At 50.9% G+C, this 46,398-nt stretch carries 36 protein-coding genes (1 of these 36 only partly in view); 21 read left to right on the forward strand and 15 right to left on the reverse strand.

The genetic code is table 11. From position 1 onward, the window contains the following. The 7 genes from ACI1P1_RS21810 to ACI1P1_RS21840 all read left to right on the forward strand — a co-directional run. Positions 1-1,312, forward strand: the 3' portion of a protein-coding gene (locus ACI1P1_RS21810) for an L-fucose/L-arabinose isomerase family protein (protein WP_416218557.1). The gene continues 122 nt to the left of window position 1, outside the view; 1,312 of the gene's 1,434 nt are visible here — the last part of the coding sequence; its start codon lies beyond the left edge, outside the window; it ends in the stop codon at positions 1,310-1,312. A 15-nt stretch (positions 1,313-1,327) separates the two neighbouring features. Further along, positions 1,328-2,173, forward strand: a complete 846-nt coding sequence (locus tag ACI1P1_RS21815; protein ID WP_416218558.1) for a transketolase — start codon at positions 1,328-1,330, stop codon at positions 2,171-2,173. Positions 2,174-2,178: 5 nt separating this feature from the next. After that, positions 2,179-3,132 (forward strand): transketolase family protein, encoded by a 954-nt coding sequence (locus ACI1P1_RS21820; RefSeq protein WP_416218559.1) that lies wholly within the window; start codon positions 2,179-2,181, stop codon positions 3,130-3,132. Beyond that, positions 3,129-4,646 carry a glycerol kinase GlpK gene (gene glpK, locus ACI1P1_RS21825; protein WP_416218560.1) on the forward strand — a complete coding sequence of 506 codons (1,518 nt, stop codon included), beginning with the start codon at positions 3,129-3,131 and terminating at the stop codon, positions 4,644-4,646. The genes ACI1P1_RS21820 and glpK overlap by 4 nt, the downstream gene beginning before the upstream one ends. A 3-nt stretch (positions 4,647-4,649) precedes the next feature. Further along, positions 4,650-6,179: an extracellular solute-binding protein gene (locus ACI1P1_RS21830; RefSeq protein ID WP_416218561.1), complete on the forward strand. Its 1,530-nt coding sequence runs from the start codon at positions 4,650-4,652 to the stop codon at positions 6,177-6,179. A gap of 61 nt (positions 6,180-6,240) precedes the next feature. Further along, complete coding sequence (locus tag ACI1P1_RS21835) at positions 6,241-7,746, forward strand: extracellular solute-binding protein (RefSeq protein WP_416218562.1); 1,506 nt, start codon at positions 6,241-6,243, stop codon at positions 7,744-7,746. 79 nt (positions 7,747-7,825) lie between these two features. Further along, positions 7,826-9,157, forward strand: a complete 1,332-nt coding sequence (locus ACI1P1_RS21840) for a glycoside hydrolase family 140 protein (protein ID WP_416218563.1) — start codon at positions 7,826-7,828, stop codon at positions 9,155-9,157. A 43-nt stretch (positions 9,158-9,200) separates the two neighbouring features. Here the strand turns inward: ACI1P1_RS21840 and ACI1P1_RS21845 are convergent, their stop codons facing one another. Then, positions 9,201-9,659 carry a hypothetical protein gene (locus ACI1P1_RS21845; protein ID WP_416218564.1) on the reverse strand — a complete coding sequence of 153 codons (459 nt, stop codon included), beginning with the start codon at positions 9,657-9,659 and terminating at the stop codon, positions 9,201-9,203. A 3-nt stretch (positions 9,660-9,662) separates the two neighbouring features. Next, positions 9,663-10,451: a hypothetical protein gene (locus ACI1P1_RS21850; protein ID WP_416218565.1), complete on the reverse strand. Its 789-nt coding sequence runs from the start codon at positions 10,449-10,451 to the stop codon at positions 9,663-9,665. 142 nt (positions 10,452-10,593) lie between these two features. Between ACI1P1_RS21850 and ACI1P1_RS21855 the strand changes: the two genes are divergently transcribed. The 8 genes from ACI1P1_RS21855 (at position 10,594) to ACI1P1_RS21890 (ending at position 20,373) form a co-directional block, all read left to right on the forward strand. Further along, on the forward strand, positions 10,594-11,172 hold the full coding sequence (locus ACI1P1_RS21855) for a GNAT family N-acetyltransferase (protein WP_416218566.1): 579 nt from the start codon (positions 10,594-10,596) through the stop codon (positions 11,170-11,172). Further along, positions 11,169-12,203, forward strand: coding sequence for a threonine aldolase family protein (locus ACI1P1_RS21860; protein ID WP_416218567.1), 1,035 nt, complete (start codon positions 11,169-11,171; stop codon positions 12,201-12,203). Before ACI1P1_RS21855 ends, ACI1P1_RS21860 begins: the two co-directional genes overlap by 4 nt. A gap of 264 nt (positions 12,204-12,467) precedes the next feature. Next, a complete protein-coding gene (locus ACI1P1_RS21865; RefSeq protein ID WP_416218568.1) occupies positions 12,468-13,853 on the forward strand; it encodes a radical SAM protein in 1,386 nt (461 codons plus the stop codon). Positions 13,854-13,871: 18 nt separating this feature from the next. Beyond that, positions 13,872-14,267 (forward strand): PqqD family protein, encoded by a 396-nt coding sequence (locus ACI1P1_RS21870; RefSeq protein WP_416218569.1) that lies wholly within the window; start codon positions 13,872-13,874, stop codon positions 14,265-14,267. Positions 14,268-14,598: 331 nt separating this feature from the next. Further along, the gene (locus ACI1P1_RS21875; RefSeq protein WP_416218597.1) at positions 14,599-15,438 is read left to right on the forward strand and encodes an ABC transporter permease; all 840 of its coding nucleotides are present in this window, start codon (positions 14,599-14,601) and stop codon (positions 15,436-15,438) included. A gap of 13 nt (positions 15,439-15,451) precedes the next feature. Next, positions 15,452-16,330 (forward strand): carbohydrate ABC transporter permease, encoded by an 879-nt coding sequence (locus ACI1P1_RS21880; RefSeq protein ID WP_416218570.1) that lies wholly within the window; start codon positions 15,452-15,454, stop codon positions 16,328-16,330. A gap of 40 nt (positions 16,331-16,370) precedes the next feature. Continuing rightward, a complete protein-coding gene (locus ACI1P1_RS21885; RefSeq protein ID WP_416218571.1) occupies positions 16,371-18,665 on the forward strand; it encodes a helix-turn-helix domain-containing protein in 2,295 nt (764 codons plus the stop codon). 163 nt (positions 18,666-18,828) lie between these two features. Then, positions 18,829-20,373 (forward strand): extracellular solute-binding protein, encoded by a 1,545-nt coding sequence (locus tag ACI1P1_RS21890; RefSeq protein WP_416218572.1) that lies wholly within the window; start codon positions 18,829-18,831, stop codon positions 20,371-20,373. Between the two features lie 552 nt (positions 20,374-20,925). On the opposite strand, the gene ACI1P1_RS21895 is transcribed toward ACI1P1_RS21890, so the two are convergent. Further along, complete coding sequence (locus tag ACI1P1_RS21895) at positions 20,926-23,490, reverse strand: choice-of-anchor A family protein (RefSeq protein ID WP_416218573.1); 2,565 nt, start codon at positions 23,488-23,490, stop codon at positions 20,926-20,928. 134 nt (positions 23,491-23,624) lie between these two features. Between ACI1P1_RS21895 and ACI1P1_RS21900 the strand changes: the two genes are divergently transcribed. Beyond that, positions 23,625-24,923: a glycosyltransferase family protein gene (locus ACI1P1_RS21900; protein WP_416218574.1), complete on the forward strand. Its 1,299-nt coding sequence runs from the start codon at positions 23,625-23,627 to the stop codon at positions 24,921-24,923. 52 nt (positions 24,924-24,975) lie between these two features. On the opposite strand, the gene ACI1P1_RS21905 is transcribed toward ACI1P1_RS21900, so the two are convergent. After that, positions 24,976-25,998 carry an NADH:flavin oxidoreductase/NADH oxidase gene (locus tag ACI1P1_RS21905; RefSeq protein WP_416218575.1) on the reverse strand — a complete coding sequence of 341 codons (1,023 nt, stop codon included), beginning with the start codon at positions 25,996-25,998 and terminating at the stop codon, positions 24,976-24,978. A 280-nt stretch (positions 25,999-26,278) separates the two neighbouring features. Here ACI1P1_RS21905 and ACI1P1_RS21910 point away from each other — a divergent pair, with 280 nt between their 5' ends. Beyond that, positions 26,279-27,505, forward strand: a complete 1,227-nt coding sequence (locus ACI1P1_RS21910) for a collagen-like domain-containing protein (RefSeq protein WP_416218576.1) — start codon at positions 26,279-26,281, stop codon at positions 27,503-27,505. 120 nt (positions 27,506-27,625) lie between these two features. Here ACI1P1_RS21910 and ACI1P1_RS21915 read toward each other — a convergent pair whose 3' ends face one another. Further along, positions 27,626-28,762 carry a PA2928 family protein gene (locus ACI1P1_RS21915; RefSeq protein ID WP_416218577.1) on the reverse strand — a complete coding sequence of 379 codons (1,137 nt, stop codon included), beginning with the start codon at positions 28,760-28,762 and terminating at the stop codon, positions 27,626-27,628. A gap of 409 nt (positions 28,763-29,171) precedes the next feature. On the opposite strand from ACI1P1_RS21915, the gene ACI1P1_RS21920 reads away from it, so the two are divergent. Continuing rightward, entirely contained in the window at positions 29,172-30,800 is a 1,629-nt protein-coding gene (locus tag ACI1P1_RS21920) for an S-layer homology domain-containing protein (protein ID WP_416218578.1), read from the forward strand. Between the two features lie 72 nt (positions 30,801-30,872). Here ACI1P1_RS21920 and ACI1P1_RS21925 read toward each other — a convergent pair whose 3' ends face one another. Further along, a complete protein-coding gene (locus tag ACI1P1_RS21925; RefSeq protein ID WP_416218579.1) occupies positions 30,873-32,459 on the reverse strand; it encodes a stalk domain-containing protein in 1,587 nt (528 codons plus the stop codon). Positions 32,460-32,775: 316 nt separating this feature from the next. Between ACI1P1_RS21925 and ACI1P1_RS21930 the strand changes: the two genes are divergently transcribed. After that, positions 32,776-35,073 carry a helix-turn-helix domain-containing protein gene (locus ACI1P1_RS21930; RefSeq protein ID WP_416218580.1) on the forward strand — a complete coding sequence of 766 codons (2,298 nt, stop codon included), beginning with the start codon at positions 32,776-32,778 and terminating at the stop codon, positions 35,071-35,073. 72 nt (positions 35,074-35,145) lie between these two features. Here ACI1P1_RS21930 and ACI1P1_RS21935 read toward each other — a convergent pair whose 3' ends face one another. From ACI1P1_RS21935 to ACI1P1_RS21955, 5 genes are all read right to left on the reverse strand, one after another. After that, positions 35,146-36,750 carry an extracellular solute-binding protein gene (locus ACI1P1_RS21935; RefSeq protein WP_416218581.1) on the reverse strand — a complete coding sequence of 535 codons (1,605 nt, stop codon included), beginning with the start codon at positions 36,748-36,750 and terminating at the stop codon, positions 35,146-35,148. 110 nt (positions 36,751-36,860) lie between these two features. After that, positions 36,861-37,742, reverse strand: coding sequence for a carbohydrate ABC transporter permease (locus ACI1P1_RS21940; protein ID WP_416218582.1), 882 nt, complete (start codon positions 37,740-37,742; stop codon positions 36,861-36,863). Positions 37,743-37,757: 15 nt separating this feature from the next. Next, entirely contained in the window at positions 37,758-38,696 is a 939-nt protein-coding gene (locus ACI1P1_RS21945; RefSeq protein WP_416218598.1) for an ABC transporter permease, read from the reverse strand. Between the two features lie 267 nt (positions 38,697-38,963). Then, a complete protein-coding gene (locus tag ACI1P1_RS21950; protein WP_416218583.1) occupies positions 38,964-39,446 on the reverse strand; it encodes a CBO0543 family protein in 483 nt (160 codons plus the stop codon). Between the two features lie 87 nt (positions 39,447-39,533). Continuing rightward, positions 39,534-40,703, reverse strand: coding sequence for a cation:proton antiporter (locus ACI1P1_RS21955; protein ID WP_416218584.1), 1,170 nt, complete (start codon positions 40,701-40,703; stop codon positions 39,534-39,536). A 185-nt stretch (positions 40,704-40,888) separates the two neighbouring features. Here ACI1P1_RS21955 and ACI1P1_RS21960 point away from each other — a divergent pair, with 185 nt between their 5' ends. Beyond that, positions 40,889-41,119, forward strand: a complete 231-nt coding sequence (locus ACI1P1_RS21960) for a hypothetical protein (protein ID WP_416218585.1) — start codon at positions 40,889-40,891, stop codon at positions 41,117-41,119. Positions 41,120-41,125: 6 nt separating this feature from the next. Here the strand turns inward: ACI1P1_RS21960 and ACI1P1_RS21965 are convergent, their stop codons facing one another. The 4 genes from ACI1P1_RS21965 to ACI1P1_RS21980 form a co-directional block, all read right to left on the reverse strand. Continuing rightward, on the reverse strand, positions 41,126-42,016 hold the full coding sequence (locus ACI1P1_RS21965; RefSeq protein ID WP_416218586.1) for a LysR family transcriptional regulator: 891 nt from the start codon (positions 42,014-42,016) through the stop codon (positions 41,126-41,128). After that, positions 41,997-42,893: an alpha/beta hydrolase gene (locus ACI1P1_RS21970; RefSeq protein ID WP_416218587.1), complete on the reverse strand. Its 897-nt coding sequence runs from the start codon at positions 42,891-42,893 to the stop codon at positions 41,997-41,999. The genes ACI1P1_RS21965 and ACI1P1_RS21970 overlap by 20 nt, the downstream gene beginning before the upstream one ends. A gap of 63 nt (positions 42,894-42,956) precedes the next feature. Next, positions 42,957-44,138 (reverse strand): MFS transporter, encoded by a 1,182-nt coding sequence (locus tag ACI1P1_RS21975; RefSeq protein WP_416218588.1) that lies wholly within the window; start codon positions 44,136-44,138, stop codon positions 42,957-42,959. A gap of 147 nt (positions 44,139-44,285) precedes the next feature. Beyond that, positions 44,286-44,768, reverse strand: coding sequence for a MarR family transcriptional regulator (locus ACI1P1_RS21980; RefSeq protein ID WP_416218589.1), 483 nt, complete (start codon positions 44,766-44,768; stop codon positions 44,286-44,288). Positions 44,769-44,978: 210 nt separating this feature from the next. Between ACI1P1_RS21980 and ACI1P1_RS21985 the strand changes: the two genes are divergently transcribed. After that, a complete protein-coding gene (locus ACI1P1_RS21985; RefSeq protein ID WP_416218590.1) occupies positions 44,979-45,932 on the forward strand; it encodes a DMT family transporter in 954 nt (317 codons plus the stop codon). The last annotated feature ends 466 nt before the right edge of the window (positions 45,933-46,398 follow it).

Raw genomic sequence — 46,398 nt, forward strand, 5'->3', positions numbered from 1 at the left:
TGTGGACCTGGAGGGAATGAATGAGGAAGGCCTGCTGTATGACGATCATATTCAGGCCGACCAGATTGCCGAACGCTTCAAACGGGAAAATGTGGATGCGGTATTTTTCCCGCACTGCAACTTCGGGACGGAGGATACGGTAGCCAGAGTAGGCAAAGCGCTGGGCAAGCCGGTGCTGCTGTGGGGGCCCCGGGACGAGGCTCCTTTGGAGGACGGCATGCGGCTCAGGGATACCCAATGCGGGTTATTCGCCACCGGGAAGGTGCTGCGCCGCTTTAATGTCCCTTTCACGTATATTACCAACAGCCGGGTGAATGATCCGGTATTCGAGCGGGGCTTCACCAATTTTATCTCCGCTGCCAATGTGGTTCGGCAGTTTAACAAGCTGCGCATTCTGCAAATCGGCCCGCGGCCTGCCTCCTTCTGGACGATGATCTGCAATGAAGGCGAGCTTCTGGAACGGTTCGGCATTGAGATCCATCCCATCACCCTGGTGGATATTCAACTGGCCACCAAAAAGATCGAGAAGGGGAACAGCTCCGAGCTGGCGGCGGCTATCGATTACATCAAAGCTCATTTGGATTACTCCGAGGTAACGGAGGAGGACATCCGCCGGATCGCCGCGCTGAAGGTGGCTATGAAGCAATACGCCGTTTCCACTGGCTGCACGGCCATTGCCATTCAATGCTGGTCCTCCCTGCAGGATGCCATGGGCATTATGCCTTGTCTGGCCAATGCCATCCTGACCGATGAGCAGATTCCGGTAACCTGCGAAACGGATATTCACGGCGCCATTACCTCTGTGATGGTCCAGGCTGCGGCTCTCAATCAGGTGCCGACCTTCTTCGCCGATCTGACCATCCGCCATCCTGAGAATCCCAACGGAGAGCTGCTTTTCCACTGCGGAAACTTCCCGGTTTCCCTGTCCGTCGAGGATAAGCCGAAGCTGAAAAAGCATTTCCTGTTCGACTCCCATGCACCCGGCACCCATGAGAGCCAGATTAGGGGCGGGAACATGACGCTGGCCCGGTTTGACGGGGATCATGGGGAATACCAGATGTTCCTTGGTAAGGCTAAGGGTATCGAAGGCCCGTACACCCGGGGCTCGTGGGTATGGGTGGAAGTCAACGACTGGCCGCTGTGGGAGGAAAAGCTGGTGAAGGGACCCTATGTCCATCACGCTGTCGGCATCCATGCCAATGTGATTCCGTCGCTGTATGAGGCCTGCCAATACATTCCCGGCCTGAAGGCGGACCCGGTTGATCCCACGGAGCAGGAGATTCAAGCCTGGCTGCGCGGTTCCAAGCTGTAGAAGGAGGCGATTCGTATGAATATGACGGAACTAAAAGCCAAGGCTGCCCAGATCCGGATGGACCTTTTGAACATGATCCATACAGCGAAAACCGGCCATACAGGCGGCTCCTTAAGCAATACGGATATTCTCACGGCGCTGTATTACCGGGTGATGAAGCTTGACCCCGCCAATCCCAAGTGGGAGGAGCGGGACCGGTTTATCGCCAGCAAGGGCCATTCCGTAGAGTCCTTGTGGAGCATTCTCGCCGATCTGGGGTTTTTCCCCAAGGAGGAGCTGCTCACTTACAGCCAATTCGGCACCCGGCTCATCGGGCATCCCAATAACAAGGTGCCGGGAATCGAGATGAATACAGGCGCCTTGGGCCATGGCCTGCCGATAGCGGTGGGTATGGCGCTGGCGGCCAAGCGGGACCAGAAGAGCTACCGGGTTTTCTGTCTCATGGGTGACGGGGAGCAGGCGGAGGGCTCCAACTGGGAGGCGGCTATGGCCGGAGCCCATTACAAGCTGGATAATCTGGTGGGCATCATTGACCGGAACCGGCTGCAGATCAGCGGCACCACGGAAGAGGTGATGGGCCTTGAGCCGTTGGAGGACAAGTGGGCCGCCTTCGGCTGGAACGTGGTTTCCATCGACGGAAACGATATGGAGGCTTTGGTGGAGGCGCTGGAGGCGGTGCCGTCGGTGCCGGGCAAACCTACGCTTCTTATGGCGAACACGGTGAAGGGCAAGGGTGTTTCCTTCGCCGAGAATGTCCCCCATTGGCATCATCATGTACCGAATGAAGCGGAGCTGGAGCTGGCCTTATCCGAGCTGGCGGCAACGTTGGAAGGTCTGAAGCAGGAAGGGCAGGTGCGATAAACAACATGAATACCATTGCTAACCGGCAGGTCATCTGCGAAACCCTGATGGAGCTGGCCCGGGAGGATAAGGACATCATGGTCCTGGCCAGCGATTCCAGAGGCTCCGCCTCCATGGGACCGTTCGCCAAGCAGTATGCGGACCAGTTCGTGGAAGTGGGCATCGCGGAGCAGAATATTGTGGGGATTGCGGCAGGTTTGGCCCACAGCGGCAAGAAACCCTTTGTCACCTCCCCCGCATGTTTCCTGAGCATGAGGAGCATTGAGCAGATCAAGGTGGATGTGGCGTATTCCGCCACCAACGTTAAGCTGGTGGGCATCAGCGGCGGCGTCAGCTACGGCGCCTTGGGAATGTCCCATCATTCCCTGCAGGATATTGCGGTGGCCAGGGCCATTCCCGGGCTTGCCGTGGTGCTTCCGGCAGACCGGCACGAAACCAAGCGGATGGTGGAAGCCTTGGTGGAGCATAAAGGCGGCGTCTACATCCGCATCGGACGCAATCCTGTGGAGGACGTATACCCGTCGGCGGAAAGCTGTCCGTTTGTGCTGGGCAAGGCCGTCACCATGAAGGAGGGTGGGGATATCACCATCATCGCCGCAGGGGAAACCGTCAAGGTTGCCCTGGATACGGCTGAGCTGCTGAAGGGCTCCGGCATCTCCTGCCGGGTGCTGAACATGCATACCATCAAACCCTTGGATGAGGAAGCCATTATCCGGGCAGCCCGGGAGACCGGATGTATTCTCACGGTGGAGGAGCATAGCATCCACGGAGGCTTGGGAGCGGCCGTATCGGAGGTTGTGGTACAGCATCAGCCTGTGCCCATGCGGATTATCGGGATTCCCGACGAACCGGCCATTGCCGGCAAAACCGCCGAGGTCTTCAAGCATTACGGCATTCATGCGGAGCATCTGCAGCAGGTTGCGCTGGAGCTGCTGAAAGGCAAGGCCGGATCCAAATGAGCATAACCAAGGACATGATTGCCGTAATCGATCAAAGCACCTCCGGCACCAAAGCGCTGGTGGTGGACCGCAATGGCTGTGTTATCGCCCGCAGCACGGCGGAGCATACCCAGTTTTACCCCAAACCGGGGTGGGTGGAGCATGACCCTCTGGAAATTTACAGTCAGGTCAAAAGCACCCTCCGGGATGTGCTCCGCAAGGCTGGGATCGGGCCAGGGCGTCTGGCGGCCCTGACCGTAACCAACCAGCGGGAAACCGCCGTGATGTGGGACCGGCATACAGGCCTGCCCGTGTATCCGGCTATCGTCTGGCAATGCCAACGAACGGCCGAAGCCTGTCAAACCTTGAAGAAGGCCAACCATGAGAAGGCTGTCCGGGCCAAAACCGGGCTCGTCCTGGATCCCTATTTTACGGCAACCAAGTGGAGCTGGATGCTGGAGCATGTGGAGGGGATTCAGGAAAAACTCCACAACGGCGACCTTCTGGCGGGGACCATGGATAGCTGGCTCCTGTGGAAGCTGACAGGCGGTAAGGTTCATGCCACCGATTACACCAATGCCAGCCGGACCTCCCTGTTCAATATCCACACCCTACAATGGGATGAGGAGCTGTGCGCCATGTTCGGAGTGCCGGCTGACCTGCTGCCGGCCGTCCGCTGCTCCGATGAGATATTCGGCGTAACGGCGGACCCGGATTTGTTCGGGGAAGAAGTGGAGGTGCCGATCTCCGGCATCATCGGGGACTCCCAGGCTGCCTTGTTCGGCAACGGCTGCTTCCAGCCCGGCATGGCCAAGGCTACCTACGGAACCGGCACCTCTGTCCTGATGAATACCGGGGATAAGCTGCAAGAGGCCGGGAACGGACTGGTAACGGCGGTGGCATGGGGAAAAGGAGGGAAGGTCACCTACGCTCTGGAGGCGGTGATCCGCACCTCGGGTGACTGCATCAAGTGGGTACGGGACAGCCTGGGATTATTCCGCAGCTTCGAGGAAATGGAGGAGCTGCTCAACCAGGTGTCCGATAACGAAGGGGTTTATCTGGTTCCGGCCTTCGTCGGGCTGGGCGCCCCCTATTGGTCGGCAGATGCCAGGGCGGCCATTGTGGGGATGAACCGCGGAACCACCAAGGCCCACATTATCCGGGCGGCCTTGGAGAGCATCGCGTATCAGGTGTATGAAGCCGTTGAGCTGATGCAATCCGAATCCGGCGTCCGGCTGAAGGAGCTGCGTACGGATGGCGGCGCGTCGGATAACCGGAGGCTTATGGAGCTCCAGGCCGGCTTGCTGGACCGGTGTGTGGTGAAGTCCGGAGTTGCGGAATTGTCCGCCATGGGCTCTGCCTTTATGGGAGGGCTGGGAACCGGATTATGGTCTTCGCCGGAGGAGCTGCCCGGTACGGCGGCAGCAGCGGGCATCCGGTATGAGCCGAAGATGGGAGAAGTCTCACGCAAGCGCTTTATTGACGGTTGGAAGCATGCAGTAGCCTGTGTGCTTTATGGAGTAAAGGAGGCATAACAGATGAAGAAAAATTGGGTTTGGGCAGCTCCCCTTACAGTGGTTCTGGCGGGGAGCGTGCTGGCAGGCTGTGGCAATGAGGAGAATGAAGGCGCTGTCAAGGAACCGTCGTCCTCAGCCGGACCGGCTGCACCTGCAGCACCTGTGAAGTTCACCATCATGGCCAATCTTCAGACCACGGAGGTTCCCTCCGACAAGCTGGAGAAGTTTATCGAGGAAAAAACCAACTCCCAAATCGAGATCCAATGGGTGCCGGATGGTTCGTATGACGAGAAATTCCAGGCGGCCTTCTCTACCGGAACCCTGCCCCAAGCCGCTTTTATCAAGAACGCCGCTTCTTTTGTCCTGATGAGGTCGGCCATTAAGAACGGGCAGTTCTGGGAGATCGGGCCTTACCTGAAGGATTATCCGAACCTGAGCAAATTGGATCCGAAGGTTCTGGAGAATACGAAGGTGAACGGTAAGATTTATTCCCTCTATCAGGAAAGGCAGCCGGCCCGCGCCGGTCTGGTCTACCGGAAGGACTGGCTGGACAAGGTGGGGATGAAGGTTCCCACAACCACGGACGAAATCTACCAGATGCTGAAGAAATTCAAGGAAGCCGACCTGGCCGGCGGGGGCCGGACCATTCCGCTGACGGACCGCAATGATCTGGTGTACGGCTCCTTCAAAACCATCGCCACCATGTTCGGCACCCCCAATAACTGGGGACTGGTCAACGGAAAGCTGACACCGGATTTTATGACCAAGGGCTATATGGATACCATGAAGTTCTACAAGAAGCTGCATGAGGAGGGCCTGATTAATAAGGACTTCCCCGTCACCAGCAAAACTGATCAGGAGAATCTGCTGTTCACCGGCCGTTCCGGCCTGCTGGTGGGAACGATGAGCGGAACCAAAACGCTGCAGGATAAGACGGTTACCAACTTTCCCGAAGCGGTATACGATGTGGCCAACGATCTGAAGGGACCGGACGGCAAGCCTGTAGCCTGGGGCTCCAGCGGTTACGGTACCATTCTGTTGTTCCCCAAATCCGCTGTAAAGTCGGAAGCGGAGCTGAAGGCCATTCTTGGAGTATTCGACAAGTTCTATGACAAGGAATTGGCAGATACCTTGAAATACGGCTTGAAGGACCAGAATCACCACACCGTCAATGCGGACAACAAAATTGTCCCCGGCACCGACACCAAGCTGATCGATAAGGATGTCCGCCCTTACCTCAGCATTGCGTTAGCGGAAACCACTAATGTTACGCCGCAGAAATTTCCGTCGGAGGTTCAGGATAAAGCCAACCGGCTGTCCAATGAGGCTGCAAAGTTCATGATTACCGATCCCACGGCTTCCTTGGATTCCCCGACATATGCCGAGTTGGGTGCGAGACTTCAGGATTTGATCAAGGATGCCACCTATCAGTTCATTTTGGGCAAGATAGATGAAAACGGTTTTAAAGCAGCAACAGATAAATGGCTGAAGGACGGCGGCCAAAAGATTGTGGATGAGTACAACCAGGAGTATACCAGGCTGAGCAAGTAAGCGCTTTAGATAAAAAAGTGGAGAGAAGCGCAGATAAAACAGGTAAAGGGGTCATGAAAAAATGGGTACATGGACAACGGGTAAAAAAAGCGGATTGGCTGTGTTGGCGGTATGTATGGTAGCCGCCGGCTGCAGCAGCAAAGAAACACCGGCTGCAGATGGAGCAGGCGCAAAAGAGGATACGGGTCCTACTAAAATTACGATTATGACCAGCCTCCAGACACCAGAGGTTCCGTCGGATACCCTTAAGAAGCTGCTGGAGGAGAAAACCAACACCCAACTGACCATTAATTTCTCACCCGGTGGCTCCTATGATGAAAAATTCCAGGCTGGCTTAGCAACAGAAACCCTCGCTCCCATCACCTATGTGGGAAACCAAGCCGCATTCATCAATACCCGCAATGCGATTAAGAACAATCAATTCTGGGAAATTGGACCGTACCTTAAGGATTATCCGAACTTAAGCAAGCTGGATCCGGAAATCCTCAATAATATGAAGGTGGACGGGAAAATCTACGCCTTGTATCAGGAGGTGCAAAGAGCCCGGTCAGGTATTATTTACCGGAAGGACTGGGCGGATAAGCTTGGTTTAGCCGCTCCCCAATCCATCGACGATATTTACAACATGCTCAAAAAGTTTAAGGAATCCGGCTTGGCGGCCATTCCTCTGGCAGACCGCAACGATTTTCTTTATGGGGCCTTCAAAACACTCAGCTCCTACTTCGGCACACCCAACAGTTGGGGGATGGTGGACGGCAGCTTAGTCCCGGATTTCACCACCCAAGGCTATATGGAGACCATGAAATTTATCAAAAAGCTCCGGGATGAGGGTTTGATCAATAAGGACTTCCCCGTCACCAGCAAAACAGATCAGCAGAACCTGATGTATTCCGGTAAAGCCGGCATGTATATCGGCTCCATATCCGATGTGAACACCATGGCTGACAAAACCGGCGCCAATTTCAAGGAAGCTCAATTTGACGTGGAAAACCGGATCGTCGGAACAAACGGCAAACTTGGTGTTTGGGCGGTTCACGGTTACGCCAATGCGATGCTCTTCCCCAAGTCCGCCGTTAAGAACGAAGCGGAGCTGAAGAAGCTGCTTGCCTTCTGCGATAAGCTCTTCGATCCGGAGATTGCCAATCTGCTGGTGCACGGCGTTGAAGGTACACACTACACCCTGAAGGACGGCAAGGTGCTTCCGGTATCGGACGCCAAGCTGCTGGAGAAGGAAGTATCCGGTTATAATGGTATTGGTTTGTCCCGGATTACCAATATTAAACCTAAGGTGTACAGCCGTCCTGTTGCAGAAAAAGCGGAGCAGTTGATCAATGAGGCCGTTAAATTCTCCATCAGTGATCCTACTGCAGCTTTGGATTCCGCTGCCTACACCGAGAAGGGAGCCCGTCTCCAGGATATCATCAAGGATGCCACCTACAAATTTATGATGGGAGACATTGATGAAAAGGGATTCCAGGATGCGGTGAAGAAGTGGAAGGATCAGGGTGGAAGCAGCATTATCGAGGAGTATAATGCTTCCTATAAGGCTTCCAATAAAAAAAAATGAACTACCGTTACGGCTGGAGAGGCACCCATGGGTGCTTCTCTGTGTGCTTTTATAAGAATAGACAGGGAGGAAAACAAAGATGTTAAAGCCTTGGGACCATGGGCGTTTACAGGTAAGCCCTAATCAGAAAAATCTGGTGAATGGAGAGGCTCCTTTTTTCTGGTTAGGCGATACAGCGTGGAATTTATTTCAGCGTTTGGATCTGAACGAAGCCTACGTTTATTTGAGGAACAGGAAGGAAAAGGGCTTCAATGTTATTCAGGCTGTCTTGATTAATTATGCCTATGAGGGGAACAAAAGAAGCCTTCAGCATGTGGAGAATGAGGATGTTTTGCAGGTGATCTGGGCGGAGAATAAGCCGTACTGGGATCATGTGGAGACGATCGTGGATATGGCGGCGGAGATGGGCATCTATTTCGCGCTGCTGCCTGTTTGGGGCAGAGTGGTGAAAGAAGGTTATTTGAATACGGATAATGTGGCGCCCTATGCGGATTATCTAACCCGGGTATTTGGAGGAAAGAAGAATATTATCTGGCTCTTGGGCGGGGATATCCGTGGTGATCTGCATGGAGGTTTATGGAATAGGCTGGGCACGGCTCTGAAATCGGCCATGCCGGATACCCTGGTTGGATACCATCCCTTCGGCAGAACCTCTTCGTCGTATTGGTTTTCGGACTGTGATTGGCTCGACTTTCATATGTTCCAATCCGGGCACCGCAGATATGACCAGAATTGGCTGAAGTCTTGGGATGACGCCACTGCCCAGGAGCCTTGGTTTGGGGAGGACAACTGGCGCTATGTAGTGCAGGATCGAATGAAGACACCGCGGAAGCCGGTTGTGGATGGCGAACCCTCCTATGAACAAATTCCCCAAGGGCTTCATAACCCGTCCGAGCCTTATTGGCAGGCTCATCATGTGAGGCGGTATGCCTACTGGTCCGTCTTATCCGGTTCTATGGGCCATACGTATGGGCATAATGCCATTTTTCAATTTAACAAAGACGGATATCAGCCTGAATTCGGATCCAATGTTACCTGGGAAGAGGCGCTTCATGCCAGCGGGGGCAGTCAGATGCAGATTCTTAAATCTCTGATGCTGGAAATTGATTTTGTGCATGGGGATGGGATGCAGGAGATTCTGCATACCAAGGAATCAGGCGGGGAAAAGGAGAATAAAGTCCTTGTATTCGGAAACAGCCGCAATATCGTATGTTATACCTATAGTGGACGTCCGTTTACGATCCGGATACCGGATGCCGGGAACAGGATGTATCAGGCATATTGGATCGACCCGGTAAACGGCAGCAGGAGCTACCTGGGCCAAGTAAATTCATCTGAAGCAGTGGAATTTGTGCCGCCTCCCAAGGATACCGACTTTACCGATTGGCTGCTGCATTTGAAGGAAGAGTAACGGAACGAACCCGATTTGCCCACCGGCGAATCGGGCTTTTTGTTTATTTTATCTTAGCCACCCCCAACGCGAAGTGCTGGAACAAAATATTCTCCACCATTTCTCCCTGGGCCTCCTCACAATCCACAATGACAATAATCTCGGAATGCAGTCCCTTCAGCAGCCGTTTCTTTTTCTTCAGAACAGTTTCTGTGAACAGACGGATGGCCAGCCCAAGGATAAACCCGCCGGCTGCCCCAATCAGCCCCCAATAGATGGGGCCCCAAGCCAGCCGAAATCCAATGCTGGCTCCAATGACTGAGAACGCTGTAGCCAGTGCAGCCCCGATATCGATCAGGGAGGTCCCGTCCGAGCGGTGAAGGGTATCGAATACTTTACGCTCCTCCAGTCGGTTATCCAGCGGAACGATAAAGATGCTCCCTTGAGGTATCCCCTTTTTTTCCAGAGTGGCAATAGCCAATTCAATAAATGAGCTATGCTCGAATGTGGAAAACAGCTGCATGGATCAGTTCACCTTTCGGCCCTTCAGAATTTTGAAGGACGAGGATTGATAATTCATACGGAAGAAGGCGCGCTGCTCCTTATCATATAATTTATTGTTTTCCACGGTGTTGATATAGGAATCAAAGGAGGAAAAACCATATATAGAAGGAAAAAATAAAAGCCACTCGGGTTGGACAACGGAGGTAGCCTCCTTTATTTTTCCCAAAAACAGAAGTGAAACCGCTTCAAGGGCATGGGAATAATAGCAAAAAATAACTGTCCAGACAATGACGAAAAAAGCTGTTACAATCCGGTGGATATAAAGCTGCCCTAATCCCGGCACCATGAATGACCATAATATAGCCATGGCGGGACTCCGTTTATCCAAGTAATTGATTTCCATTGCCCCGATGCTGAACGAGTTGAAACGGCGCTCCTCCCGGTCGGCCATGATATAGATTTTGTTCAAATCTACCGTGGTGCGGTAGCTGTCCCAAATACCGAAGATATAAACCGGTATATAAATTAATAACCAGCGTGTATCCAAAACCTCTTTTGCTTTCTCAATTTCACCTTGGAAGGAATAGATCATCGCGTAATTGACATGTGACTCCAGATTAACGATAACCTCCCACATAAATAAAACCAGACCCCGCAAGTATTTGGATAGCAGAAGATGCCCAAAGCCAGGGAAAGCCGCACTCCACCAAGCAATGATGTACGGATTCCGGAGATGGATCTGGGTGGTTCCCAGGATGCTCACATGAGCACGGTATCTTCTGGCTGAATTGTCATTCGTAAAGTTGTCCATTCAAGACCACCTCTTGGAATATCCTAATCATTAATAGGTTTGACGGATGAACCTTGTTCTATACGAACTGCTGGTTCCGGCTTCTGTTTTGTAATAAAATGCATAAAGAAGAATAACAATTTGTTTTTCAATGGGGGAAAAAATGAATTACATTCACACCGGAACCCAAACCATAGAAGCCGAAAGATTATATTTAAGGAGATTTGTTCCGGAGGATGCGGAGGACATGTTCATCCACTGGATCAATGACAAGGAAATCCAATCTAATTATGGGGAGCCTGTTTATGAGACGGTAGAGGCCGTAAAAGGGGTTTTGAACCGGTGGATTTCCTCCTATTCACGCAATGATTTTTACAGGTGGGCCATTATTCTGAAGGAAAACCAGACTAACATTGGACAAATCGCGTTTTGCAGCATGGATTTGAAGCATCACCATGCTGACATTGAGTATTGCATCAGCAAACAATATCAAGGGAAAGGTTATGCAACAGAAGCTTTGAATGCGGTTATCACGTTTACTTTTGAACATACCGGATTACATAGATTACAAGCCTTTCATCGAGGCAAAAATATGTCCTCAGGCAAAGTGTTGGAGAAATCAAGGATGCTTTATGAAGGGACACTAAGAAAATCATATTATTATCCGGATGTAAATGAGTACGATGACAAAATTTATTATGGGATTATTAAAAGCGATTATATGGAGGGGCAACAAACATGATCCGTTTCGAAAATGATTACGCAGAAGGCGCCCATAGGCGGATTCTGGAACGTCTGCTGGAAACTAATGAGGAGCAAACTCCGGGCTACGGGACGGATAAGCACTGTGAGAAGGCCCGGACATATATCCGGAAAGCCTGTGATGCCGCGGATGCCGATGTCCATTTTTTAGTAGGAGGCACCCAAACCAATACAACGATTATTGCTTCCATCCTGCGCCCGCATCAAGGGGCCTTATCGGCAACAACCGGCCATATTGCCGTGCACGAGACAGGAGCCATCGAGGCCATCGGACACAAGGTGCTGACCTTGCCCAGTGAGGATGGCAAAATTCAAGCGGAGCAGGTAAAAGCATTGGTTGAAGCTCACTGGAGCGATGCCGCACATGAGCATACGGTACAGCCGGGTTTGGTGTACATTTCCCATCCTACGGAGAACGGGACAACCTACAGCAAAGCCGAATTGGAGGCATTAAGCCTAGTTTGCCGGGAGTGCGGCTTGCCCCTGTTTATGGACGGCGCCAGATTGGGATATGGGCTGGCCTCGCAGGGCAGTGATTTGTCCTTAGCAGATATCGCCCGGCTTTGTGATGTGTTCTATATCGGCGGAACCAAGGTAGGTGCGTTGTTTGGCGAGGCTGTAGTCATTGTCAATGATGCTCTGAAGAAGGACTTCCGGTATTTCATCAAACAAAGGGGCGGAATGCTGGCGAAGGGGCGACTGCTGGGCATCCAGTTCGAAACCTTGTTTGAGGACGGTTTGTACGAGGAAATCTCCGCATATGCAGTGGAGCTGGCCATGGAAATCCGGGCGGCCTTTACGGCAAAAGGGTACTCCCTGCGCTATGATTCCACAACCAATCAGCAGTTTCCCATCCTGCCGGACGCCGTATTGGCTAAACTGGGCAAAACCTACTCGTATTCCTTCTGGGAGAAGTACGATGACACTCATAGTGTCGTCAGATTCTGTACAAGCTGGGCCACCAAAAAGGAAAATGTGGATAGGCTGATTGGGGATATTAAGAGGCTGTAGCGGAGCGCAATTTGATATTGAAGTTAAAGATCCCGACTTTCTTTTTAAGAAGGGGATCTTTTTTTCATTTATTATAATCCTGCTTCAATGTGAGATGTGAGTACTCCCTTCCTTATAATGGACGTAGATGGGGCCTCTCTCAGATCGAAAGCATTGTGCATTTATTTATGACTCAAGAATAAGTGTTGTTTTATTTGTGAATAAAAAAAATAAAAATGGGAAACTTTTACATATGGAGTTTATTTTTGATTGGAGGTAACCAGAATGTCAAACCTCAAAATGAAGGCTAATTGGGAAAAACCCAATTTTAAAATGCCAAAGGTATTATTGTGGGATGTCACTACAAAGTGCAATTTGGAGTGCTTGCATTGTTATAACGCTGATAAATACAATCATGCAGTACACATCAAAGAGATGTCACTTCAAGAAATTAAAGATATGATAAACGGTCTTAAGGAGGCTGGAATAACACAAATTCATTTTCTTGGGGGCGAACCATTTTGTCGTAAGGACCTTTTTGAAATAATTACGCATGCTAAGGAAAAGGATATTTTAATTAGCATTAATACGAATGGGACCTTAATAAATGATTTTGTATCGAATCAAATATTGAAAAGTGGAGTTGATCAATTAGTTTTTAGTTTAGATGGGCCAAATGAGTTTGTTAATGATTTAATACGAGGGAAAAATGTTTTTAATAAATGCACGGAATCAATACAATTACTTTCAAATCTTCGAGTTAACGGATATCCTAAAATTGCCATCTCATGGACCATTACAAAACTTTCATTCCAAAATACACAGATAGTTAAAATGATGTTCGATTTATGTGAAAAATTGAAAGTAGATGCTTTACTCGTTAATTTATTGTTTGAGTGTGGTGCTGCCCAAAAGAACGGAGAAACTTTGGATTATGAGTTTAATGATGCTTTATTTCTTCTTGAAGAGGTTGCATTTTATTCAACTCAATACAAAAATTTTAAAGTACAAATAGATGCGAGGCCTTTAGTTTTAGATTACTTAAATTTAAAATATGGTAGTAATTTTTTAATCACAAATAAAGGAACTCAATGTAAAGGAAGCAAGAGCCATTTTATGCTTAGGGCTGATGGAAAGTTATTTCCTTGTGCTCCACTTGATAGTAATGTTTCCCTTAATTTCAACAAACAGTTTTTAAATAACTTTAATCCCCCTAATGTAACGGAGAGTTCATTTTCAGAATCGATCCAAAGTTCATTCTTTAGAAAATGGAGTGAGTTAACTTCATCCATTGTATTACAAAAACGATTGCCTGGATGTGCTGAGTGTTATTATGGAGACATTTGCGAACCTTGTCCCATAACTTATGAAAATATAGAACCGGAAGAATGTACAACAGTAAAACCAAAATTCGATAATTGGTTAAGTTCTCAATTTAATAACATTCCTCGAATAAATGAAACTTTGTCGTTAGATGACAATGGTCTTACAGAACAACTATCTGATTATTCATTAAGTTTGCTTCCCCTAATGAATGGAAAAAATTCTGTAGGAGATATTATTGAGTGCATAATGCACAAGAATGAGAGGCATTCACGTTACAACATCTTACACAGCACTCTCACTTTAATATCTCACTTGAAAAGTAAAGGGTTTATTACAATTAACTAAATTGAAAGGGTGAAAAGAATGAAGTTGAACCAAATTGATGAATTAATTATGAACAGTGCTCCTGTGTTAAAGGAAAGTTTAGAATTTAAACAAAACAAAAAAACTCTAGGAGACAAGAATCTAAATGATACCGGAATTTGGATATTGGAGCATCTTGATGGTGTGAAAAAGGTAAACGAAGTTTGTAAAAAAGCAATAGAAAAATATTCCGATGTAGATGAAGAAATAATAAAAAGGGATACAGTTGATTTTGTTTACAATCTATACCAATGGGGCTATTTAGATAGTGTAAACTTACCGGTGGTATCAAATTATTCTGAACCCAAAATATTTTTGAAAGAAAACTTAGAAACTGAAAATGAAACACCTGCTCGAAGTGGTTGCGGTCAATGTAAAATAAACTACATTGCGTAGAAAATGTTGGTTTCATTCAAGCATTGTTTTGCTTAAAGCCAATTTTGCATAAGTAAAATAGGTCAAACATAAAAAGCAGACAAAGAAGCAGATCAGCTGCTTCTTTTTTTTTCGTGAGATAACGGGGATTTCCCGTCCTGCAAGAACTTATTATTGCCGGAAATGAACGGCCCTCCTAAAGTAAGAGCTACAACAAACATGAACGGAGGAACCATCCATGCCGGTTAAAGCTGCCGCATCAATATCCGCTGTCACATATTCAAGGAAGAACAGAGTATGGGCCGGTATCAAAAGAGACAAATTCTTGTATCTCCTTGCGCTTCCGGGGATCATGTATTTTGTGCTCTTCAAATATGTGCCCATGTGGGGAATTCTGATTTCCTTTCAGGATTATTCCCCTTACCAGGGTCTGATAGCGAGCAAGTGGGTGGGGCTGGAGCATTTTCAACGGTTTTTTGCCAACCCGGATTTTCTCCAGCTGTTCCGCAATACCATGGCGATTAATCTGTTGAATCTGATTTTTTTCTTTCCTTTGCCGATTGTCCTCTCTTTGATGCTTAATGAGGTACGGTCCGCCGCGTACAAAAAGCTGCTCCAATCCGTGGTGTATCTTCCCCATTTTCTGTCGTGGGTGATTATCGTCGGCATCTCCTTCCTGTTCCTCTCCCAAGGGGAAGGGATTCTGAATAAAATCCTGGTGGAATTGGGCTTTGGCAAAATCGATTTCCTGACCAACAAAAACTATTTCTGGGCGATCCTAACGATTCAGTCCATATGGAAGGAGGCAGGCTGGGGAACGGTGATTTTCCTGGCCGCCATTGCAGGGATTGATCCCCAGCTGTATGAAGCCTCCACCATGGATGGTGCGGGCAAGCTGCGCCAGATGTGGCATATTACGCTCCCGGGCATCCGTTCCGTCGTAGTTGTTTTGTTGATTCTCCGGATCGGCCATATGATGGATGTTGGTTTCGAGCAGGTGTTCCTGATGATGAACGGGGCGGTATCCGAAGTGGCCGATGTGTTCGATACCTATGTGTACCGGCTGGGTGTGAAGCAGGGGCAATTCAGCTTCAGTACGGCGGTGGGGCTGTTCAAATCGGTGATTGGCCTTTTGCTTGTGATCGGTGCCAATCAATTGGCCAAAAAATTCGGGGAAGACGGAGTTTATTAAGGGGGAACGGGACATGCGGCTATCCAAAAATGACAGACTGTTTGCCAGTGTGAATTCGCTGCTGTTGGGAATTGTCGGAATGGTCACCTTTTTCCCGTTGTACTATGTGTTTGTTGTCTCGTTTACGGATCCCATGGAGTATACCACTAAGGGGCTGGTGCTGTTTCCCGAAAAGTGGACTCTGGCCTCTTATCAATATCTTCTCTCCACGGATTCTTTCATCCGGGCTACAGGCAACAGCGCTTTCCTGGCGATTGTAGGAACCGCGCTTAGCCTGCTGGTAACCTCCGGATTGTCCTATGCGGTCTCCAGAAGAAGACTTCAGGGCAGAAGGATCATGATGCTGGCGATTCTGTTAACCACCCTGTTCAATCCTGGCTTGATTCCGCCTTATCTGCTTGTCCGTGATTTGCATCTGATTAACAGCACCTGGTCATTGATACTGCCTGTGTTGTCCAGCGGATGGTATGTCATTCTGATGAAGGGTTTCTTCGATAATATTCCTGCCAGCCTGGAGGAGTCGGCACGGATTGACGGCTGCAATGATCTGTCCGTTTGGGTAAGAATCATCCTGCCTCTGTCCCTTCCATCCTTGGCGGCCTTCGGATTATTTTACGCCGTTGCCTATTGGAATACGTTTTTTACGGCCTTGCTGTATATCAATCAGTTTGAGAAGCAGCCCCTTCAGGTCCTCCTGCAGAATATGCTCATCGACGCTTCTACAGCGGCGGGCGGTTCAGCTGCCCAAGAGATGATGTCTGAGCAGAGAATTCCTCCGGAGACGCTGAAAATGGCCGCCGTGGTCATTGCCACGACTCCCATTGTGTTGGTGTATCCGTTCCTGCAGAAGCATTTTGCCAAAGGAGTTATGGTGGGCTCTGTCAAAGAATAAGGGGATGAGAACCTGCTATCCGACGGGGAGGGGTTTATGGTTGATCCGACAAAAGGTTTTCCGCAAAAGCCTGATTATTGTGCTGCTTATAACCAGCATTCCTACGGCATTGGTGGGCTCGGCCACTTATTCCATCGGGAGGAGCCAGATCGAAGCGGAGGTTAAATGTACACACACCATTCTACTGGAGAAATCCGCGGCTAGAATCGAGGAACAGCTGGCCCGGATTGAGCTTACCGCCACCCAATGGACAATGGACCCTCTATTCGAATCTGCCCGGATGCTGAATCTGAACCTGAAAAGGGATTATACGGAGATCAACGGTCTATACCAGTCTCTGATGGTCATGCGGAATACCAATCCATTAATCGAAAAAATCGAGATCTACATGGCCGAACGTTCGGCTACCATCAATGATTCGGCAGGCATTGTTTATTTGGATGAAAGACAGAACCAGTATCTGAAGTCTCTGATGGAGGGGAACGGCTCCCTGTTTTGGGTGGATGATTATTCCGGCCAACCGGACAAAAAAGACAATACGATTGCCCTTTTCCATGATCTGCCCGGTACCTACGGGAATACCTATGGAGCTTTAATTGTGCATATCAATTCGCGGTCCTTCAAGAAGATGGTGGATGATATGAATGCGGACGGGGACAGTGGAGCCTCCTTTATTATGCGCCGGGACGGCACCATTGTGACAACCGGCATCTCCGGAATGAAGACGGTGACAGAGAAGTCATTGGCTGAGCGTATAAAAAACAACCGAGGTTTGGAAGCGCTTCAAATGAAGGATGCGGGACAAACCTATTCGGTTTCGATACGCACCTTTGTGCGGACGAATCTGTATTGGAATTATGTAACGGCTACCTCCATGGAGAAGCTTACCAAGCCCATCGACATCATGTCCCGTCTGATTCTTGGCATCAGCGCCTCCGGATTGCTTATGGCTGCGCTTCTTTCGTGGCTGGCCTCGTACCGGCTGTACCTGCCCATCCGCCGGCTGCTCCGGTTAATCTCCATGAAGGATATGACTGCGGGGGCTGATGAAGCACGTGATGAGATTGGTGCTATTGAACATCATTGGCGGTATTTGAGCCGGGAAAGCCAGGTGCTGCAGGAGAAATTGGAACGGAATCTCCCTGCATTGAAGGAAGCGTTCCTGCTGCAGCTGCTGCAGGGCCATTTAGTTCACTTTACGGAAGAGGATATTCTTAGAAGGATGGAGCATTTCGATTGGGATTGTGCGGAGTCCCAATTTTTGCTGGCGGTGATCCAGATCCGGGGATTCAGCCAGAATATCAGCAGTTTTACAGAAGGGGACGAACCTCTTGCCGCTTTTGCCGCCCTGAATATTGTGGAAGAGATGACGGCCCGGTGCCAGGGGCGTATCGGGGTGGTGAATTTCCACGATATGACGGTGGGAATATTGTTTGCTTACCGCTTATCCATCCCTCCGGAAAAAATGAAAAGTGAGTTTCTGTCTGTTATCAATGAGTGTGTCAATGGGCTGGGAGCGCTGTTGAAGCTGCATGTTACCGCTACGGTCGGCAAACGGACCCAGTCCGTGAAGGCATTGCATCAAGCCTACCAGTCCGCCAAACAATCGCTGCAGTACCGCGATCTCCATAAGCCCAATCAGATCCTCGACATGGAGGAGCTTCTGCCGCGTAAGGAAGCGGAGTTCAAGTATCCCTTTGATGTGGAAAAAGAGGCCCTTCAAGCCATACGGATGGGAATGCTTCAGGAAGCCATGGAGCTGACGGACCGGTTCTACAAGGAATTGCTCCGGTGCTCCGATAATGAACAGGGTGTGCGGGACGGCATGCAGCAGTTTTTGGGGAGCATCCACCATACCATCTTGGAATCCGGATATAACCCCAGAACCTTGGAGAACGGCACAAGCGCCTTCGGGCTGCTGTTCAATACCAAGGATACGGTAAAATTCCCCCTCCTCTTAAAGGAACATATCATCCGCCCCCACTGCGAACGGATGATGAAGGACCGGGATATCCATTTGAAGCAGCTGGTGGACGGCGTAATCTCGTTTTTGAATGCCGGCTCCTCCAAGGATGTTTCCCTGGAGCTGTGCGCGGAGAAAGCGGGGACAACACCGTATACCCTGAGCCGTGCTTTCAAGCAGGTCATCGGCTCCAACTTTATCGATTATGTGACGGACTTAAAGCTGGAGCAGGCCAAGAAGCTGCTTCTGGAGTCGGATCTCCGCATTCATGAGATTGCGGACCGGGTAGGGTATCAGCCCTCATATTTGATTCGCCAGTTTAAGAAAAGCACGGGATTGACGCCCGGCCAGTACAGGGAGCTGCACACCTAAGCGTTAATTTCCACCCATAATAATTTTATTGTAAAGAGCCGTATGCGCATGGTCGGACCGGTGCAAAAGGTTATGATTGCCGGAAATAACCGGCAGGCTTACATTGTGGACGTGGCGGAAGCAGCCACAAACCATTACCGGACTTATGGGGGAGGACGAAAGAATGAACGTTCAAAGGAAGCTGTCTGTTATGCTGACAGGAGCCTTGGCGCTGGGAGCTGTGCTTTCAGCCTGCGGCAGTGACAGCGGATCGCAAAATCCAGCTGCATCCGGCACGTCAGTACAACAAACCGAGCAAGCCAGTAAGGCACCCGGGAAGCCGACGGAAATCAGTATTATGACCACCTATTACACGCCGGAGCCTCCTGGGGATGACAACGCAGTGCTGAAGGAAATCGAGAAGCGGACGAATACCAAGCTGAAGATCACCTGGGTTTCTCCGAATAACTATAACGATAAAGCCAACGTTACCTTGGCCTCCGGAGATATTCCCGACATGATGCTCATTCTGGATACCTTCCATCCGCAGGTCCGGACCATGACGGCCCAAGGCGCCTTCTGGGATTTCACCGCTATCTATAAGGACTATCCCAATTTGGCCAAATATCCGAAGGATACCTGGAACAATCTGAGACAGGCGGACGGGAAAAATTACGGTGTTCCCCGGGTCCGTCCGGTGGAGGGAGGACTCTTTCCTTATCTCCGCAAGGATTGGCTGGATAAGCTTGGTTTAAAGGCTCCGACGAATATGGATGAGTTGTACACGGTCATGAAAGCCTTTACAGAAAAAGACCCGGACGGCAATGGCAAGGCAGACACCATGGGCTTATCCGGTTATGTGAATATTGACAACATGGGTTATTTGGGATGGGTGCAGGCGGTGTTCAACAAGACCACCGGCGGCTGGAAGCTGGAGAATGGGAAATTATCCAGTGTGGACTTTACCCCCGAAACCAGGGAAGCCCTGCTGTGGCTGAATAAGGCGTACAAGGAGAAGCTGATTCCCGAGGATTTCTCCGTGATGAAGCATACCCAAGCGAAGGATCTGGTTATTTCCGGGAAGGCCGGCGCCTTCGCCGATACGGTAGAAGCGGCATGGGAGCCGACAGCTGCGCTGCGTAAAACCATCCCCGGCGCGGATTACCTTCCGCTTCCCTCCCTGAACGGGTATACCGCCCGGGAAATGGGCTCCTTCGGGATGTATATGATTCCGAAGTCTGTCCCGGAAGCCAAAATGAAGAAGATCCTGGAGTTTCTGGACTTCGGTTCCTCCGATGAAGGCCATGAGCTAGGCAATTATGGGATTAAAGGCACCTATTTTACCTTGGAGGATGGGGTGTACAAAACCACGGAGCAGCAAGCCAAGGAGTCCATCGCCGCATATGGCCAGCTTTTTGCCAAGTACGATAAATACTTCAGGGCTTACCGGTCCGGAATTCCGAAGGATGTATGGGAGCGCAACAAGAAGATTATCGATGAGCGTGAAAAGGTAAGTGTGCCGGATTATGCCATCGGGCTTTTTTCGGAGACCTCGTTGAAGGTTGGGCCTGAGCTGAATAAGAAAACCCAGGATATGAAAACAAAGGTGATCATGGGCAAGGAGCCGATTACCGCCTGGGATGATTATGTCAACAAGCTGAAGACCGATGCCGATTTCGTAAAAATCTCCAATGAGATTAACGAATCGTACAAGAAACGTTCCTCTTAAACCACATTCCTTCTTCTGTTTATGTCATTGCTCCTGCCTGTAGTAAAGGCGTAGATCCACAGGAGCATCTAGCTGAAATATACATCGCCGCGTTGGATTCTATGGTAAAGCTGGATGAAGCCCTGAACCATGAAATAACCAAGACACCCTGAGTTTGGCCGGCATACTGCTTCGGATAGAAGAAGCGGATTTCGTTTCCTCCAAAGAAGTATTATTTGAGGGGTCCAAATATAAATCGGGGCTTGGTGCCATCGGCGTGAAGAGCATTGTACACTTCAAGGATGAGCAGTGGGGAATTAAGGAATCAAAGATGCCGTGGATAAGTTAAGAATACTGTTTATGCTATACTGTGGGTAGAATGATAAAGAGGAGCTGTTGGAGCAGCTCCTCAGTGTGCAGCAACCGCTTGAAAGGCGGTCGGCTTCGGGTGAACTGTCTTAAGAATAGACCGCTACCTTTGGCGAGGGCGGTCTATTTCTTTCAGCAAGGCCAAGATGAACATCAAATTTTGATAGAGCCGCATACAGCGGCTTTTTTTTATTCCCTTCTTGCTTACTCCTCCCCCTCCTCCGCGGGGACCCGGACTGTTGTCACCCTGGAAATGATTGCTCCGCGGAAGCATCTCCCCTGGGCCGCGAACTCGAAGAAGGCCGCCGCCCGGTTGAGAATAACATCGTTGGTGGGGTGGAATTGGACCCGGACGGAGAAAGTAATATTCCTAACGTCTCCGGGCAGTAAATCCCCAAGAAACACACCGACTCTGGGGTCCATTTGGGGAGTGCCGTTAACCCGCAAGCTGCCAGACACAAATTGAAGGGCATCATCCAGCCTATCATATAGAATAACGTTCTCCAGCCGGACTGACCGGGAAATATTCCGTAGTGTAATAGTGTAGGAATAGGTGGAGCCGGTAGCAGTGACCGAGGTACTGGGAATTTTCTCGATACTGACCAGCTGCTCCGTACCTGTCGGAAAAACGGAAACCGTAAGGGGCTGAGTCCGGAATTCTCTGCGCTGCAGGGATTGATCCGCCAGACGGAAGTTCGCTGTGATGGTGCTGATATTGGTTAAGATGTCTCCGCCGGTGATGATCACATCAAAGCGGACCAGCACACCTTCGAACACAGGGATCGGTCCCAAGGGGATGCCTGCTGCGGGAACGGCATCCAGCAGAAGCCTGCGGTTTACTCTCACGGTGCCGGGAATGAAGGAGACACCCTCCGTGGCCATATTCGTTAAGACAGTCTCCACAGAAGGCGCATTGCCGTTGTTAATGATATATACACTGTAGGTGAGCCGTTGTCCAAGGAACACCTGTCTTCGAAAAATACGCTGGACCACGACTAAATTCGGTTGGGGCTGGGGGTTGGGGACCGGAATCCGCACATTGGCCGGCGATACGATGGGTGAAGGAACGCCTGGAATAAGCGGAATGGTTAACCCAAGAAGCGGCGGGAGCGTAACCCCGGGTATCGGGATCTGGCGGTTCAGCACGGTTCTTCCATTGTTCAGTACCATCGGTCCTTGAGAGGCGGAGGTAGCAAGGGGGGTTATGCCGGGCTTAAACACAAGCAGCACGGGTACTCCTTGGCCGAAATTGGGCAAAGCGGTATCATTGGCGAATACAACCCGTTCACCCAAATTGCAGGTTCTGGGCAAGCTCCCCGGACTGACGGTAATGATATTACCCTGATTGACGATCTGTCCTCCGGGAGGCAGGGAGATCACAATTACGTCAAACTGGGCGATGATGGTTTGGCCCGGGTTAATAATTCCCAGCAGCACGTCTTCCCCCAGATCAATGCCCTCGTAGGGGCCGCCATCTACTCTTAACGTGTTGGGCAAATAGATGACACCCCGGGGCAGCCGCTCGCTGAGCACAATATCTGCAGGTGCGTTGCCTGTATTGGTGATGGTAATGGTAAAAGTAATGACATCCCCCAAGTTGGCCTGGGTGAGATTGGCCGTTTTGGTGGCTGTAATTTGAGCTCCCTGAAGTGCGGGGGAAACGGTAGTTGTGGTGCTTGTAGTTGTTGCCGGCACAGGTGTTGTTGTGCTGGTGGTTGTGGTCGTAGGAACTGCGGTAGTGGTTGTGGTGGGAGGAACGGGAGTAGTAGTTGTACTGGTAGTGGTAGTAGTTGTAGTGGGTACCTCAGTAGTCGTGGTGGTAGTGGGTACCGGGGTTGTAGTGCTGGTGGTAGTTGTAGTGGTTTCCGGAACAGGAGTGGTAGTCGTCGTAGTCGTAGTCGTAGTCGTTGTGCTTGTAGTAGTGGTTGTAGTCACATCCGCAGCGAATTCAGGCAAACATCCGGTGAATGGAACATTATGGGCCTCCAGTGATCCAGTAACATTGGTAAGGGAATTGGCGACCAAGGTGCCGTCGATATTCCCGAACCCGATGGCCGACCAATCTGCATTCGGCGCGAGAACCGAGCCTGAAATATTTATATTTTGATTAAAGGCCCTGGAGGCCTGGAAGAAGTTCCAGAGTATGAGGGTAGCATCCGCTCTGGTGGCGGTGATGCCGTTGCGGAAAATGGCGTAGCTTCCAAAGCCGATATTGTTGCCGCCCACATTAATGAGGATCGTGGACCCTGCAGGTGCAACAATGTTAATGCCGTTGGCATTGTCCAGAGTCAAACCTTCGCCGTCCACATTGTTCCCGTTAATGGTGAACACATTCAGATCCGGCGCAACACCCGTCAAAACAATTTGCCCGAAATTGTTTGCTACTGTCCCGTTGGGGCTTATTGCGGCCAAGTTGATGGCTGTTTCGGTCAAACTGCGCTCAGCTGCTTCAAAATCGATGGGTGTTCCACGGAGCGGCTGGTCCGGAACACGGTTATTGTTGGTCATGGTGTAAGCGATGATCGTACTGTCCGGGTAAATCACCGTATTCCCGGCGAAGTTTGTGCCTCCGATTATATTTACGTTACCCTGGATAATCAGATCCGGTCTGGTTGTGGATACAGGCAGGGTATCACCCACCCCATAGTTCGCATAGGTTGCTGTTCCGCCTACTGCTACGCGACCCTCCGAGTCCACGGATGATTGCGTATGATCATTAAAAATAAATAAATTAAAATCATTTGCAATGCCCAAATTTCCACACGCCATTCGGCATCCTCCCAATCATTCGAAGATCAATGCTACATCATATAGGGTCACATGAGAAAATATGTATTTCAAGGCTCGGCCCCGCATATAAAATAAAGCCTCTGTATGAGATTACACGTAAGGATGGGGAGCCTGTGAAAGTAGCCCTTTTAACCATGTTCAATGGTTTATCCAAGACTTATTCATTGGTGAATGTTGTGGAGGAACAGGTGGGCATGCTGCTTCGGGCCGGGATGGAAGTGAAGCTCCTGGTCAGCCAGGATTGTCCGCAGGAGGACCGTTACGGGATTTATCGGGATGAGCGCATTCAATGGGTGAAAGTGGTCAACCGGTTTGAAGGAGAGCAAATCCATTGGCGGGATTATTCCATTGCCGCAGGAGCTGTGCATGACACTTTTTTTGCTGAGGCGGATACCGTTGCCGGGGACTACATCCGTCATTTAGAGGATGTGGATGTTTGCATCCTGCATGATATTCTATACCAAGGCTGGCACCTGGTGCACAATGTGGCCATCCGGAAAGCCCAGCCTTATTTGCCGCATGTGAAATTCCTGGCCTTCACCCATTCCCTGCCGGTGAACCGGCCGCTGGAAACACATTGGCCCTTTTCCGCCAGATTCACCCCTATGCCAAATACTACATTCATCTATCCAACGGAGGCCGGTCTGGAGGCACTGTCCCTCCAATACAATACCGGGACCGAAAACTGCCGGCATATCAGCAACAGCTTCGATCTGTTGGCGGAAGCAAGCGGGGACGTAAAATTACTGGCGGGGATAATAGATCTGCTTTCGCCGGATATTCTGATCATTTATCCCGGACGTCTCTCGTCAGGTAAGCAATTCGAGAAAGCGGCGGCTCTTGCAGGCGCCGTCCACACGGTATCCGGCTGGTCTGTCCGCTTGATCTGCTGTGACTTCCCGGCGTTGGATACAAACTCCGACCGGTACAAAGCCATCATCCGGGAGAAGGGGCGGGAGCAGGGTTTGCCTGAAGGGGACATCCTATTTACCTCCGACTTGGGGTGGAGCGACGGCTTTCCCCATAGGGGAGTGGTGGAGTTATTCCGGCTCAGCAATCTGTTTATTTGCTCATCCTTTTCGGAATCCTTCGGCTTAATTGTGCTGGAGGCAGCCAGCGGCGGGAATTTTCTCGTTCTGAATCAGGCGGTTCCCGCCTTGGAGGAGCTTGGCAATCGGCTTGGGGCTTATTTTATGCGCTGGAATGCCCGTAATATGGGGTATGATACGAGGGAGAGCTATTATCCGTCCGAAACGGACTATCTGAAGGAGCATGCCGGGCATATTGTGGAACGAATGAAGCAGAACCCGGTGCTGCATGCAAAAACTCTGGTGCGCCAGCGCTACAGTCCGGAGTCGATCTGGCGGAACCAGTTGGGGCCTCTTATTTGCGGCCTCGCCGATGGATGCTAATGAAAGCGGCAGCCCGGGATTATCCGTCCGGAGCTGCCGCTTTTTTGCTATTTTAGAATCCCGAGGTGTATTGTCGTGGAGGATTGACCGGCTGCTTCAGCACAGCTGCCGCTTCCAGCGCCCAGTGGGGATTTCTCAGCATACCCCGGCCTACAGCCACCAGATCTGCCTCCTCATTGCCGATGACGGCATTTGCCAGAATAGGGTCATCCAGCCTTCCAACCGCGATTACCGGAACCTCCACTGCTTTTTTGATTTCTCTGGCAAAAGAAACCTGGTATGCCGCGTGGGAGCCCGGCTTTTCAAACACACCAAGTGGGCCTTCCCCGCCTGTGGAGATGTGAAGGATGTCCACACCTGCTTCTTTGAATGCCTTAGAGAAAACAATGCTTTCCTGTAGCCCGTATCCGCCCTCCATATATTCCCGGGCAGAAATCCGCATGATTAAAGGCATGTCGTTAGGCATTTCCGCTTTGGCTGCTTCTATAATCTCCCGGCCGAACAGGGTGCGGTCCTGGCCGTACTCATCTTCTCTTTTATTGGTGATGGGGGATAGAAACTGGTGGATCAAATATCCGTGGGCGCCATGAAGCTCGATGGCATCGAATCCGGCTTTCACAGCGCGCTGTACCGCCTGCCGGAACTTTTCCACCATCTCTTGAACCTCAGCCGTGGACAAGGCCCGGGGTGTTTTGGATTTTTCGTCATAAGGGATTTCAGAAGGAGCTACGGGTACAGTAGCGTCTACAGCCTTCCGTCCCGCATGGGCGATCTGGATGGCGACCTTCGCGCCGTAGGTATGGCAGGCATCTACAATCCGCTTCAGGGCAGGAATTTGCTCATCCGACCATAACCCGAGATCATAATCCGTGATCCGTCCATCCGGTTCCACATTGGTCATTTCGATGATGATCAGACCCGCTCCGCCGATAGCTCTGCTCACATAGTGCACAAAATGCCAGTCCGTTGCCGCTCCATCCTTGCCCGCTGCAGAAAATTGACACATGGGAGGCATTACGATCCGGTTTTTTAACTCGAGGCTTTTCAAGCTGTAAGTGCTCAATAAATGTGTCATGTTCTTCCCTCCTAAATTTATTATAGTAGTTTATCTTCTTAAAGTTAAGTATGCACCTTTTTTTAATTCGTGGGCTGTGACCCAACACACTCCATAACGGCATTCGTACTATAAAGGGAGCTAAGAGGAGGTGTTTTTTCATTTGGATTCATTATATTCCAAAAAATGCCGTTGTAAAAGAAAGCATCATGAACACTGCCATAAAAAAAGAAAACGGAAATTGTACAAACTAGTGAAAAAGACCGTTCATGTCACTTGTCCTCCCCCGGAAATAAATGTGATGGCTCCTATGGGACCGGCAGGTCCGACGGGGGCAACGGGTTCCGTGGGGCCTGCCGGGCCGCGTGGGCCCCAGGGATTTCAAGGCTTCCAAGGGATTCAAGGGGAACAAGGGATTCAAGGCGATCCGGGCGCAATAGGACCGGCAGGGCCTGGAGGGGCTACAGGCGCAACCGGTGCAACGGGAGCGCTTGGGCCAACAGGGCCTTCAGGAGGTCCTGTTGGCCCAACTGGCAGCACTGGAGCAACGGGAGCGACAGGAGCGGCGGGGCCGGCAGGTGCATTGGGCGCCACCGGGCCTTCAGGAGCAACAGGGCTGGCGGGTGCGCTGGGTGCCACCGGGCCGACAGGAGCAACGGGGCTGGCGGGTGCGCTGGGTGCCACCGGGGCGACGGGAGCAACGGGAGATGCAGGTGCGCTGGGCGCCACTGGGCCGACAGGAGCAACGGGGCTGGCAGGAGCACTGGGTGCCACCGGGGCGACGGGAGCAACGGGAGACGCAGGTGCATTGGGTGCCACCGGGGCGACAGGAGCAACGGGAGATGCAGGTGCGCTGGGCGCCACCGGGCCGACAGGAGCAACGGGGCTGGCAGGCGCACTGGGTGCCACCGGGGCAACGGGAGCAACGGGGCTGGCAGGCGCACTGGGTGCCACCGGGGCGACGGGAGCAACGGGGCTGGCAGGCGCACTGGGTGCCACCGGGCCCACAGGTCCAACCGGGGTGACACCGACTACATCTACCAAGGTTATATTGTTTGGCGGTACCAATGCGGGATTCCAGCGGATTGCCGGTTCCCCGGGAGCAGTCTCCAATGTGATTCCCTATGTTGTGGCTGGAACAACCGGCTCCGTGGTAGGGTTGTCCGGTTCCATAAATATTAATAATCTGCCTGCTGGGACCTATTTATATCAAATCTGCAGAAACGTGGATAATAATCTGGTCTCACCGCCTGCGGGAGACGTTATCTCCACCATTACAATAGTTACTACTGCTATTATTACGGGGACTATTGCATTCTCAAGCAGACCCTCTGATGGGGAAGGAGTGCCTACAAACAATGTGCTGGTTTCCAACAATGGTCCGTATACTTTGGCTCCGGCCACTATTTCATGGACCAGCACTGTTCCTGGGAATCCTGTTGTCCGTGATAATGCCGTTTCTCTTTTCTCCAATCCCAACATTACCCAAAGTGCAGTGTATGCTGTTTATTTGAATACTTCTATTTGACGTGCTCACAACGGAGGCTAAGGTTTGTCCGGAAGGCAAAAAAGCAGCGGCAGCCAGGGTTATGGACCACCCAGGACTGCCGCTGTATTAAGTTGGCGTGAGCTCTTTTCTATGTCTTGTTCACCCGTTTCGTTTGACCGTTTTGTTCCAACGGTATAAATATTCGTACACGATTTTACCTGTTTCCCAATCCAGCTTGTAATGTTTGCCATTAGAGAGAATGAGTGCCGCATTGCCGATTTTGATAGCAGCAAGAGTGACTCCCGGTGTGCCGTTCGCCGAATCATCTACCTTGGATTTCCACAACAGATTATGCTCCTTCAGGGAGACGAGGGAAATGGTCCATGTTTTTTCATTCCGCTTCTCATGGTAGCCGACAAGTGCGGTCGTGCCGCCTGAGTCGGCATGCAGCAGAACCGTTTCCAGAAGATCGGGGTACAGCTTCTTTAATTGGTCACCGACGGCCTGGACCTCTTCGGCGGATATCCCTATGGCTATTTTATTGGCAGAGAATGGTTTGAGGAATTCTTTATATTCCGGCGATGCCGTCGCCTTCCTTCCGGCAAAATCCACCTTGTAATAGCTGCCATCCAGTGCATACAGGTACAATTCGTCTGGCGAGGCCGCATGGTAATCCGTGAAGGAGTAGCTCAGATTATCCGCCAGATCGGGAAATTCTGCAACCAGCTCCTTTTCCGACAATGCGGTTTTACCTGTTAGCGGATCAATGAATTGCACTTTCTTCTTCTTGGGGTTTACGGTAAGAATACCTTGGCTTGTATGGCCAATTACATACTCCTGCCAATAGGATTTCCGTTGCCAGGCGGTTTGCCCCGTGTTGACATCCACCGCTATCAGCTCGAAGTGTGAGATGCTTGTGGAAATCCCGTTGGAGTGGCCGTTGGGGATCCTCATGCGCATTTTGCTGATGAATAGCGGATGCTCCGCCTCTCCTGCTATCAGAGCGGGAGAGTCCAACTCGAGGCTTACCGATCTGCCCGCGGCATTAAAGACCACTAGAAAAAAGCTGCCTGCCAAGAACTCAATTAGCAGTACGACTCCGATTGTGGCGGCCAGGCTTTTCCCGTGCAGCGGAATGTTTCTCCGCTTCCGCCTTATCTGAAGGCGCAAAATGAGAAGCAGGCTGGCAAGAATGACGGCGTAGATGATATAAAGCGCCAGATCCAAGTTGAACCAGCCCACAGGCCTCCAATTTTCCAAAAGGTTCACCATCATCATTGTTCCGGAAATCATCATGCTTCCTCCCTCCTGATGTGTGCAATTCCCTGTATCTTGAAGTCCTTATGGTTGAAAGTCTACCATATCCAATTCCTGTTAACCAATAAACTGGAGATTCTAAATATCCAGAGCGCCAGCTAAAAAGAGGACAACGAACAGAAACTTCAACTTGGGATAAGCCTATGCGGGAAAATCCGACTTCCTGCGCTAATTTCCCAGGAAATGACCACAAAACAACCGCCCGGTGTCCGCCAAACACGAATTTTTGATTAAAAGCATTTCTTCTATTGCAAACTGCTTTGGAAGGGATTATCTTGAATGGGAAAACCTTTTTGCTTCCGCTATGCAACAATTTGACAATGACAGTCCGTCTATAGCAATGTATAGTTAGAATCATCCTATTCTATTTTCTTTTTATGGAGGTATCATGAAAAAAATAGTAGCTTTGCTTGCAACCGGTACGATGGCAGTTTCTTTCTACACAGGCGCTGCGCTTACACAGCCTGTTGGAACATCCTTCGCGGCAACACTTACAGCTGAGAGCTTTAAAGATCTGCAGAATGTTGATCCTGCTTTGAAGGCCAAGGTAGATGCTATGTTGGCTGCCAATATTTTTGAGGGTGTGTCCAGCGATACCTTCGGCATTGATCAGAATATGACCCGGGCTCAATTTGCCAAGGTAGCAGTACTTCTGTATAAGCTACCTTTGGATACATCCGTAACTGCTTCGGGCTTCTCCGATGTCCGTGCGGAGGATCCCGCCAACGGCTGGGCCATCCCTTATGTTGAAGCAGCCCGTAAGGCAGGATTGATTGACGGTGTAACGGATACGACCTTCGCTCCCGGTGAACAGGTAACGGCAGGCCAATTGGATACTATTCTGCTGAGAGGGCTTGGCAAATCCGTGAATACCACAGGAGCCGTATGGTATGCCGATGCGGTGAAGCAAGCCGGTGAGTTGGGCTTCCATCCGGCGGGCAAGGCTGGCGATGCTGCGGCTAATCGCGCTGATCTGGTTACCAGCTCCTACACCGTGAAGCAGCTGGTGGACAAGCCGGTAACTCCTCCCGTGGCAGCTCCTGTGTCTGTGGTTTCGGCTCAGCCGGCAAGCGATAACCTGAAGGTACAGGTGACCTTCGATGCGGCTGTGGATACAGCCAAGGCTACACTTTCGCTGAATAAAGGCACCGCGGCGGTTTCTGTTGAGACCCAATGGTCAGCCGACAAGAAAACTGCTACCCTGACAGCAGGCTCCGCTCTGACGGCCGGTGATTACACCGTTACCTTGGGTGGGCTCGAGGCTTCGCAAATCAAGAAGGCGACGGCAGCGTTTACCATCCAGCCGTCCGTATCCTTCGGTTCGGTTACCATTGGGAACCTGACGTACAGCATTCCGCAAGCATACGAACTGGCGAATGTGGTAGACAGCGGTGTAACTGAAGCTGCCACCGGCGCCAATGGGCTGGAGACACGGGCGAACGCAGAGGATCCCACAGTCAGCAAGCTGGCCAAGGAAATCAAGATTAAGCTGACCTCCGGTGGAGATGAGGTTGCCACCCCCGGAATTATCCAAAGCGTGGTTTCCTCCGATGCCAGCATTGTCAAAACTGGAGTGTCCGCCGATCACCGCGGATACGCGCTTGGCCTGAAAACCGGAACCGCAACCCTGACCCTTACCTTCCAAGCGGCAAACGGAGACACTAAGGTAATTCAAACTACCGTAACCGTGAAGGGTGACCGTGTAGCTGCGGCAACCGTAAAAGCCGAAGATTCTACTTACAAGCACACACTTTCGGGTTCCACTTACTTCGATGCCTTTGAAGCCATGGGGTTGACCGTTACGGACAACTACGGCACAAAATACGAGAAGGGCGAAATTAAGAAATATAACTTTGTCCTTGGAACCATGTTTACCGTGACTGCTGTTGAAGGCGGCGGCAGTGTTACTGTCAGCCAGGACGGAACCGTCACCTTGACCGGGACTGTTACCTCCTTTGAGCTGAATGCCATCCTGTTTAACGGCGAACGGGCTACCACCTACGTGACCGTAAATTAATCAATAGAAAAACAGCTCTTGCGGGAGAAGAATCCCCAGCAGGAGCTGTTTTTTTGTACGGCAATTTTGCGGTCAGTAGCTAATGATAACCATCTGCGCAATGTCCACATAATCCACCTTTGCGCCAAGCACTTCGGAGAGGAGCCTCACGGGAATAATGGTGGAATCATTATCCAGAATCGCTGGAGAATCCGTCTCCACCTCCACGCCATTCAGCGCATAAGCATGTTTGGTGGTATAGAGGGTGACAACCCGGTCTTGTTTGGTGTAAACCGCTGCCTTCTGTTCATCATCCCATGTTACGGATGCCCCGAGTGCCTTGGCTAAATCCCGTATCCAAAGATAAGAGCTTCCGTCCTTAATAATGGGCTTTTGCTTCATCGGCACCCGGATATCATCCAAGATAAAGCCATCGTCAGTCAGACCGAAGGACACCATATGCTTCAACTCGCCGGTAGGATTCATTTTCCTCACATACGCGGCGGAATCCTTATGGAGCTTCGTCTTGCCCAGATAATCCACGGGCTCCGTACGAAAATTCCACTTTTTTTCATAGATTTTGGGTTGATTGTCTTCAATGACGGATAATTTCACATAGGCGGTGTAGATCGTATCCGGGGCGAGAGGTTTGGCCGGGATAAGCATAACCTCATTCTGCATATGGTCATCGTCTGCCGGTGTATTCAATAACAGGTCCAGTTGTTTGCCGGTGCTGTCTGTTAGCTTGGATTCTACTAATTTCACGTCTCTTACGAACCTTCCTGATAGTTGGGCCATAATCGGGTAGCCGACCGGATATTTGGCGCCGGTATGCTTCCGGATCGGATCGGGGATCTCATGGCCGTCAAAATCAACGGGAACATAAGGGTCACCTGGGGCCGGAGAGACAACGAGCTGCGAGTCCCATTCATTCGTTAAGCCAAACTCAATTACCGTATAGCCGCCTTGTTTGTCCAGACCAATCTCAACGGCATCAAGGGTTAAGAACGGCATCCGGTGGTAAGGGGCATCAAAGAGGCTGTCGATAGCATGGGTAATGTTTGCTTGCGGGCTTCCGTTGTAAGACACATCCTCCGAGAAGTTCCCGGCATACCCGGCATACATACCGCGCTCATACAGCTTGCTGCCGATATAACCGGGTAGCTTGCTATCTTCTTCGTGCATGGAGGCTTCAGTCTGGGCGACCTTGTTCGTATTCAGATATTGGGCGTGGAGCTTGGCCGCGTAGGTCAGATTCTTATTGAAGGCAAGAGGCTTTAGTCCGTGGACCGCCCGGTAATCATTAATGGCCTTGATGCCTTCGGCTTGTTCGGTTGTAGGTGTTGAAGGCGGGTCAGAAACAGCTTTTTCGTCAACCCGGAAGGTCCAGCTTTTCTCAAGCGGAAGGTAATCGGTATCCTTCAGCTCCAACACAATATCTACGGTATGCTCTCCCGGCTGCAGATCCTCTGTGGGCGTATAGGACAGCACCATTCTGCCCAAGCTCCATTGGGCATCCACCTTGACCTTGTCGATTTTCATGGTAAAGCTTTTAATATCCGGCGTGATATCGCTGGACATAAACTCAAAAACGATGGTTGGTTTTTTTAAACCAACTTTCCCTTTGGGATACCAGTAGGAAGAGTAGGATGCCGCCTCGGCTTTTGGCTGAGCGATCATGAAACAAGGTAGTACCACCAAAAGACAAAGCAAAACTTGCATAAGCTTCTTCGTGTAACGCATCGACGATTTCCCTCCTGCATGTGCCAACATATCAGATTCTACATTTTTTTAGCCCTGCCAAAATTTAATATTCTCTGTTCTTCGACAATTTCCTTTTTTTATCGTCAATTCCAGTTAATAATGCTAGGGAGCATTCAGGTATTTTAATATTTTTATATAAGATTGAATATTATTACATTGTATGATGTAATGGAAGCGTATACAATTGAATAATAATCATTTGATGACGACTTAAAACCAGTGGTGAAAATCCTTGAAGCATCCTTATAAGAAGAGTCTGGCGATCATTCTCACCATTTCCAGCATTCCCGGCTTTATTATTGCCGCCTTGGTGTATTGGATGGGAGGCAGCCGTCTGGAAAGCGAGCTGCTTCATCTCCATCAGCTGCAGATTGAACAGGGCGCCCGCAATATGGACCAGCAGCTGACCAATCTGGAGGTGATGCTGTCCCACTGGGCTTCCGACAACCAGTTCGATTACACCCTGGCGGAAGTGGATTTCCACAAAAATTATGACCGGGTGAGGGATATCACCCAGACCCTTCTGGTGATGGAGGGGTCCAATACCTTGACCAAACGGGTAGAGCTGAGTTTGGTTAAGCCGGCGGCTGTTCTGTTCGATCCCCAATATTCTCCCATTAGCGATGATACGTATAAGCGGGTTTATGAAAACCTGCTGAAGACGGACAAACTTTCCTACTGGACCCAGTGGGCGTTCGACCCCGATCATCCGGGAGAAAAGGACCTTACTCTTGTGCAGCATATTCCCGGAGGAAGCTCCCAGCCCTTCGGCGCCTTATTGCTGCGGCTGGATTCGGACAAAATCGCCAGCACGCTGAAATCGCTGATGCCCTATAACGAAGAGGAAAGCTTTCTGATCCAGGATTCGGGAGATCTTTATTTTTCGGCCAGCGGGGCGAGTGCGGAGGCTCCACTGGTGAAGGCGCTGCGGGAGAAAATCGGGGAGGAGCCATCCAAACGGTCTTTTTTCTACGATTGGCAGGGTGTCACCTATACGGTGTCCTACGGGACCTTCAGCAGAATCGCGTCCAACTGGACCTATGTTTCGGCCTCGCCTGTCCCAAGCATTACCTTGCCCGTTCTGTTTATCTCCAAGCTTATCTTCCTGCTCAGCATCATTGCTCTGGTGTTGGCAGGGCTGCTTTCCTGGTTTGCCTCTCACCGCATCTATTCTCCTGTGAAACGTCTGGCCCGGCATCTGGCGGGAGACCAGCATATGTCCTATAACAAGGAGGATGAATTCGCGGTTATTGAAAAAAGGTGGAGTCTGCTCCATGAACAAAGCGACGAGATGCGCAGCCGGTTATCCGGCCAGCTGCCTCATGTCAGGGAGAGCTTCCTGCGCCAGCTGATTCAGGGCTATTATTATGCATATTCGGAGGACGACCTGAAGCGCCGTATGGAGAGCTTCAAGTGGGAAATCCGCGACAGGCAATTTGTTGTGTTCTATATGCAGCTGACGGGAAATACGAACGGTGAGGGCAAATTCAAGTTTGGCGATGAAGGGCTGGCAACCTTCGCTGCTGTGAACATCATCAGTGAGTTGGCGGGGAAGCATTTTGAACAGCATAATGCCGTTAACTTCCATAATCTCAAAGCCGCGCTTCTTATATTGGCGCCCCATCATGAGCCATTGACCGGCAAGCTCCAGGCTTTTTCGGAGGAGCTGACCCAAACATTCAACCAGGTTCTGAATATGCATGTGACTATGGTAGTAAGCCAGCCCGTCAGCTGGATTACGGAGATTCCAACAGCCTTCGAGGGAGCCCGGCAGTTGGCGGCCTTCCGCAATATCTTAAGCGGCAACCAGGTTATCTATATGGATGGCCGGACGGGTACCCCGGCGGATGACGAGGTTCAATACCCGCTGGTCCTCGAGAAAGAGCTGATCCAGGCGCTGCAGAGCGGACAGGAGGAGCTTACCTGTGAGCTTCTGGAATCCTTTTTGACGGCGCTTACGATGGAGGGGGCTAAGGAAATTGAGGTACAGCTAGGCATGCTGCAGCTGCTGGGAAGCATCCAGCATGCAGTAATGGCATCAGGGATCCAACCCAGCCGGTTGTTCAAAGGGGTGAATCTATATGAATCCCTGTCCCAAATCCGTGAGCCCCGACTTATGCTGGAATGGTTCCGGGAGAAAATCGTAAAGCCGTATCTGCAAGAAATTGTGCGGCGGACGGATGTCCAGACCAAACGGGCTGCAGAGCAAGCTGTGGACTATATCCGGCAGTATTACATGAAGGATATTTCACCGGAAAGCTGTGCAGAGCACACGGGCACCACGCTTTTCTTCCTGAGCAGAGCCTTCAAGCAGGTAACGGGCAAATATTTTTTGGATTATCTGATGGAGGTCCGGATGAATAAGGCCAAGGAACTGCTTCGGGATACGGATCTTCTGATCAGCGAGGTGGCGGAGCAATCGGGCTTCCAGCACAGCAACTTCCACCGGATATTCAAGAAAATGGAGGGGATGAATCCCACCCAGTACAAGGAATTCAGCCGCGGGAAGGCTTTGGAGGCGGACGAATAGACTGCCCGATAAAGCAGAAGGGGATGTGCGGATCGCACATCCCCTTTCCTGCGGTTATCTCTTACATAAGGATTATTTCTTTTGGGCTGCAGTGTACAGCTCGTTCATTTCCTTCACCAGCTCGTCACCGCCGGATTTCTTCCAGGTTTCGAAGGCGGCGCGCATACCGGCTTCGTCCAGTTGTCCGACAATGAATTTGATACGGGCATCGTTGATGATGTTTTCCAATTGGGGTCCCTTTTGGTTGTACACGTCGGAAATCAGAGGAGCTGCAGGATTGGCGACCACAAATTCCTCATTTTTCTTGATGAGAGCGGTTTGCTTCTTCCGGAGCTCGGTTTGTTTCACGGTAAGAGCGTTGCTGGAGGGCAGGAAGGAGAGCATTTGGTTCAAGCCTTCCACTTCAGATTCCAGAAGAACGGTATCCTTGCTGATGGTCACATTCTTTTCGGCGTCCAGCGTGTAGTGTTTACCTTCCAAACCATAGCTCAACAGCGTCTGATTCTCGGAATCATTAATCTTATCCAGGAAGGCCAGCACACGCTTCAGCTCGGCTTCGGTTTTGACGGTGGACTTCGGTATGGACACCATGCCGGAGTAGCCTGCAGTAGGCAGGGTGCGAAGCTTGCCGTCCTTGCCCACAACACCGCTGGATACATCGATATAATGAATATTCGGGTTGTCCTTGCCTTCCTTGACCAAAGCGGCATGGATCTTGTCGTCGGCACGCGCGCCGCCGTCGATCACGTCGACGATTACACCAGCTTGGTTGTTTACCATAGGATCGGTCCACTTGGCGCTGTCGAAGACGGCGAAGTCGGTATTGATGAGCTTCTCGTCATACAGCTTCTTCATAAACTTCAGGCCCTCGATGTATTCCTCGTATTGATGCTCGGGAACCAGCTTGCCGTCCTTCACACCCCATTTGTTGGGAGCGCCGAACCACAGCTTGATGATATCGAAGCCGCTGGCCCAGCCGCCGGTCCATTTGACCAGGATCATGCCATAGGTATCAGCCTTGCCGTTTTTGTCCGGGTCCTTTTCTTTAAACGCTTTCAACATGTTGTAGAAATCGTCGATGGTTTTCGGCTCCTGCAAGCCGACGGCATCCAGCCAATCCTTGCGGTAGTAGTAGCCGTTCCGGCCCAGGTCGCGGCCGCGGTAAACGCCGTACACTTTGCCGTCGATGGAGCTGTTGTTCAATACGGTGGGATTGGCGCCGGAGAGATTCTTGAAATCCTTCAGGTAAGGGCTCAGCTCCCAGAACGCCCCGGAGCGTACGGCATTCACGAAGCTGGAGGATTTGTCGCCCAACACCGCAATCAAAGTAGGCAGTTTGCCGGATGCCAACGTGATGTTGAATTTATCGTTGTAGGAAGCATTGGGCACCCATTCGAAGTGGATATTGGTATTGGTCCGTTTCTCCAGCTCGGCCGCTACAGGACTGTCATCCTTGGGGAAGTTGGTTTTGAAAATGGGAAGCATAATGGTCAGCTCAAGGGGCGGCTGCTGGGTGGGCGCCGTGCTTGCCGCTGCCGAGGGGGCAGTTGACGCGCCGGCAGAAGGGGAAGCGGAGCTTCCGCTATCGCCACCGCAGCCTGCAAGTGTGCCGGCGGCAATGGTTCCAACCGAAACCACTGCAACAAAACGTTTCATGCTGCTTGCTTTTCTTTTCATTTTGTACCCTCCTTGTAATGGTCAAGCCTGTTTGGGTTGTTTTATTTGCATGTATGGAATAACTCCCTTTGGAGTGATTCGCAATCCGGATAAAACGAGGTACGTTGGCATCAACCCTTCACGGAGCCGATCATAACACCCTTGGCAAAATGCTTTTGCAGGAACGGATACACACACAGGATCGGGATGGTGCCAACGACGATGACCGCCATCTTGATGGACTGCTCCGGAGGCTTCACGAAGTTGGGGTCCATGGAGTTCAGGTCACCTGCTGCCTGGGACAGCATAACGATCTGGCGCAGCATCACCTGCAGGGGCCACTTGCTGGGGTCATTGATATACAACAGCGCCGAGAAGAAGTTGTTCCAGTGTCCCACCGCGTAGAACAGGGTGAAGGTGGCGATAACCGGCATGGATAGGGGCAGCACGATTCTCCACAGAAGACTAAGCTCCTGGCAGCCGTCAATCCGGGCCGCTTCCTCGATTTCAGGAGGCAGCTCCTGAAAGAAGTTCTTCACGATAATCAAATTGAAGGCGTTGATGGCGCCGGGGAAAATCAGGGCGTTGAAGGAATCCAGCATATTCAGCTCGCGGATCACCAGATAGGTAGGGATCATCCCGCCTCCGAACAGCATGGTGAAGATCACCATGTTCAGGAACAGATTGCGTCCCATCAGGCTGCGCCGGGCAAGGGGATATGCCATAGTGATGGTGAAGAACAGGTTGACGATGGTGCCGACTACGGTGATGTACATTGAAACCCCAATGCTTCTCATGATGGAGTCGGTTGAAAAGATGAACTGGTAAGCATTCAGGGTGAAGGTTTCCGGAATCAGGAACACGGCACGCTTAGTAATCTCCGCGTCAGAGGCGAAGGAGCCTGCGATAATAATCAGGAACGGCAGAATAGCAAGGATTCCGGCTGCTCCCAGGAAGAGGTAGTTGGATATATCGAAAATGGTGCCGCCGGCTGTTTTGTATTGCTTGGCCATCTGTAACCCCTCCCCCTAATAAAGTCCGGCTTGCCCGAATTTTTTGGCCAGCCAGTTGCTGCCCAGCACCAGCGTCACGCCGATGACGGCCTTGAAGAGGCCCACTGCCGTACTGTAGCTGAATGCGCCTTGAGTGATACCGACGGTATACACGTAGGTGTCGAATACCTCGGCGACCTCGCGGTTCAGCGCATTCATCATCAGAAAGATTTGTTCAAAGCCGTTATCGAGAACGTTCCCCATCCGGAGGATCAGCAGAATCACGATGGTGCTGCGGATAGAAGGAAGCGTAATATGCCAGGTTTGTTTCCACCGGTTGGCACCGTCCATGATCGCCGCTTCATATTGCTCCACATCCACCCCGGCCAATGCCGCCAGGAAGATAACTGTTCCCCAGCCGCATTCCTTCCAGATGGTCTGGATGATGATCAGCGGTCTGAACCATTCGGGGTCAGTGAGGAAAGAGATTTTTTCACCCGTTAACTGATAGATAAATTCATTGATGGTTCCACCCTCCGTGGTCAACAGGATGTACGTTAAGCTCGCCACGATAACCATGGAGATAAAGTGCGGCACATACACCAGGGTCTGAATAGACCGTTTGTACCAAGAGATCCTGACTTCATTCAGGAGAAGCGCCAGCAGGATCGGAGCAGGAAAGGAAAACACCAGACTATATAAGGATAAGACCAGGGTATTGCGCAGCAGCATACCAAACTCGATATTCTGGAAGAACATGTTGAAGTGGTCCAGGCCTACCCAGTCACTTTTCATAAATCCCAGGAACGGCTGGTAATTCTTAAAGGCCAGCAGGATGCCCCACATGGGTGCGTATTTGAATACCAAGAAATAAAGCAATCCGGGTGTAATCAGCAGGTACAGCCACTTGTCCCGCTTTAAGCGTTTACTGATTAGATTCCATTTGCTTCTCCGGGTACTCGGTACAACAGTCAACTCTTCTGCTGCTGTTTCTCCCACTCCCCATCACCTCCGGGTTGTCTTTCGCTTCTCTAGAGCGGTTATGCTTTGATTATGTTCGAACCCGCAGTCTGACAACAATCGGAGATTCTTGTTCGGGCCTAAAACCCGCATTTTGGGCTAAAATCAAAAAAGTGCAAGGCTTGCGAAGCCGGTGAAAACGGCTGAAAACAGTAAAAATCCCGACGGATCATCCGATCCGTCAGGATTTTGGGAATGGAATTCAAGTATAGGGGAAAAGGCTCAAGCGGGGGAGGGGGAGCCTTTTTTGTTAGAGTAGGCCCGGATCAGCTCAATGGAGCCGCGGACGGCCAGAAAGGTGCCCAGGAAAAAAAGGAACGAGTAGTACCAGGTCCAGTTGTGGAATTTCACCAGTTGGGTATTTTCTGCGGCCCACCATTCGAAGAGAGTAGGCGGAATGCTGTAAAGGAAAGCCTGAAGCAAAATTCCGCTTAAGTGGGATTTATATGAGGTTTGGTTGTACAGGACACAAAGCAAGGGATACGCAAATACGGCAAATACGATGGTTGTTTGGAAAATGTTGGGCAATAAACGGTCCGGATAGCTTAACCATCCCTTGGCAACAAAATAGGTGTCGCACAGGATGGATAAAAAGCCTTTGAGAAAAAAGACAATAATCCAGTCTTTGACCGGAGGTTTGGAAAATACATAAAACATGGTCGCAATTGATAACACCAACACAGTCCAATTAATAAACCCAGCCATACCATCTGACCTCCATGAAGCTTCCATATTTAGGGAACAACATCAGTATGCCACTGGTTTCAGGAATTATCCCTGTCTCAGATGGTTTCAACTGCGGAGGCGGTGACCGTTTTCCTGAGTGCTTTTTTTGAAGCAGATTTTTAATAGAGGAGGTGCAATCAGTGTGGTCAAAATAATGGAAATGACCACCGGGGTAAAATATCCGCTCTCCAACAAGTTTGCCTGCAAGCCTGCCGCCGCAATAATCAAAGCAACCTCCCCCCGTGAAACCATTCCTGATCCAACGGCAATGGACGAGTTCAAGCTCATCCCCGTAAAACGGGCGCCCACCGCACCTCCCACGAGCTTCGTCAGCCCGGCTATAACGGTCAGAACCACCACAAAGCCCAGCTGCCCTGCCACACCTGCGAAGGAAACGTTCAGTCCGATGCTCACGAAGAATACGGGAACGAATACGCCATAGGCAATGGGCTCGACCTTGGTTTCCACGGTATGCTTAAAGGCTGTTTGCGAGATGGCAAGCCCGGCGGCAAATGAACCGATAATGGCCGCCATCCCCATTTGGTCGGCGAAGTACGCAAACGCAAAGCATACGGCCAGTGCCATAGACATGACAGGTTCAGTTACGTTCATTTTGGAGAACCACTTCATAAACCGCGGGACAATAAACCAGCCAGCTCCAACAATTCCAATAAAGAAGATAAGCTTCTTGCCGATCAGCAAGCTGATGGAGGAAGGCTCAGCACCCTCTCCGAGAAAGCTCATCATAAAAGCCAACAGGATCACAACTAAAACATCATCCACAACAGCCGCCCCTAATATTGTGGTGCCTTCTCGCGACTGGAGCCGATTCAGGTCCTTCAGTACCTGAACGGTGATGCTTACGGAGGTCGCACTCAGGATCACTCCGAGGAAAAGCGATTGGTTAAAGCCAAGACCAAAGGCTTCGCCAACACCGATCCCGCCCAAAAAGGGAAGCGCGATTCCGCCGACAGCCACCGAAAAAGCGGACTTCCAATTTTCCTTCAGTGTTTGTAAATCCGTCTCCAAGCCCGCGATAAACATCAGGAGAATCACTCCGGTTTCAGCCATGTAATGAATGAATTGATCTTGTTCAATCCATCCCAATACGGCGGGGCCAAGAACGATTCCTGCAAGCAGCTTGCCTAATACCGACGGCTGGCCAAGCAGGGTGGACAGATGGCCTGCTGCTTTGGTTGAGATCAAAATCAGAACCATATACCAAATAAATTCCAACTTTAGGACTCCTCTGCATGCAAATATATTTTATTTATCATATATCATTTTTTCTTGTAGATAAATAGCGATTTTAAAGGCCGTAAAGTGGGTTTAATAGGCTATTAACCCCTATCATAATCCCTAGGGATTATCTCGGCCATAGACAGTTTTAAAATCGATTTATGGGATTTTGGTGAGGTAGGATGATTTTCATTTTGGGCGGGGTCGGCATATATAACGGGATCGGCCAGCAGGTGATTCCGTTGAATGAGGATGGGTTTATGGCGGCGCTGTGCAGGAGGCTTATGGAGGCCCCGTCGCCGGGGCGTGCGTCAATCGCGGAGGAGGCCTGTTTATCCGGCTGGACACCCGCGCAGATATTGCATTTCTTCGATCCCAACTTTGAGGGGATTCCTCTGGGAAATAGAAGCTAGCGAACACTACACCGGCTTGGATTCAAACTGCATTACATCCATCCCGCCCAGAAACTGGAGAAAAGCCCGTGCGACAATGCTTACCGCGCTTATAGGCAGGGATACCATCCCGATGTGACGGTACTGGGGAGGGTTCAAGGGCCTCGCAGCCATGGGGAAGGTGACATTGCGGATAATCAGCTCGGGCATGATGCTGATGCCGAAGCCATTGGCCACCATGGCCATTACCGAAATATCGTCATTCAGCGTATACTTTATCTTAGGCGGGGAGCCCGTATCCTTCAGCACCGCCCGTATATCATTATCCGAACCCTTCATGGGCATAATGAAGGGTTCTTTGATGATGTCCTCCAGGGATAGGGCCTCCCGTCCGGTCAAGGGATGCCCCGGCTCCATCAGCACCAGCAGCGGGTCCTGTTTAAGGGGGAGGAAGGAAAGGGTTTCCGGTACCGGAGCGGTAAGGAAGCCGCAATCAATTTTGCCCTGCGTAATCCATTCGGTGATGTCATCGTAGTTGCCGTCCAGCAATTCAAAGTCCACCAGCGGATAGCGCTCCGAAAAGGAGCGGATGATGCCGGGCAGCCATTGGGAGGAGACGCTGGTGAAGGTCCCCACCCGGATGGTTCCGGCGACAATATGATTGATATTGGCTATGGTCTGGGCCAAGCTGCGCTGCTGGTTTACCAGACCTTGCACCCGCTCCAGGATCTGCTTGCCATTGTCAGTCAGGGTGACGCCGTTGCTGCTCCGCCGAAATAGGGCGAAGCCGGTTTCCTTCTCCAGAGCCGAGATGGCATGGCTGACCCCAGATTGGGTGTAATTCAGCGCCTCCGCGGCCCTTGTGATATTCCCCAGCTCCACAACCTTCAGGAAAATTTCATAACGGTTGCTGTTCATGTGTTAAGGACATCCTCCCGGGAGTGATGCCGGTGGCCTGCAGCCATTCCTCACATAAATTTGTCCACATGGCAACTGCTCCTTCCGCTCCGCGAATCCCAAACCCATGCCCGCCCGCTCTGAAAATATGAAGCTCTGCCTCCACACCCGCTTGTTTTAAGGCGGAGTAAAAGCGGATGCTGTGCTCCGAGGATACCCAGTCATCATGTGCATGGAATAAAAATGCCGGGGGTGTATTCGCATCCACCTGCTGATCACCCGGATACCTATGAAGCGGCGCAAAGTTGGGCTTTGCCTCCGTGTTCCCGGGTACGATAGCCGGATAGCCGAGGATCAGAAAGTTTGGCCGAGCATCGATTAGATCCACTTCGTCCATCGGAGCATAAACTGGCTCCGTATAACGCGTTCCCAGGGTGGCGGTCAGGTGGCCTCCCGCAGAAAAACCGATACATCCGATTTTGTCCGGATGAAGGCTCCAGCGCTCCGCATTGCTTCTGATGAGCCTCAGAGCCCGTTGAGCATCCTGCAAGGGAACGCAGTGACTATTTCGGTGCCCCTCTGCCGGCAGCCTGTACTTCAAGACAAAAGCCGCCACTCCAATGGAATTAAACCATCTGGCAATGTCGATCCCTTCTTTATCGAAGGCAAGCCGTTCGTAGGCTCCTCCCGGCGCGATCAGTACGGCAGCTCCGTTCCCTGTGCCCTGCTCCGGAAAAAAAGGAGTGATGCTTGGTGCCGACACGCCCATAACCGCTCTGTTCTTAATGGTTGAATCCGTACTTCTGTCCAGAACCTGCTGCTTCAATTCAAGCTGCTCCGAGCCGGGAGGTGTTCCCGTCCAGAGCAACATTTCATTCTCCACTAACAAACCGTCCAATTCCATCGCCTCCTGACTTTTATGATAACATCCGCATTTATCCGCATTCAAGATCGGCATCCGCTATTTCAAAACAGAGATTGCCGCTGCAATGAGAAGAATCCCCATAAAAGCCGGTGCGGAGTGACCGAGTGAGACATAGAGGTGCCCTCCCGCAACCGGTCCGATGATTCTGGCCAAGGCCTGAATCGATTGGCTGCCTCCTTGAAGCCTTCCTTGTTCATGGGCGTCCGCCGACTTGGAGACCATTCCATTAAATGAAGGACCGAAGATCGAATCACCGAAGCCGAAGATAAACATTCCCGCGATAAAAAGAGGATAAAATGAGAGCAATGCCGATGCAGCAATAAGGCTGTAGCCTGCTAGCTCCGACACCATTCCGGCAATGGCAATCTGCCTGTCGCTGCGCGTTTTCAGAAGCCTCGGCATGATGAAGCCTTGGGCTAGGATGTCCTGAATGCCCATAATGGAAAACATCAGCCCGATTCGTGCAGGCTCCCAACTGAAGACATCCAGGGTAAACTGCGAAAACACCGCCTGCAGAGAGCCGTTGGGTATCCACAGCAAAAATGCGGAGAAAAACAGCCTCTTAACATGTTTCAGGGAAAGGATGCCCGCCAGCTGCGAGAATGGATTCAATCTTGCAATGGAAATCCTGTCCGGTCTGCTATTCTTCTCCAGACTCTCCGGCATATACAAAAATCCGTATACAACATTCAGTAAGGTGATGACGGCTCCAAAATACATGGGCACAGCGTAACCAACCCCGGCAAGCAATCCGCCCAGAGAGGGGCCGATAACAGCCCCTGCTCCTGCAACCGCACTCACCCATCCGAAGGTTCGGGTCCGCTCTTCGGGAGGAGTAATGTCTGCAAAATAAGCAAAGATCGTGCTGATGCTCCCTCCGGTAATCCCTTCTATAATACGGCCTGCAAAAAGGACCCATAAGGCGCCTCCTATACCAAAAACGGTGTACCCGGCTGCGGACCCCAAAAGGCAGAACAGCAGCAGCGGCCGCCGCCCATACCTGTCGCTCAACGCACCAAGCGCAGGAGCCGCGAAAAACACGCAGGCTGCATAAGCGGAGGTCAAGAGCGTCACAGCGACAGCTTGATCTCCCGGATTGCTGATGTATGGCTGTACTAAGAAGGGGACAACAGGGGCTACAATACTGAAGCCGATCCCGCATAGAAATACGGAGATAAGGCCAAATAGGAAAGCGTGTTTAGATTGGTTATGAAACATATGGTTTCTCCCTTCAATGGGTTTTGTTTTGTTTCCTTGGAATCAAAAATAATAGTATCAGTGTTTTGTTTCCGCGTCAACAAAAATAAAGAGAATAAAAAAGCAGCCTCTTCTCCTTGGAGAGGGCTGCTTGTTGGGTCCATGGCTCTATTCAGATTGATCCGCAGTCATATCGATGCCCAACTTCTTGATTTCTCCGTCCAAATGCCGGCTGTACCGTTCCATAAAACCAAGCATGTCGTCAAATTGTGTCTCAGTGACCTGCGCAAATACGGCTTGATCCCGCTTTTGGAACTCCTTATGCAGCTCCTCGTGAATGTTATAAACCTCTATTCCTTTCTCCGTCAGCCGGAAGTAGATTTCCTTTTTGTTCTCCGGCTTCTGATAGCTTTCGATACAGCCCTTTTCCATGAGCTTCTTCGTTATTTTACTAATGGCGCTTCTCGTCATATAAAAGGTCTCCGCAAGCTTGGTCACGTTGGAGTCCGGATTCTTCCCAATGTATTCGATGCAATGGACCTCAGAAGGTTTGTACCCCTTAAGGCAGTCCTCCATCTTAAGCTTATTCAGCCAAACCATCTTATTGAACACGTCCCTGAAGCCCGTGATCACTTGATCCTCTTTATTCATGTCCGTCCTCCTGCCGTCCCGGCCGTTGCCGCATTACCTCTATTATATTCAATTCCGCTGCAAGGAGCCATGACAGGTTTTATGCTGCCTTCGGGACATTACAGTTTCTCATGGTGGGGATGAATAACATTCTCTTCCCAAATGATAGGTCTTTACTATAATAGGGAATGGAAATAAAAACAAACGGACTTTGCGCCCCTGGGGGAGAACATGATGATTGCCCAAAATACGCTTCAACCAACAGTAAAAACAGGCTGGACACAACAGCGTGCAGATAGCTGCATCGCCTTGATTTCCATGGCTTGGGGGGCTTCTTATCTCTTGATGAAAGCCGGTCTGGACGGACTGGGTCCCTTTAATCTGATCGGACTGCGCTTCGGCATCGCCTTTTTGGTGACGGCGCTGATTTTTAATAGAAGGCTCAGGAAAGCCACTCTACCCGTTATCGGCAGAGGGGCGATTCTGGGCTTGACCCTGTTCGGAATGTTCAGCTTCCTGATGGTTGGTTTGCAATCCACCACAGCCTCCACCGCCGGTTTTCTGACCAGCACCACCGTGGTGTTTGTGCCCATTCTGCAAATGATCATCACCCGGAAGAAGCCTCAGGGAAGGATCGTTGCAGGTGTAATCCTGACGGTTATCGGGATTGGGCTGATGACCATTCAAGATTCTCTCGCCTTGAACCGGGGAGCGGTATTTTGCCTGATGGGAGCCATGATATATGCGTACCATATTATTTTGACAGACCGTTTTGCCCAAAAGTCGGAGGGACTGCTGCTGGGAATTCTGCAGCTTGGCTTTGCCGGCTTCTATGGATGGGTGGCGAGCTTTCTCTTTGAAGCTCCCGCTTTGCCCGCCGGCACGGTGCAATGGGGCGCGGTACTTGGGCTGGCGCTGGTGTGCAGCGCCTTCGGCTTTGTGATGCAGCCCATCGCCCAGACCTACACCACACCGGAGCGGACCGGTCTGTTGTTTGCGTTGGAGCCGGTGTTTTCCGCGCTGCTTGCCTTTATCTTCCTGCAGGAGGTCCTTTCAGTCCAAGGTTACATCGGCGCCGCGCTGGTGCTGGTCAGTGTCTTCATCGCCGCGACGAAGCCCGGGGGCCGGAAGCAGGCGCGGTACTCTCTTCGCAAAACCCTCCGGTTTGCACACAGGGGGCAGTGATAAACATACCTGCCCATATCTCGAAAACCCCCGCTTGAGGGTTGCGGCGTCGGCTAACGAATCTTTAACACGCTATTTCGCGAAAATGGGGCACGAAAAAAATCTAACGAATCTGGTACACGCTATTCGCCGGGTTGGAGGCATTTCGCCGCCAATTCCGCCCGAATAGCGTGGCTAGGCCGTGTTTGCAAACCCACTTAAGGGCATCTTTCACCGCCTTTTCGTCCCTTGCATCGTTACTTCCGCTTGACGTACCCCCGGTACGCCTTCACGAAAGTGCCTTGCCTGGAACGAAAATTTGGGTATTAGCTGCTCCCCTCAGAGTTTGCAAACACGCCCTAGGATTCGTTAGATTTTTTATTTCCCCATAAACGGTCAAATAGCGCTGCTCAGATTCGTTGCTATGAACGTTTTTGTCAAGCCCTCCGGTTTTGCAGGGTCGGAGCACGTGGCACGGGAGCAAATA

Source organism: Paenibacillus mesotrionivorans, from assembly GCF_046098205.1.
Classification (GTDB): Bacteria; Bacillota; Bacilli; order Paenibacillales; family NBRC-103111; genus Paenibacillus_AR; species Paenibacillus_AR mesotrionivorans.

Coding starts and splice junctions, on each gene's coding strand:
- ACI1P1_RS21815 (WP_416218558.1), top strand. CDS start 1,328: ATGAATATGACGGAACTAAAAGCCAAGGCTGCCCAGATCCGGATGGAC.
- ACI1P1_RS21820 (WP_416218559.1), top strand. CDS start 2,179: ATGAATACCATTGCTAACCGGCAGGTCATCTGCGAAACCCTGATGGAG.
- glpK (WP_416218560.1), top strand. CDS start 3,129: ATGAGCATAACCAAGGACATGATTGCCGTAATCGATCAAAGCACCTCC.
- ACI1P1_RS21830 (WP_416218561.1), top strand. CDS start 4,650: ATGAAGAAAAATTGGGTTTGGGCAGCTCCCCTTACAGTGGTTCTGGCG.
- ACI1P1_RS21835 (WP_416218562.1), top strand. CDS start 6,241: ATGGGTACATGGACAACGGGTAAAAAAAGCGGATTGGCTGTGTTGGCG.
- ACI1P1_RS21840 (WP_416218563.1), top strand. CDS start 7,826: ATGTTAAAGCCTTGGGACCATGGGCGTTTACAGGTAAGCCCTAATCAG.
- ACI1P1_RS21845 (WP_416218564.1), bottom strand. CDS start 9,659: ATGCAGCTGTTTTCCACATTCGAGCATAGCTCATTTATTGAATTGGCT.
- ACI1P1_RS21850 (WP_416218565.1), bottom strand. CDS start 10,451: ATGGACAACTTTACGAATGACAATTCAGCCAGAAGATACCGTGCTCAT.
- ACI1P1_RS21855 (WP_416218566.1), top strand. CDS start 10,594: ATGAATTACATTCACACCGGAACCCAAACCATAGAAGCCGAAAGATTA.
- ACI1P1_RS21860 (WP_416218567.1), top strand. CDS start 11,169: ATGATCCGTTTCGAAAATGATTACGCAGAAGGCGCCCATAGGCGGATT.
- ACI1P1_RS21865 (WP_416218568.1), top strand. CDS start 12,468: ATGTCAAACCTCAAAATGAAGGCTAATTGGGAAAAACCCAATTTTAAA.
- ACI1P1_RS21870 (WP_416218569.1), top strand. CDS start 13,872: ATGAAGTTGAACCAAATTGATGAATTAATTATGAACAGTGCTCCTGTG.
- ACI1P1_RS21875 (WP_416218597.1), top strand. CDS start 14,599: ATGTATTTTGTGCTCTTCAAATATGTGCCCATGTGGGGAATTCTGATT.
- ACI1P1_RS21880 (WP_416218570.1), top strand. CDS start 15,452: ATGCGGCTATCCAAAAATGACAGACTGTTTGCCAGTGTGAATTCGCTG.
- ACI1P1_RS21890 (WP_416218572.1), top strand. CDS start 18,829: ATGAACGTTCAAAGGAAGCTGTCTGTTATGCTGACAGGAGCCTTGGCG.
- ACI1P1_RS21895 (WP_416218573.1), bottom strand. CDS start 23,490: ATGGCGTGTGGAAATTTGGGCATTGCAAATGATTTTAATTTATTTATT.
- ACI1P1_RS21905 (WP_416218575.1), bottom strand. CDS start 25,998: ATGACACATTTATTGAGCACTTACAGCTTGAAAAGCCTCGAGTTAAAA.
- ACI1P1_RS21910 (WP_416218576.1), top strand. CDS start 26,279: ATGGCTCCTATGGGACCGGCAGGTCCGACGGGGGCAACGGGTTCCGTG.
- ACI1P1_RS21915 (WP_416218577.1), bottom strand. CDS start 28,762: ATGATGATTTCCGGAACAATGATGATGGTGAACCTTTTGGAAAATTGG.
- ACI1P1_RS21920 (WP_416218578.1), top strand. CDS start 29,172: ATGAAAAAAATAGTAGCTTTGCTTGCAACCGGTACGATGGCAGTTTCT.
- ACI1P1_RS21925 (WP_416218579.1), bottom strand. CDS start 32,459: ATGATCGCTCAGCCAAAAGCCGAGGCGGCATCCTACTCTTCCTACTGG.
- ACI1P1_RS21935 (WP_416218581.1), bottom strand. CDS start 36,750: ATGAAAAGAAAAGCAAGCAGCATGAAACGTTTTGTTGCAGTGGTTTCG.
- ACI1P1_RS21940 (WP_416218582.1), bottom strand. CDS start 37,742: ATGGCCAAGCAATACAAAACAGCCGGCGGCACCATTTTCGATATATCC.
- ACI1P1_RS21950 (WP_416218583.1), bottom strand. CDS start 39,446: ATGGCTGGGTTTATTAATTGGACTGTGTTGGTGTTATCAATTGCGACC.
- ACI1P1_RS21960 (WP_416218585.1), top strand. CDS start 40,889: ATGATTTTCATTTTGGGCGGGGTCGGCATATATAACGGGATCGGCCAG.
- ACI1P1_RS21965 (WP_416218586.1), bottom strand. CDS start 42,016: ATGAACAGCAACCGTTATGAAATTTTCCTGAAGGTTGTGGAGCTGGGG.
- ACI1P1_RS21975 (WP_416218588.1), bottom strand. CDS start 44,138: ATGTTTCATAACCAATCTAAACACGCTTTCCTATTTGGCCTTATCTCC.
- ACI1P1_RS21980 (WP_416218589.1), bottom strand. CDS start 44,768: ATGAATAAAGAGGATCAAGTGATCACGGGCTTCAGGGACGTGTTCAAT.
- ACI1P1_RS21985 (WP_416218590.1), top strand. CDS start 44,979: ATGATGATTGCCCAAAATACGCTTCAACCAACAGTAAAAACAGGCTGG.